Source organism: Niveispirillum sp. GW835-FHT14G11 (genome assembly GCF_058793615.1).
The window spans coordinates 1-56628 of sequence record NZ_JBXAFZ010000022.1 but is presented as its reverse complement, the minus strand read 5'-3'; the positions used below and the strand labels follow the sequence as shown (position 1 = coordinate 56628).

Below are 56628 nucleotides of genomic sequence, written 5' to 3'. Positions count from 1 at the left end.
TCGGTGGTCAAGGAAGATTCCGCCTGGGGACAGCGCGGTCTGGTCGGCTATTCCTCCGTGGGTCATCTGGTGTCCGAGGCGCGAACTCCTGACGACCTTGTTGTCGATTGTGTCCGCGCAGATAGTGTGGTCCGGACGAATGGGCCTGTCGATTTCGCCAAGCTGGATCTCCAAGGTGCCGAACTAGGTGCCCTCAAGGGGATGTCGGCCTTCCTGGCGGACATCAAGTTCATGTGGGTGGAGTTCTCCGGCCAGGATGGGTTGATGGATTATCTTGTCGATCAGGGCTTCTTGTTGTTCGATACGGAATACATGTTCATCGGCCCCAAGACCGATGAACTGCTGGCCGAATTCACGGTCTCCCGGGATGACGTCACCTTGTCGATCGGGTCCATCGCTTGGTTTGGTGTCCGGTCTCGGCCCTGGCGGCATTTCGACGTGGAATTTATGGAACATCGGCGGAAGAGCCGAATGGTTCAGACCGACTTGATCTGCGTGAACCAACGCCATCTGGAAGAGTTCATGCGTTGTTGTGTTTATCTCTAAATTATGATCGGAGTTAAAAAAAGCCAAGGATTTTTGATTAAATTTCTATATAGATGTTTATTGCCAATAATGTATCATTTTTCCATTTTTGTTATTTTAAGGAAGATGAAGGAGCAGGGAAGTGAATAACATTATATTCTTCGGGCACCATAAATGCGGAAGCCGTTTTTTTCGTTATTCTGTTCTTGCTCCTCTTGTTCAGGCCTACGGCTACAAGATGTATGGATACGCAATCCAAAAACCCCCTTTCCATTACCGCACGCTGACTGATCTGGATCTTTTCAACATTGACTGGTCACTGCTGCAGCAGGAACACCCGAAGCTGATCAACCTGACCAATGCTGGTCCACCCGTGATCAAGGCGATCGAGGCGATGGAAGCTCCCTTCATCGGGGTTCATGTCATTCGTGATCCCCGCCAGGTCTGGGTATCCAACTATTTCCATCACCTGGACGGGCATGACACGGTCAGCCGTGCCGGTTGGGTCTGGGACCAGCTGGTGGAGGACCGTCCCAGGATGCAGCAGCTCAACCAGGAGGAAGGGCTGCTCTATGAATTGGACCACATCACCCGCGAGATCCTGGAGGACCAGATGTTCGTCTGGCAGCCCCGCGCCGGGGTGATGGAGATGAAGCTGGAGGAAGTAACCCCTGATCGGCTTATGGAGATGGCCCGCTTCCTGGAATTTGACACGATGCCTCCCCTGGCATTGGGGAGGACCTACGCCAATCCAAATTCCCAGGATTGGCGCAATGTCCTGTCACCCGCCCTGAAGGCCGAGTTCAAGCGGCGTTATGGGGATGAGCTGATCCGCCTTGGCTATGAGCACGACCAGGATTGGTAATTCTGAGCGGCAGTCAGACCCCACTGCCAGCCATAAGATTGGAGAGAAACAAAGGGCCGCAGTCTATCCGGAGCTTTCGCAAACATCGGGTGCCGTCCGGGAGATGGCTCGACGGCCAATATTGTTTATCCTTCCGCGCCGTGGGCCGGGCAGCTTATGATCCTTCAGCATTTTCCTAGGGATGAGCAGGGAATGACCGCAGCGACGGATGAACTGCATGGATTGGACGAAACCGGGCTTCAGCGGCTTTATGCGGAAACGGTGGCCCACCTCCCCTTGCGCGCGCCCATCTTCCTGCCGACCGACCGCATGCCTCTGGTGGACCGGGTAAATGGCGTGCTGGCTGTGCGCGACCTCTGCCGCAACCGGTTAGAATCCCATTATAAGCCAAAGATGCGGGCACTGAAGGCCGGTATCGGCAACCAGGATCGCTGTTTCATCATCGGCAACGGCCCCAGTCTGAACAGGACCGACCTGACTCTGCTGAACGGGGAAACCACCTTCGCCGTCAATGGTTTCTTCCTGAAGGCGCGGGAACTGGACTGGAAGCCGACCTTTTATGTGGTGGAGGATCACCTTGTCGCCGAGGACCGGGCCCGTGAGATCGAGACCATAACGGGCTCCACCCGCCTGTTCCCGGCCTATCTGCGCTATTGTCTGTCGGAACGCGACGATACCGTTTTCTTCGACCACCGGCCCCGCACCAAATACCCGCACGGTTTTGACTTCTCCGCCGACGCGGCGCGCTGCACCTATGCCGGCTGCACGGTCACCTTCACCTGCATGCAACTGGCCTTCTATCTGGGCTTCCGGGAGATTTACCTGATCGGGGTCGATGCCAGCTACAAGATCCCCGACGATGCCAGCCAAGGCGGGAAATACGGGGTCGGCATCCTGGACATGGCGTCCGACGATCCCAACCATTTCCATCCCGATTATTTCGGCAAGGGCTACCGCTGGCACGATCCCCAGGTGGACAAGATGATCGAAGCCTATGAAGAGGCGCGCCGGGCCTTGGAAGGCACGGGTTCGATCATCTACAACGCCACCCTGGGCGGCAATCTGGAAGTGTTCGAACGCCGGGACTATGCGTCGCTGTTCACCGGTGCTGGCCGATGAATGCCGTGCCCCCCGCTGTTCCCCGCATCCTGGTCATCGACCTCACTGGCCGGGGCGATGGCACCGCCACGGGGGCCCTCAAGGAGACCCTGTTCGCCGACTGGCCGCGCGACCGCTACCTGCAGGTCCATGCCGCCGGGTCGGACGGGCTGGGGCTGGCCGGGGCGCCGGCCTTCGCGGGCCGCTATGTCGGTCAGGTCGATGACGGGCAGGTTTCGGAGATCATCCGAGCCTTCGCGCCCCAGTTGATCCTATACCGCCCGGTTCCCGAGCGGCCGGGTCTGCATCTTTTCGCCCTGGGGGTGATCCGACAGTTCGAGGATGTGCCGCTGGCCATCTGGATCATGGATGATTGGCCGACCAGTCTGGCCCTGCAGCAGCCGTCCCTAGCGACCTGCTTGGACCATGATCTGCGGTGGTTGCTGAACCGGGCCGTGCTGCGCCTGGCTATCTGCAAAGCCATGTGTGAGGCCTTCACCGAACGCTATGGGGTTCCCTTCCTGCCGTTCGGCAATGGGGTGGAACGATCGACCCCGCCGGCCCGTGCCATCGCCGGGACGGGGCCCTTTACCCTGCGCTATAGCGGCTCCCTGGCTGCCAACATGACGCTGCATGCCTTGGTCCTGCTGGCCCAGGCCGTGGAGCAGCTGAACGCGGAAGGCACGGCCTGCCGATTGGAGATCAATACGCGGCCTTTCTGGTATGACATGGTCCAGATGCGGTTCAGCCCATTCAGCCATACCGTGCTGACAGTGCATGACCGTACGGAGACGGAATACCGGCGCTGGCTGGCCGGTGGCGATGCCGTCGTCATCGCCTATAATTTCGACGAGGTGTCGGCGGTCTATTGCCGCTATTCCATGGCCAACAAGCTGCCGGAAATGCTGGCCAGCAGTGCCCCCCTGCTGGCCCTGGGGCCGGCGGACAATGCCACCATCGATTATGTCCGCGACCATGGCTGCGGGCTGGTGGTGGACCAGCGCGATGCCACCATCCTGCGCAAGGCCCTGTCGGGCCTGATCGCGGCCCCGGACGAACAGGCCCGCCTGGCTAGCTGTGCGCTGGAGGTGGTCAGGACCCGGTTCGACATCGACGCCATCCGCCGCGACTTCACCCGCGCGCTGGCCGATGCTGCCGGGCCGGTGGTGGCTCAGCAGCATATCGTCTCCGATACGCATTGGCGTCTGGCCCGCGCGCGCCTGGACGAGACGGAGGTGATCGCCCGGCTGTTCGACCGTGCCAAGCCGGTGGGTGCCCGGCCTGTCATGCTGGATGTGGGCGCGCATTTCGGGTCCAGCAGCCAATATTTCGTCAATCGCGGCTGGCGGGTCTTCTGCTTCGAGCCTGACCCCGCCAACCGCGCCAAGCTGGAAGCCCGCTTCGGGTCACAGGAAGGGTTGTCCATTCATTCCGTGGCGCTGGGGGAGGCCGAGGCCGAGGCCATGCCCTTCTTCGCGTCGGAGGAAAGCACGGGCATCAGCAGCCTGCTGGCCTTCCGGGACAGCCATGCCTGCGTGGAGCATGTACCCGTCACCACCATCGACGCCTTCACGGCAACCCAGGGGATTACCCATGTCGATTTCCTGAAGATCGACGCCGAAGGCTGGGACTTCAAGGTGCTGAAGGGCGTGCCCTGGGACCGGCTGCGCCCCGATGTCATCGAGTGCGAGTTCGAGGATGCCAAGACCACGCATCTGGGCTACCGGATGACGGACATGGCCGATTTCCTGGTCAGCCTGGGCTACAGTGTCTATGTCAGCGAATGGTACCCGATCATCCGCTACGGCATCCGCCATGACTGGTGCCGGCTCTCCGCCTATCCGACCTTGCTACGCGACCTGGATTGCTGGGGCAATCTGCTGGCCTTCCGCACTGATCCCGGCACCACGGCGCTCAACCAGGCCATCGATCAGTGCCTTCGGGTCGACAGCCCGGCGGCGATTGCCTGGACCCGACAGGCCAATGCGCATCCCGCCACTGTCGCCGTCCCGGCCGACCTGTTGGCCGTTCCCGCCGACCGTCCCATTTGGATCTACGGGGCCTCCCAAGGGGGGCGGACCGTGCTGGACATCCTGAATTCCCAGGGCGGTCGCCACGTAGCCGGCTTCATCGACACCTACCGCCGAGGGGAACTGAACGGGCTGCCTGTCCGGTGCCTTGCCGATCTGGACCTTTACGGGCTGGAGCCGGCTTCCATCGTCGTGGCCAGCCAGTTCTCGCGCGAGATCATCCGCAGCCTGCGCATGCTGCCGCAGGAATGGCTCTATGATGCCGCCCTGCTCCTGACCCGCCAGAAGGGCTAGAGCTGTTTGCGGTCAACCGGAAACAGCGCCGGCGGCGTCTGCTGCGCCGACAATTGAGGAATATGAAAAGCCTGGAACGTGTTTCCAGTCATCGCAAACACGTTCCAGCCTACGGCACGACGTTGCGGGAGAGCGCTTCCGCTTGGCCGGCATCGGCCAGCAGCTGCCGGGCCTCCTCCTGCACGGGGCGGGCCAGGTTGATCAGGCGGCGCAGGGCGTTGCCGGACAGGCTGCCGGCCAGCTGCCGGGCTTCAACGTCTGCTTCCGCTCGCCGGCCCAGGGCCCGCAGGGCCAGGCCACGGATCAGGGCCGCCAGAGGGAAGGTGTCGGACCCCCGCCGCTCGATCAGGGCCCAGGCCTGGCCGGCATTACCCGCCGCCAGCAGGGCCATGGCCTGCAGGTAGAAGGCTTGGCGCTCCCATTGCGGATGGGCGCGCAGCCTGTCGGCCAGCCGGGCCTGGCCGGGCCAGTCGCTCCGCAGGACAGTAAGGGTCAACAGCACAGCCAGGGCCGCCGGATGCTCGGGCTCGCGTGCCAGAACCTGATCCGCCAGTCGGCCGGCCTCTTCGCCTAGGCCTGCGGCCAGACACAAGCGCGCGAAGGCCCTCCACAGAGGCGGATCATCGGGCAATGTCGCCGCCGCCTCGCGCAGGAAGTTGGCATGGCGGCCAGGGTTGGGGTCGCAGAGCAGAATCTCGGCCTGTAAAAGCAGGGCATAGGGCCGCCCCGCCTCCCCCCGCCCGTCCATGAAGGCGCGCAACTGGACCAACGATGCAAGCAGGTCGTGGGTCAGCAGGCCCTGGCCCAGAAAACCCAGGGCGGCCCACAGTCTCGCGTCGCTCCAGTCCCCCCGCTCCAGCAGGCGGGGAACCATCGTGACCAGGGTCGCAGGCTCCAGGTGCATGGCGCCGAACCGCGCCAGACGCCACAGAAGGGCCCGCTGGTAGGGCAGCAGGACCGGCGTCTGCCCATCCGGGCCATAGAGCAGGGCGAGCGAGCGGATATCCACGGCCACCGCCAGGTCGAGCCGACCCAGCCGCGCCAGGCTGTTGCCCAGGTCGGGCAGCACGTCGGCCAGCCTGCTCTCGGTGGCCACGGCCTCCAGGGGCAGGGCACAGAGGGTGGTGATATCGGCCAGGGCCGCCTCCGTGCGCCCGCGCCGTAGATGCTGGCGGGCCCGGATGGCCAGCAGGATCACGCGGTCGCCCGCATCCCGCACAGTCTCCAGCAGGGCGGGGATCCGGGCCGTCAGCCCCTCGCCCACCGCCTCCTGGCCGGCGGTGGCGTCGGCCAGGGACAGCAGTTCCACCAGCCCGTCAATCTCACGCCGGGGCGGGCCCGACCGGATCTGGCGCAGGATGGCATCGGCTTCGCCCGCGCGCGCCAGTTCGCCCAGCAGCAGGGACAGCAGCAATTGCCGGGCGGTTTCCTGCCCGGCACGCCCGGCCGGCTTGTCCAGCCAGGGCAGGGCCGCGGCGGCCCCCTCGCGCTGATGGATGGCCAGCGCCATGCACAGGGCATAGTTGGCATCGACATCGTCGCGGATGCGGGTGCGCCATTGCGTGATCGTGGATTGCGTGATCGTCGCGGCGTCCAAGCCGGCAGCCTGGGTCATGCCAATTCCTTCCGACAGGTCGACGCCAGTAAACAAGGGTGCAAGATCAAAGGCAAGCGCCCCCCCTTTCCTCCCAGGCCAGGGCGTGCCGGGCGATCAGGTCCAGATCGTCGAAACGCGGCTGCCAGCCCAGCCGGGCACGCAACCGGGTACTGTCGGCGACCAGTTCCACCGGGTCGCCCGGCCGGCGCGGGGCCAGTTCCGCCGGCAGGGGCCGGCCGGCGGCCCGCGACAGGGCGTCCAGCACTTGGCGCACGGAATAACCCCTGCCATAGCCACAATTCAGCACAATGCTGTCCCCGCCCCCTTCCAGATGGGCCAGGGCGCGCACATGCGCGTCGGCCAGGTCGCTGACATGGATATAGTCGCGGATGCAGGTGCCGTCGGGCGTGGGATAATCGGTGCCGAAGATGCAAAGCCGGTCCCGCCGCCCCAGCACCCGCTGGCTGGCCACCTTGATCAGGTGCGTCGCCATGGGGAAGACCTGGCCCGACCGGCCGGCCGGATCGGCCCCGGCCACATTGAAATAGCGCAGGCAGGCATGGCGGAATCCCGGATACGCCGCGGTGACGTCGGCCAGCATCCGCTCCACCATCAGCTTGGACCAGCCATAGGGACTGACCGGCAGGGCCGGCGTCTCCTCCGTCACCAGGGGGACCGGCGGATTGCCGTAGATTGCGGCGGTGGAGGAGAAGATGAAGCGACCGATCCCGGCCGCCAGGCAGGCCTCGATCAGGGTGCGGCTGGCCGCGGTGTTGTTCCGGTAATATTTCAACGGATCGGCCATAGATTCCGGCACGATGATCGAGCCGGCGAAATGCATGACGGTGCCGATCCCATGGTCGCGGAACAGAAGCGCCAGCAGGTCCGGATCGGCCACGTCGCCCTGGATGAAGGGTACCCCGTCCGGCACCAGGGCGCGGTCGCCCGTCGACAGATCGTCCAGCACGATCACGGGCCGACCCGCATCCGCCAGTGCCAGGACGGTGTGGCTGCCGATATAGCCCGCACCGCCGGTGACCAGAACCGCCTGCATTCCAATGCCCTTTCCCTGCCTTGCCCCTGTTTCCCATGTCCGGCCGGCGGCGGGAAGGGGCTTGTGGGGATCGGATCACGATCTGTTATCATTAAGATAACAGATAACATGATGATACTTGAAATCTATCTGATATCATTTGACAATCCCCTTTGTGGCTGCAATGATGGGCGCTATCTGATATCATCCTGATCACAGACTGAAACCATCGGGGCGGCAGCCATGCCCACCATCGTCTTCGCCAGCCCCAAGGGTGGGGCCGGCAAATCCACTTCCGCAGTGCTGCTGGCCACGGCGCTGGCCGGGCAGGGGGCCAGCGTCACCATCATCGATGCCGACCCCAACAAGCCCGTCTCTCGCTGGGCCCGCCTGCCGGGCAAGCCCGGCAACCTTGCGGTCCTGGCCGACGTGACCGAGGAGACGGTGACCGACGCCATCGATGAGGCGGCGCAGAAGACCGCCTTCGTCATCGTCGACCTGGAGGGGACGGCCTCCATGATGGTGGGCTATGCCATGAGCCGGGCCGATCTGGTGGTGATCCCCAGCCAGGGATCACAGCTGGACGCGGGCGAAGCGGTGAAGGCCATCCGGCTGGTGCGTGGCCAGGAGCGCGCCTTCCGCCGGCAGATCCCGTTCGCTGTACTGTTCACCCGCACCAGTGCCGCCATCAAACCGCGGTCCCTGGCCAGCATCGCGGCGGAATTCGCCGAGAACGAGGTGCCCGTCTTCGAGACCCAATTGCATGAGCGCGACGCCTTCCGCGCCATCTTCGCCTATGGCGGCACGCTGGGCGACCTGGATCCGGCCCAGGTCACCAATATCAAGGCAGCCACCGCCAATGCCCTGGCCTTCGCGGCTGAAGTGGTGGCGGTCCTGAAGGGCGGCATCAAGGCGCCCGTCGCCACCGCATCGGCATGAACGGGGGGATGGAATGAGCAAGACCCGCGCCAGCATCTTCGGGGACGAGGCCGATCCGCTTGACCTGTCCGGCTTCGCGCCCAAGTCCCCGCAGGATATCCAGGGCCCGCCGGTTGATGCGATCCGCGCCGTGTCGGAGGCCGCCCGCTTCCCCAGCCGGGAGGCAAAGCCCGCCCCCGCGCCGTCCCCGCCTGCGGCCCCCGCCCGCCGCGAACAACGCCGCCACCGCACCGGCCGCAATGTACAGTTCAACATCCGCGCCCGGCAGGAGACGATCGACACTTTCCTGGCCATCGCCGACCGCGAGGGCTGGGTGCTGGGCGAGGTGCTGGAACATGCCGTGGCGGCCCTGGAGCGGGAGCTGGCGGCGCGGAGATAGGGGAGGGGATCTCCTTCCCCGCTGGAAGGATGATTGCCCCATGAGGCGCTTCCCCCGGTTGGCGGGTTGGGCCATAAACAGTCGCAGACCGGGCCGATCGGCCAGATCCGGTGCCCGGCCCGTTTTGCAAAGGTCACCCCGCGCATGTCTGACGGACTGATATCCGATACCGTGATCTTCGACTTTACTGGCCAGGATCTGGACAGCATGGTCGCGTCCTGTGAAACGGACGAGCTGATGCCCTTCGTGCGGTCGCTGGTGCCCGCTGGCGGGTCGATCCTGGAGGCTGGGGCCGGGTCCGGCCGTTGGGTCCGGGCGCTGACCAGTCTGGGTTATACCGCCACGGGCATCGAATTGAGTGCCGCCGATGTGGAGCGGTTCCGTGCGGCATGGCCCGACATCCCCTATGATCACGGGAATGTGGAGGCAATGCCTTATGCTGATGGGTCCTTCGATGCCCTGCTGTCCCTGGGGGTGATTGAGCATCTGTTCCAGGGGCCGGAACAGGCGATCGCCGAGATGCGCCGCGTCTTGAAGCCGGATGGCGTCATGTTCCTGACCGTTCCGCACGGGAACCTGTCCTTCCGGCTGGAGCAGGTGAAGGATGCCATCTTCTACCGGCTCTATGGCAGCAACCGCTTCCGCCGGTTGCTGGGCCGCCCGGCCGTCAGCTATCCGGTCCCGGTCGAACGGCAGCGTATGGAAGCGATCCGGCGGGGACGGCGTCCCGGTGTCGCCATCAAATATCGTTTCGATCCCGGATCAGGCGTCGGGTTCTATGAATATCGCTATGATACGGCACAGATCCGCCACCTGATCGAGCAGGGCGGTTTCCGGATCGAGACTTTCCACCTGCTCAACGCTCCGGACCGGCTCTACCAGATTTTCGGTCGCCTGGTCGCTGATTATGACGGGTGCAGCCAGCCGCGCCTGAACGCGCTGGGTCGCCTGCTGGTCAGCTTGCTGCCCAACAGCTGGATCGGGCACATGGCTTTGCTGATCGCCCGGCCGGCACAGGCATGACCATCCGCGGCCCCGGGGCACGCGGATCCATGGCGCTGGGTTCCTCGCCGGGGCTTACCGGTCTCCTTGCCGCGTTGAGGGTGACGCCAGACAAAGCCGAACGGCCGCAGGTCACGGCGCAGCCATGATGGCCGGACGGCGCCGGGCAGGTCCGGCAACGGACACTCCAGCAGATGCCGCAGAAGGACGAATCCCTGTTCCGCGGCCTTGGCCATGCCCGGTTCAATGGCTTGCTGGTGGAGCTGTTTTGCGGCGGCCGGGATGAGGCCGGATGGGATGAGGGCAGCATGTCTCCATCTGGCAAATCCCGCGGGTCGAACGCGGGGGGACCTTATTCGTATCCGCCTGCGGATGACAAATTGAACCCCGTGCCAGAAGCGCGGTGTGGCGGCGACACAACAGGCTGTCGACCTCTTTCACCGGAAGGCAGTGTTGGTCGTCATGGCAGACCACCAGACATTGAAAACAACTTGCTGGAGTCAGTGGTTTATCGATATTTTGGTCACGGAATATCTCGCTATCCCAAGATCAAGGCTGCCCATATGAACAATGTTTTCCTGCCTGGCGTGGGCATGATGTCCCGGCACCATATGCGCTCCTCCCTGCGGACCTTGATCTTCGGTAGCACTCTCCTCCTGGCCATTTCCGCCCCCGCCCTGGCTGCCGAGACCCAGTCCAGGAAGTCGGAAGAGGTGGCGGAAGGTCCCGCTGAATCCTATCAGGCCAAGGGGATCGAATTCGGGTCGTTCCTGATGCTGCCCGTGCTGGATGTTTCCCAGCATTACAACGACAACATCTTCGCGTCCGCCACGGACCGCCGTTCCGACTGGATCACGCGCATCGCGCCGGAGGTCAAGTTCCGCTCCCGGTTCACCAATCACCAATTGAACCTGACGGCCAGGGCCGAACAATCCTTCTATCGCGAATATACGAACGACGATCATTTCGATTTCACCCTGGCGGCGGACGGCCGGTATGACATCGACAGGAACTGGAAACTGACGGGCATCCTGGATGCCAGCCAGACCCATGAGGATCGCGGCAGCCCCGATGATGCCGGCGGCAGGGAACAGACGCAGCTGCGCACCGGCACGGCGAAGTTCGGAACGGAGAAGACCACCGGCCGTTTCGGCTTCAAGGTGGATGGCGAGGCGATCCGTCGTGACTACCGGGATGTCGAGGGCGCCAATGGCGCCATCATCAACCAGGATGACCGCGACCGTGACGAGCTGCGCCTGACGACCGAACTGTCCTATGAGATTTTCCCCGGCTACAGCGCCGTGGTCGAGGGCTCGGTCAATGACCGGAAGTACGACGACCGGCTGGATGACGAGAATTTCAATCGTTCCAGCCATGGCAGCACCCTGCGGGCCGGTGTCGGTGTGGATATCAGCGAGTTGGTGCGCGGTGATTTCCTGATCGGTTATATGAACCAGAATTACGAGGATCCGCGCTTCAATACGATCAGTGGCTTCTCGATGAAGGCCAGCTTCAACTGGACCCCGAGCCGCATGACCGTGGTCATTCCGACGCTGGAGCGGTCGATCCAGGAAACCACGACGGTCAACGCCTCCGGCATGGTCCGGACCGGCGGCAGCCTGACGGTCCGGCATGAATTGCAGCGCAACATCATCCTGACGGCCATCGGCAGTGCCTATAGTGAAAAATATCGCGGCACCGCCCGCGATAACTGGAGCTATGACAGCCGTCTCCGCGGGCAGTGGTACCTGTCGCCGAATTATTATGTCGGCGGCGAAGTCGGCTATCGCGAACGCACCAGCAAGGTTGACTCAGAGGCCTTCCATCAGACGATCGTGCTGTTCCGCATCGGCGCCCAGATCTGACCACAGGCCCTGGGGCTGTGTTGTCCCTCGGTGATCAGAACCGGTCACCGGGATTGGAGAAGGCTGGCGGCGCCCGGCGCATGAGGGAAATGCCAATACCAAGAATCATGTCCCATGGCTCTTGGTATGAACGTATCGCCGCCTGATTGACACCTCGCATGCCTGTGATCACGTGCCCGCGTGAGCCATGCCACCGGACACGACCGCGAACCATTCCAGGATATCGGCCAATAAAAAAGCCCGGAGATGCCAGCCGCATCTCCGGGCTTTGGATGTCTGTCGGCAGACGGTCAGCTCGGGCTGGCGGTAAAGACCGGCGGCGGCTCCACGACAACAGGCTGCGTGTTGTTGTTGTTGTTGTTCTGCTCTTGTTGCTGCGGCTGCTGGGTATTCTGCTGCGTCGTGTTTTGTTGGGTGGTGTTTTGTTGGGTGGTGGCGGCGGTCTGCGTCGTCGGCTGCTGGGTGACGGCCTGTCCACCCAGGATCGCGTTCACCTGGGCCGCATTGGCGGAATTGGACTGTGACAGCTGGGTGTTGGTGCTGGCCTGGTTAAGGGTCTGCGTCACCGTCTGTGCGGCAGCGGGGGCCGCCGCCGAAACAGTCTGGCTGGTCACCGTGCTGTAGGAATTGGACATGGCCTGCACGGCGGCGGCCGGCGACGTCTGGTACACGGTTGGATTGCTGACAACCTGGGTGACCCCCGTGGCGACTGTCGCGGAAAGGGTCGGGGAGGCCTGCTGGGCCGCCGGCTGCACGACGATACGGGCGGCACCCGTGGCAACCGCCATACTCTGGGTCGGGGCGGCATTCTGGACCGTGGACGACTGCACCGCCTGCACGGCGGTCGCGGCCAGCTGCACGGCCGCCGCCGGGTTGGAGGCCACGACCTGTTCCGCCACGCTGACGGCCTGACTGGCCACGGAGGCGGCAACGGTGGGGTTACCGGTGGCCTGTGCCACCGTAACGGCGGTGCCGGCCAGACCGGCGACCTGGGTCGGCGCCACCTGAATGGCGGCCGGGTTCACGAAGATGCGGGCGGCGGTGGTCACCACCGTTTCCGTCTGCTGCGGCGCGCCCGTCTGAACCGCAGTCGTCCGGACAATCTCCAGCGCGGCGCCGGCAGTATTGATGGCGGCCTGCGGATTTGTGGCTAGCAGCTGCTCGGCCGCCTGCACGACCTGTGACGCCAGTTGCCCCTGCCGCTGTGTATTGCCGGCGGACAGGGTCTGGATGACCTGCTGTACCGCCGCACCATTCCCGGCCTGTACCGCAGCGCGCAGCGCGGGCGGCAATGCCGCCATGGTGCTTGCCAATGTCGCTTGCTGGGCGACAGCCGGCATGGCCAGCGCGGAAGCCAACAGGGCGGACGTCAGCAGAAGGGAACGGGCCACGCGCATGGCTTCAACCTTTGATAAATTTTCTCAGGCACAACTTACGCGCATTCCGTCATTGACTCAAGCCGCAAGCCTTGCCCGGACTGGCAAGCCTGTACGCGGCAGACCGCTCAGAACCGCCGTTCCAGCACCTTGATGATGTCCCCGGGCAGGATCGGGGTGCGTTCATTGGCGCTATATTCGACCTGCTTGCCGTCGATCATACGCACCAGGACCACTTCCTCCGTGCGGGCGCGGTAATCATAGCCGCCGGCCCGGGCAATGGCGCTCAGCACCGTCATGCCGGAATTATACTGGAACTCGCCGGGCTGCCTGACCTCGCCCATCACATAAAACGGACGGAAGGTCTGAACCTCCACCGAGACATTGGGCGACTGCACGAACCGGTTGCGGGAGAGATATTCCTCGATGCGGGCAGCCAGCTGCTTACCGGTCAGTCCGGCCGAAGGGACGTTGCCGACCAGGGGCATGTTGATATTGCCGATCGGGTCCAGCGTGAAATCGCCACTCAGTGACGGTTCGTTGAACACGGTCACGCGGACACGGTTGCCGGGCTCCAGCTGGTAACCCTCGGTGGCATTGATGGCGGCAGCGGGGGCCTGTTCGTCGGGGAAGCTTCCCACCGTCTGCTGACAGCCGGTCAGGATCAGCGACATGATAGCCAACCCGGTGAGCAGGCCGGAAATTCTGCGACAAGCGGACATCAGGCACCAAAGTCAGATTGAAGGGAACAGGGTGATGATGAAGCCACCATACAGGACAGGCGCCTGTCAATTCATTGAAGAACTGTTCGTCGGGGCCGGCGGACAGGCGACAGCGCAACAGGATCAACCGTCCGGCGGCACCCACGGGCCCTGCCACATAAAGGAATATCGCCGGATATCGGGGCATGCCGGAATATGAAATGCATGATCAGGCAGATCGGGAATTATTGCCGTGAAACAAGGACCGCTCCGAACCCATAAATTGAAGGCGCCATCCATTTCCTGCCAGACAAAGATCACAACTTTTCCTAGCGATGGTGCCCATAAATTTATTGCAACGGCTGTCCTGGGCAAGATATTCTTGGCGCGAACAAACTGACGATGCGCCAAGTCATTAGAAGCGTTGGAAAATCGATACTTCCGGCGACAAGAGCATGTTGGCTCCCGCGGCACCCGCCTGCGTGATGTCGACGGTCTGGCTGACGGGATGAGGGTACGGATGCCTGCCGACATATCGTTGGAGTCCAGAGTGGAGCCTCCTGCCACCGCCATCGAGGACTTGGCGGGGGCAGGTGCTGGCCGTATTGCCCTGCATCGCCCGGAAGGGCATCCTCTGCTGGTCCCGTTCCTGATCATTGTCGCGGACAGCATCCTGCTGCAGATATTGACCAGCCTGGCCACGATGCTGCGCGAGGAAATGGCCGTCTGGATGCCCATCGGGATCATTCCCAGCCTCTTCCACAGCATCCACATCATGGTCCTGTTCCTTCCCCTGCTCTACATGGCTGCCGGCCTGACGCCGGGATATGGCCGGGTCGGCGTGGAACGGCTACGGACACGGGTGACGGTGACCGCCACCTTCTTCGCCTCAATGCTGCTGTTCGACCATGTGGCGCAGGGGGGGCAATGGTCACGTGGCATCCTGCTTATCACCGGCGCCCTGGCCGTCATCGTGATGCCGATCGGCGACGCGCTGGTGCGTCATTTCCTTATCCGCCGGAACCTGTGGGGAACGCCGGTCGTGGTATTGGGACCGCTGTCCGAGCGGGCACGCCTGCTGGCGGAACTGAACACCCATCCCGAGCTCGGCTGGGTGCCCGTCCTGGAAGCGGACACGGCACCGTCATCGGCGCCGCCCGGCGTCAATCTGGCCCTGCTGACCTCCGACGGGCTGAACCTGTCGGTCCTGGCCCATGCCGACCGGCTGCCTTTCCGCAAGGTGGTGCTGGCCTGCGGTCTGACCAACACGCAGAGCCAGTGGGTCGCGTCGCGCGATCTGGGGGGACAGCTGGGGCTGGAAATGCAGCGCAACCTGCTGCTGCCCTGGAACCGGGCCGTGAAGCGGGTGATGGATCTGCTGCTGGTGCTGCTGCTGCTGCCCCTGGCGGCGCTGATCTGCCTGCCGTTCGTGCTGGCTTTGCTGGTTCTGTCGCCCGGCCCGATCTTCTATGCCCAGCAGCGCCAAGGATTGAACAGCCGGTCGATCCAGGTGCTGAAACTGCGCAGCATGTATCCCGATGCCGAGGCGCGTCTGGCCACCCTGCTCGCGGAATCGCCCGCTGCCCGCGCCGAATGGGCGGCGACGCTGAAACTGCGCCACGATCCGCGGCTGGTCCCGGGCATTGCGGCCCTGATGCGAAGGTTCAGCATCGATGAACTGCCGCAACTGCTGAATGTGCTGAAGGGGGAGATGAGCATTGTCGGCCCCCGGCCCTTGCCCGACTATCATCTCGACGCGCTGACGCCCGCCGCCTGTGCGCTCCGCCGCAAGGTGCGGCCGGGCATCACCGGCCTGTGGCAGGTGTCGGGGCGCAGCGCCCTGCCGATGACGGAGATGGAACGGCTGGATGGCTATTATGTGCGCAACTGGTCGATCTGGCTCGATATCCATATCCTGGCGCGCACGGCCGTCGAGGTGCTGCGGGGCCGGGGGGCCTGGTGACCGCCACCGTTTCCCCACCGCCCACGACACCGATCCTGGGCGTTCCCGTACATGTGCTGACCCTGCCCGACGCCGTGGCGCTGGCGGCGGAATGGTTGCGCCGGGGTGAACGGACCTATCTCTGCCATGCCGATGCCCGCTCCATCCTGGCCGCCCGCGACGATCCGGCTTTCCGCCAGGCGCTGGCCGGTGCCGGCTTTGTCGGGGCTGACGGCATACCGCTCGTCTGGATGGAACGCTGGCGCGGCCTGCCCGGCGGGCGTGTCTACGGGCCGGACTTCATGCAAGCCATGATGGCCCATGGTGTCGCCGCGACGGTGCGGCCGCTGCGCCATTTCTTCTTCGGCTCCACCCCGCAGGTGCTGGGCCGGCTGACGCGCAGACTGGCCGATCAATATCCAGGCCTGCTGATCGCGGGCAGTTTCTCTCCCCCCATGGGCACCTGGGATGAAGCGGCGGACAGGACGTACCGGGCGCTGATCGACGACGCACGGGCGGACATCGTCTGGGTATCCCTGGGCGCACCGCGCCAGGAACTGTGGATGGCGCGCAACCGGCCCCACCTGCAGGCTCCGCTCTTGTGCGGGGTCGGTGCCGCCTTCGATTTCCTGTCAGGTGCCAAGCCGCAGGCCCCCCGCTGGCTGCGGCGGATCGGTCTGGAATGGGCCTTCCGGCTGCTGTCCGAACCGCGCCGGCTGGCGGGTCGCTATGCGCGCACGGTGCCGCGCTTCATGGCCCTGGCCCTGGTAGAAGAACTGCGCCGCCACACCGGTCAGCGCCGGACCTGAAGAAAATCCTGCTGGGTGCCCACCAGCCGCAACGCCGTCAGCACCCCGGTGGCATAGGCACCCGTATCGATGCCGATCCGATTGGGCAATTGTTCGGGGGCGGCGGTGATCGTGTGCCCATGGACGATCACGCGGTCATGCGGCCGCGGGTCGGACAGGAACGGCTCGCGGATGCGCAGAAGATCGACGGGGCTCTGGTCGGCAAAGGCCAGGCCCGGCCGGATGCCGGCATGGACAAAACCGTAATCCCCGATATGGCAGGAATGATCCAGCCTGTGCAGGAAATCCAGATGGGCCGGTGGCATCCTGTCCGGCAGTTCCGCCCGCAGACGGGCCAGCAGGGCCGGGCTCGGCGTCCGGGGGGGCGACAGACCATAGCTGGCAACCGTCTCCATGCCGCCGAAGGCCAGCCAGTCCATGCCGCCCGCATGCCCGCCCAGGAAATCCACCAGCGCCGCCTCGTGATTGCCAGCCAGATGATGGACCTTGCATCCCGGCAGCGGGTTCCCGGTCAGGATGTCCAGCACGCCCCGGCTGTCCGGCCCCCGGTCGATATAATCGCCCAGGAAGATCACGATGGTGGCTTGCGGCGGATGATCCGCCGCGTCGGCGCGGATCACCTCCAGCAGCCTCTCCAGCAGTCTGTTTTCGCCATGGATATCGCCGACCGCATAGACACGCAGCCCGTCAGGGACAGAGGGCGGGCCGGAGCGCGGTGGGGGTACTGCAACCCGTCTGGTCAACCGGGCGGAAAGGGCATCAAACAGGAAGCGCATGGTCGGGAAGGGCTCCCGGCGGGGTTGGAACGGGGACGAGGGCAAGATATAGGCACTTGTCCCTGTCCCACAAAGCGATGATGGGGTCTGGACACGAAAGTGATCATATTGTCCGGTTCGCACGAACGTGGGGCGACAGCGACCTTATCCGCCTGTCTCTTAATCGGAAGCCTTTTCAAGGGCTGCGTAGAGAGCGGTCTTTCCGACTTTGACCCTGGCGGCCGCCTCTCGAACCGTCAGTCCTTGCGCGATCAGGGCTTTCGCCCGCCGCAGCTTGTCATCGGTGACAACGGGTTTGCGTCCACCACGGCGCCCGCGGGCGATTGCGGCGTCCAGGCCGGCGCGGGTACGTTCCCGGATCAGGTCACGTTCGAACTGCCCCAGTGCTCCGAAGATATGGAAGATCAAGCGCCCGCCCGGCGTGGTGGTGTCGATGGATTCGGTCAGCGACCGGAAACCGATGCCGCGTGTCTCCAGCGTCGTGACCGTTTCGATCAGGTTGGGGAGCGACCGGCCGAGCCGGTCCAGCTTCCAGACGACCAGCACGTCGCCCTCCCGCAGAAAGGCCAAGGCGGTCGCCAGGCCGGGCCGGTCGGTCCTGGCGCCTGAGGCCTTGTCCTCAAAGACACGGGCGCAACCGGCTTTGGCCAGGGCGTCGAGCTGGAGCGCGAGGTCCTGTTCGTTGGTGGAGACGCGCGCATACCCGATTTCGGCCATCCCCGTCCGCCCTTTGTCCGCAAACTCGTCCGATAATCTATTTGTCCGGAAAGTCATTGTAAAGGGAGATAGGCGGACAACTCGGGCAGTGACCGTCAAAGGGCCGTTTGTGGGACAGGGTTGATATTCATACCGCCGATGATCTGCTCAAGACGAGACGGTGTTCATGGTCTGTCGCCCATGGGGAGGCGCAGGTTCCGCCACAGGACGCCGACGGGTCGCAGAAACGGATAAAGCCAGATCAGTCCACGTGGAAGCCGGAACAGGGTCATGTCCCCTGAACTGGCCGCCATGTCCCGCGATGCGGCCGACAGGAAATCGGCGAGGCCATCATGCAGGCGGTAATCCCGCCATTTATGTCCCAACCGTTGACTGACCCAAGCCCTGCCGTTCGGTGGCGCTGTCGGCGCGGTACCATAGGCCATCATCATCCGTAAGGGACGGACAGGTACGATCCCTGCGGCGGGAAAACCCGGTTGGGGGCCGAACAGATGGCTGATCAGAGCCAGCGCCTGGCCGCAGGCCCGTTCAAGCCGGTATTGCCGGGCCTGTTCGCGCAGTATTTCCACTCCCCCAGGCTGCCGCAACAGCAGCGCAAGATCCAGCAGCCAGCGCAGCCGCTCCCAATCATGGCCATGGCCATGGACCAGGAGATAAAGCGGCAGATGCGCGGGGCCGAGGGTCGCAACCGGCACCGAACCCAGCGTCAGTTCAGTGCGCTGCGACCATAATGTCTCGAAGTCGTCCGGCAGCCGCGTGCTCAGCTCGTACAGGCGGCGGTGAAGCTCGATGCGCTGACCATGGCCGATGAATGTCAGGTCGCGGATATGGTGGTTTCCGACATCCACAACGCATAGCGGCGGCCCCTCCGCATCCAGGGTATAGCCCAGCTCCAGCAGCAGTTCAGCGGCCGCCATGAACCGGTCGGGTGATACCAGCAGATCAATATCACCTGACCCACGCCGGCAGGGATCGCCATGCAGGAGCATGGAAAGGGCCACCCCCTTCATGACGATCATCGGCAGATCCCGCTGCTGGGCCACCTTGAGGATGGCGATCAGGGCCGCGGTCTGCCGCAGTCCTGCCAGAGCCTGCAACTGGAACGCCGCCCTCACATCGGGTGGGGCGCCTGGAACCCTGTCCAGAAAATCCAGCAGCCGATGCCGGCGCGCGAGGAGGAGAAGAGCGCAAGGGTCCGCGATTTCCGGAAAGGGCGCCGCCGCCAGTTCACAGCCGATCAACCCGCAGAGGGACCGGAAAGCATCCTGCTCTCTGAAGGCCCTGTGCATCGATGGACTCCCCACTGGACATACCCTGCCGCGCCATACCTCATCGCATTGACAGGCACCACCTATATGATGCCGCCCCGCGCATTATGCCACCTGCTTCAGCGTCTGCGAGCCCGCCCCTCGGCGACAACCACCGACATGAGGGGTGCCGGTGGCAGGTAGCGGCGTCCGGCCCGCACCGGCAGGCTGAGATATCGGCCCTTATCCTCGACCAGCAGGCGGTCATTGATCAGATCGCCCAAGATTCGCGTCAGTTCCGCGTCGGTTACCGGGAATCCCGCATCGGTCAAAGCCTGCATGATCGCATGCCGGGGCTGCACCTGGTCGCAGAACAGCATCAGATGACGGGCGGCACCATCCAGGCGGTGGACGCGGCGTGTCGCGACCGCGCGTGTATCGCCGACCAGCAGGGTTCCCCTGTCCTCCACCTGGAAGAGCCAGGACTGGCCGGCCGCATCGTTCCAGGCATCGACCTCCCGGCGGAGGGCTTCCGTATAGTTGTTCGCCGCCACTGCGCCTGCCGATGGGCGTTCGAAACGATAGGCCAGCCGTTCCAGGCTGTCCTTGTCCAACCGGTAGATCCAATGGTAGCTGCGATGGGGGACGATACCCGTTATGGCGAACCGTTCGGCCTGGGCATAAAGCGGGCTGTAGCGCTGCAGGGAGACGCTGGTCACCTTTGGCGGCTGCAAATGGGTCAATGACGGCACCAGCCGGGCCATCCGCGCATAGGATTCCGGCTTTTCAAACGGGAACTCGCACAGAATGCCCCAGACCGTACCGATGCCCAGTTCACGGCACCATTTCAGCAGCTGGATATTCTGCAATCCCGTGACGCCCTTGCGCATGGGGCCCAGGATGTCGTCGCACAGGCTTTCGATGCCCGGCTGCAGGGAGGTCACGCCGGCGGCAGCCAGCTGGGCCAACTGGGCCTTGCGCAGGTTGGCCTTGACGGAAAAGAAGATCCGCCGCTCGTCGGTGCGGGCCGCCAGCCGGGGCATCACGCTGTCGATCAGACGCATGTCCAGGATTTCGTCCGTGCCGCAGATGCGGCTGCCCGGATAGCGATCCAGCATCCAGTTGAATTCCGCCAGGACACGATCGGGGGATTTCGACCGGTAACGCATGGAATGGGCATTTTCCGAACAGAATACGCAATGATGCTTCTGCCCCCACCAGCAGCCCCGTGACGCCTCAATGGGCAGGGACAGGCCGGCGGGCTGGACTGCCGGATGGTTCCAGACCGCGATGAAATCATCGAAGGCCGGCATCGGCAGCCGGTCCAGGTCCGGCTCCGGCGCCACCGGCATCGCCGGCATGATGGCGATGCCATCGGCAGGACGGAAGAAGAGGCCGGGCAGGTCGATGTGGCGCTCCCCGGCCAGATGCTGTTTCACCAGATCGGTGAAGGCAATCTCGCCGGGGCCGCAGACCACGGCATCCAGGAACGGAAAGCAGCGGAAACTCTCTTCGCCCATCGGGGCGTTGCAATTTGTGCCGCCCAGGACGACCAGGATGTCGGGATAGGCCTGCTTGATCCGCCTGGCCATCGCCAGACTGGCCAGATGCTGCTGATAGCAGCTGGACAGGCCCACGACCCGGGGGCGCAGCCGACCGATCATGGCCAGCCAGTCATCGAGCAGCGCCCCGGCCTGGGCCAGCAGGTCGGGGATCGCCTTGGCCAGCCGGTCAAAGGCGGGCTTGCGCCGGATGCGTCCCCTGCCCATGGCGGCAATGAAATCGTCCGGCGTCCCGACCGGGTCGAGAAATCGGGAGAACAGCCACTCCCCGGCCTGTATGCGGGCCAGATCATAGCCCAGGTCGCCATAAAGGGTGGCGCCGATGCGCCGTTCGAAATCCAGGTTGGGATAGAAGCAGCGCGCTGAAATGCCCGCATCCTTCAGGCATTGCGCCAGCAGCGACAGCCCCAGCGAGGGTCGGTCGCTGGGGCCGAACGGCATCATCAGCAACGCCACCGCGCAATCAGCCTCCGGCGCTGTCGGGGGCATCGCCGGTGATGGTGCGGCAGGGGCAGACATGGGTTCGGGTCCGTTACGGGTCAGTGTCCGCGCATGCCGGGTGGCGTCGCGCGGACACACCATATCCGGGATCACGCAGGCACCCCCATGGGAAAGTGCGCGGCGGCCACGTCACCGCCCCTTGCCAAAAGCATGGTGACCACCCGCACGGGCCGGTTCATACAGGATGGCAAGGATTTGCGGGCGCATGGAACGGGGGGTCCTTGGGTGGAGGAACGCGAATATGCGCTGTTGGCGGCGACCGAGGATCGCATGTGGTGGTTCCATGGCGCCCGCGCCTTGATGACAGAAGCCCTGCGGGCGGCCACCCCGCCGCCGGGCCCGGTGCTGGATGCGGGATGCGGGACCGGCGGGATGCTGCCCCTGCTGACGGAGGCCGTACCCGGCCGCCCGCTGATCGGGCTGGACCAGGCGCCGGCGGCCCTGGATCACGCCGCCCGCCGCCGGACCGGATGCCTGGTCCGTGGCACCGTCAACAGTCTGCCTTTCGCCGATGCCAGCCTGGCCGCGATCATTTCGGCGGATATTCTCTGCCACCGCGATGCCGATCCGCGCGCGGCCCTGGCCGAAAGCGCCCGCAGCCTGATGCCGGGCGGTGTCCTGATCCTCAATCTGCCCGCTTATGAGTGGATGAAGTCGATGCACGATCACAGGGTCCAGAATATCCGCCGCTTCGTCCGCCGCGATGTCGCGGCCTTGCTGGCACAGTCCGGACTGCGGCTGCACCGTATCACCCATTGGAATGCCGTCCTGCTCCCGGCATTGGCGCTTTGGCGGCTGGCGGCCCTCAGCAGGACCAGCGACGTGAAGCCCTGGCCAGGGCTGCTGGACCGCGCCCTGCGGCGGCTGCTGGGGATCGAGCGCTGGTTCATCCGGCTCGGCCTTGACCTTCCCCTGGGCAGTTCCATCCTGGCCGTGGCAGTGAAGCCATGAGCAGCCTCTACGGATTGTCCATCGTCGTGCCGGTCTATAATGGTGCGGAAACCGTTGGCAGGCTGGTCGAGGCCCTGGCCGGGCTGCCGGTTGCCGGCGGCCTGGAGATCATCCTGGTGAATGACGGCAGCGCGGATGGCTCTCTTTCCGTCTGCAACGCCCTGGCCCGCGACTGTCCGGTGCCGGTGACACTGGTCGATCTGGCGCGCAATTTCGGGGAGCATAACGCCGTGATGGCCGGGCTGGCCCAGGCCCGCGGCGGCCATGTCATCACCATGGATGACGACCTGCAGAACCCGCCGCAAGAGGTGGTGCGCTTGTATGAGGAGGCAAGGCGGACCGGTCACGACATCATCTACACCCGGTACCTGCACAAGCGGCACGCGCCCTGGCGCAATCTGGGCAGCCGCTTTGCCAACTGGTGCGCCGACCAGCTCCTGGACAAGCCGGCGGGTCTCTATCTGTCGAGCTTCCGCTGCCTGTCAGCCTTCGCAGTCCAGGCCATCCTGGCCTATCGCGGCCCCTACCCCTATGTCGATGGGTTGCTGATGCAGGTGACCAACCGCATCGGCACGGTGCAGGTCGCGCACCATGAACGGGCCGGCGGCCGCTCGAACTACACGTTCCGCCGCCTGGCGCGGCTGTGGCTGTCGCTGGCCGTGAATTTCTCCGTGGCGCCGCTGCGCGCCGGCATGGTTCTGGGCTTGGTCAGCCTGGTTGCGGGCTTGCTGGCGGCACTGGCGGGGGCGGGGCTGGCCGCCCTGCTGCTGGTCATCGCTGCCGCACAGTTCTGCCTTCTGGGCGTGATCGGCGAATATATCGGTCGGCTGGCGCTGACCCTGGGCGGGAAGCCGCAATTCGTCGTGCGCTCAGTGGTGCGCGGCGGCGACCACCGCCGCGATGACCCGTGATACCTGCGCGTCGGTCATCTGCGGGAACATCGGCAGCGACAGGATCGATGCGGCGGCCCGTTCCGTTTCCGGCAGGCCGCCCGGCCCCAGCGCGACACGGCCCTGATAGGCTGGCTGGCAATGCACGGGGCAGGGATAATGGATGCCCGTCATCACGCCCTGGCCATGCAGGCGCGCCCGCATGGCATCGCGCGCCGCATGGGTCACGACATATTGGTGGAACACATGTTCCGCACCCGGCCGCCGCCAGGGCAGCCCCAGCCCCGGCACGTCCGTCAGCCCCTGGTCATAGGCCGCCGCGATGGCGCGGCGGCGGGCATTGCCGGCATCCAGCCGGGGAAGCCTGACCCGCAGGATCGCCGCCTGGATCTCGTCCAGGCGGCTGTTGAATCCGGGCGCGCGGCTTGTGCGCACCGCATCCCATCCATATTGGCGCAGGGCGCGCAGCGTCTCCGCATGCCCGGCCGCGCCGGTGGCGATGACGCCGCCATCGCCGATGCCGCCCAGGTTCTTCGTGGGGTAGAGGCTGAAAGCAGCCATCGTGCCGAACCGGCCTACAGGTCGTCCGTTGAACCGGGCGCCATGGGCCTGGCTGCAATCCTCCAGGATGGAGAGGCCGTGCGTCTGCGCGATCCGTTCCAGCCGATCCAGCGCCACCGCCTGTCCGTAAAGATGCACCGGCACGACGGCTTTCACCGGATAAAGCCGCAATGCCGCTTGCAGATGGTCCATGTCCATGCCGTGGCCCCGGTCGATATCGATCAGGACCGGCCGTGCACCGACCTGTTCGATGGCGGCAACGGTGGCCACGGCGGTATGGGACACGGTCGCCACCCAGTCGCCGGGGCCGATGCCCATTGCTTTCAGGCCCAGCACCAACGCATCGGTGCCGCTGGCCACGCCGATCGCATGATCCAGCCCCAGCCACGCGGCGAACTCATGCTCGAAAGCCTCGACTTCCCCGCCCAGGACATAGCGGCCGCTGTCCAGAACCCGGGCGATGGCCGCATCGATCTCCGCCCGCAGCTCCTGGCAGGCCGCCCCCGGATCGGTCTGGGGAAGGGTTGTGTCCATGACTTTCCCGTCAGACATAGTCGGCATGGTGACGGCGGAAATAGTCGAGACTGCACCGCAGACCTTCCTCCAGCGGCACAGCCGGGGCCCAGCCCGACACCCGGCGGAAGGCGCTGTCATCGGCCTGATAATCCCCGATATGAATGCGCGCATGATCCGGCGGGAAATCGGTCTCCCTGTATCGCCCACTCCCGTTGGCGACGATCAGCAGCTGGGCCAAGAGGGCCAGCGGGACCGCCCGGTCCCCCCCGATATTATAGATGCCGCCCTCCGCCGCCGGACTGTCGGCGGCGGCCAGCAGGGCCGCGACGCAATCATCCACATAGGTGAAGTCACGCAGCTGGTCCCCGCCCCAGACGTCCAGCGGCTGCCCCTCCAGCACCTGGCGTATCCAGAGGCCGAGAAAGGTCTGATGGGCATCCTTGATGCGCATGCGCGGCCCATAGGTGTTGGTCAGGCGCAGCACGACGGTGCGCAGCCCGTGCACCTTCCCATAGAGCCGGTGATACCATTCGCCCGTCAGCTTGTTGATGCCGTTGATATCCACCGGGCGGGTCGGGTGCGTTTCATCGACGGGCAGCCGGTCGGGCTTCCCATAGACCTGGCGGGTCGAGCTGTAGATCAGCTTGACGCCGGGCGCGTGCCGTCGGCAGGCCTCCAGCAGCCGCAACTGCGCGGTGCAATTGACATCCAGGTCCGTGAACGGATCGGCCATCGATTCCAGATGCGAGGTCTGACCGGCAAGGTTGAAGATGATGTCCCGGTCGCTGACCAGACGGTCGAGACCGTCTGCATCGCGCAGGTCGGCCACCACCAGGCGCAGGCGATCCTCGATACCGGCGATGTTGACCGGATTGGCCCCGTGGGACGCCGTCATATTATCCAGGATCGTGACATCGGCAGCCAGGGATACCAGACGGCGGGCCAGTGTCGATCCGATGAAGCCCATTCCCCCGGTGATCATGACCCGGCGCCCGGCCCAACAGCGCTCGGCTGCGGTTTGCATCAAGGCAAGCCCCTTGCGAGAGAAGAACCGGGTCCCGCCGGCGATCCGGGCGCAAGCTTGCCACAGCCGCGCCGGCTGCTGTACCATAAAACCGGTATGAGCAACTTGGTCAAATCTGGGAAAGCCAGTATCAAGGAAATGCTCAGAAAGGATTTTCAAGGTCGCATCATGCCGGCAATGGCGCCGCGTCGGGCAAGGATTGCATCTCCATGACCGATGCCCAGGATGTGCTGACCCAGGTCGTCGCGGGCCGCAGCGTGGCCGACAGCCTGGCGGAAGCGGTGGCCGCAGGCGCGCTTCGCCCGCAGGATGACGGCACGTGGCTGCGCCCCGATACCGACGGCACACCGTCGAACTGGGTCCGGGAGCGGCGGGATGCCAGCCGGAACTGCCGCTTCTACATGGGGGTCATGTTCAACCATGTCTATCGCAAGCAGCAGGTGCCGGCGGGCTGCGCGACCTGCTTCAAGGTGAAGGCCGTGCCACGCAGTCTGCGCGAACTGGTCGCCCTGCGCGACGTCGGCCATGCTCTTCCCTTCACCTACAAGTGCGGGCTGGATGCGGCGGTGCCCCATACGTCGGGCATCTATGGCGGCTATTTCTACGCGCATGGGCTGGACGCTGCCCGCGCCGCCTACAACGCCGTCCGTGAGGCGGTCGATCAGCATCCCAGGCTGGGCGGCGATGTCCCGGTCTTCATCAAGCGCGGCTGCACGGAATATGAGATCCATTGCGGCCCGTCCGACCGCTTCACCTTCCAGCCCGGACAGGCCGCGCTAGAGGCTGCCATCTTCACCCATATCCGACTTGAACCCTCCAAGCCGGGCACCCGTATCCGGGTGCAGCAGACGATGGCCCACTGGATAAGGGAGGCCTATCGTCTGGGCGACGACAGCTACCTTGACTTCACGGCCGGTCGCCGGCTTTATCCGACCGTCGTCCGCTATGCGGCGGCCCCCGCGCCCGGGGATGGGACGCCATGAACGCCCGTCGTTTCCGGCGGGGCATGGCCCTGCCTGCACTCGAACTCCGTCTCGGCGTTGAAGCGCTGGCCTTGCTGGCGGTCAGCCGGGCCGTCCTGGCCCTGCTGCCTTTCAGGATCGCCATGCGCTGGCTGGGACTGCGGCTGGAACGCGGGAACGGGATGGCGGGGAATGACGGCAATGAAACGCCGGTGGTGCCCGGTATCCTTCTTGTCGGCGACGCGGTGCGCCGCGCCGCTTCGGTCGCCCCGTTCCGGGCCGTCTGCCTGCAGCAGGCGGTCGCGGCCGCCTTGATGCTGCGCCGTCGCGGCCATGTGGTCCAGGTCCATTTCGGCGTGGCGAGGGATGAGGGCGGCAACGTGATCGCACATGCCTGGAGCCGGTGTCGGGGATGGCTCGTGACCGGCGGACAGCAGATGCCCCATTATCAACCGATCTCCGTGTTCATGACATGATCCCAGCGCCTGTCACGCAGGAACCACCGCCGGCTGGTGCCGGCCGGTTCCTGCCACACCATACTCAGCCGGATTGGCTGCCCCCGGACATGGCCGACGCCTTGCTCCACCATGCCATCGCCAATGAGGGCCGCTTCCGGTCGGGCTCCATTCTGCACAGTGGGAAGATCATGGTGGACGCCAGCATCCGGCAGGTGTCGGTGCTGAACCATCTTGGGCCTTTCCACACCCTCATGACGGACGCAGCCCTGGCCGCCAAACCCATGCTGGAAACCCTGTTCGGCATACCGGCCTTCACCGCCACCCAGGTCGAGATCGAAATGGCGGCCCATGGCGACGGTGCCCATTTCCAACAGCATGTCGATACGTTCGTGGTGGTGAACAAGCGCCCCAATCCCCGTGTCCTGACGCTGGTCCTCTATCTGCATCGCCGCCCCCGGGCCTTCACCGGCGGCGCCCTGCGCCTTCACGCCCTGGGCAGTGCGGCGACCAGGGACATCACGCCCGACCACAACCGGCTCGCGGCCTTTCCCTCCATCGCCCCGCATTCGGTGCAGCGCCTGACCTGTCCGGGCGGTACTTTCGCCGACCGGCGTTTCGCCGTAAACATGTGGATACACCGGTAAGCGTTCGATATGAATGCTGTGGTATGCGCCCGTCCCGACCATGAAAGCGGAACCCTTGTCCGTAACGATCCCCCAAGCATTGATGCCCGACACCATCGTGGCCTGGCATCCCGAGCAGATCACCGCGGCGGTCGACGGCGAGGTGATCGTGATGGGCCTGATCCGGGGCCAATATGTCGGCCTTGACGATGTCGGCTCGATCTTGTGGAAGCTCCTGGAGCAGCCGCAGACGATCCGTGGCCTCTGCGACGATCTGGGGCAGCGCTTCCAGGGTGATCCGGACGTGATCCTGGCGGATGTGACGGCCTTCCTGACGGAATTGCAGGATCTGGATCTGATTCAGGCGGTCGATGCCGCTGACGTTGCGCTGACCAGTCAATAGAGTATCGTGGGCCCCTCCATGCATCCGCCGAGGCCACCGCCGCCCGTCCGGGGCGACGACCGTCTGTTCTATGGTCTCAGACTGCGGACGGAGGTCGCGCTGCCGTCGCTGCCGGTGATGACCGGAAGCAGCGTGCCCGATCTGACGCTGCGGCGCGGTCCGGTACCGGACCGGTTACCGGGAGCGATCTGGGCCAGCCCCTTCGTGGAGATCGGGGACGATGGCACGGTTCTGGTCCGCATCCCCGACATTGTGGGGTTCCTGATCCGGGGGGGCAATGATCTGATCCTGGACCAGAGCAGCACCGCCGAAACCAGCACCGTCGAAACCTTCCTGTTCAGCGCCGTGGCCGGCGCCGTCCTGCATCAGCGTGACGTGCTGCCGCTGCATGCAAGTTGCGTCATGATCGATGACGTCGCCGTCGCCATGGCGGGCGTATCGGGTCGGGGAAAATCCACGCTGGCCGGCGCCTTGTCGGTACTCGGGCACGACCTCGTCACCGACGACATTTGCTGCCTGGGCTTTCAGGACGACCGGGTGATGGTCACGCCGGGTCCGGCCCGGGTCCGGCTCTGGCCCGATGCGGTGCGCCTGCTGGGCCTGTCGCATGAGAGGCTGGAAACGGGACGTCCCAACCATCCCAAACGGGTTCTGGCCGCCAGCGGTTCGGGCGAAGCACCCAGGCCGCTGGGGGCGGTGGTTCGCATTGGCATCGACAAGCGGCTGGATGCGCCCGTCATCTACCGCCTGTCCGGACCCGCTGCCATTACCCCCATGGAGGAACTGGTGTATCGCGCCCGGCTGGGCCGGCGGGTTGGGCGCCGGATCGGGCTGTTCCAGGATCTGGTCCGGCTGGCAGCACTGGTTCCCATCTATCAGTTGGTCCGTCCCGAAGGTGCCGTCGATCCGGCCCTGTTGGCCGACCTGGTTACCTCCACGGTGCGGGGCGGGGCAGGGGATGCAACCGGCGACTGATCCACGGACGATGGGCTGGATCGTTTCGTACCCGAAATCAGGCAATACCTGGGTGCGCCTGATGTTGCTGAGCCTCCTGCGGGGCGGGGCTGCCATCAATATCAATTCCGTCGGCAACGAGGCGGGACTGGCGAGCCATGTCGAACTGGACGAGTTGCTGGTGGTGGAGTCCGGCGAGTTGTTTCCGGCTGAACAGGCGGCGGTGCGGCCGGCCCTGAACAGGGCCATCGCCCTGGAAACCGGTCCCGGCCTGAAGCTGCGCAAGGTGCATGATTTTTTCTGGCGGACGCGGACCGGCGAGGCTGTCTTCCCGGCTGCGGTCAGCCGGGGCGCCGTCTACATCGTGCGTGACCCGCGCGATGTCGCCGTTTCCTTCGCGCACCATCGGGGAGCCACGGTGGACAGCGTCATCACCCTGATGGCCGACCCGGATGCAGCCCTCTCGGCATCCGGCGACCGGCCGCGCCGGCAACTCGTGCAGCCCCTGGGCGACTGGTCCAGCCATGTCCGGTCCTGGCTGGAACAACCGGAGATCCCCGTTCTGCTGTTGCGCTATGAGGATCTGCTGGCCGATCCGGCGCAAGGGTTGCGGATGCTGGCCAACCATCTGGGCATCACCCATGACGCGGACATGGTGAGGGCCAGCGTGGCGGCCACGCGGTTCGAGACGCTGCGGGCCCAGGAACAGGCACATGGCTTCAGGGAGCGGCAGGCAGGTGCCACGGCGCCATTCTTCCGCCGCGGCATGGCCGGCGGCTGGCACCGGGAGATGACACCGGCGCAGGCCGCCCGCATCGTCGCGGACCATGGCCCGGCAATGCGGCAACTTGGCTATGATACGCTTGTTGCCTGACCTCGACGGGGAGCGTCAGGCGTGGACGCCGTCGGTCTCGCTTCCATACCAGAGGCTGTAGCTCCAGCGTTCCCAGTCACCCGCCGCATCCGTGATCGGCATGACCCCGTGGCTCAATCCGTTGCGGGGGCTGAACAGCAGCAACCGGTTGGCCAGCGGCGCCACTTCAATCACCGTCTTTTCCCGGTCCTTCTGCACGAAGCAACTGCCAAAGGACGGTTCCCAACCGGCATTGACATAGAATACCGCGCACAGGCTGCCATGGGCATCATCATCATGGTTCTTCATGAACATGCCCTTGCCCATGATGCGCGCATGCATGCCGGTCTGCCTGGCCAGCGGCTCGCCCAGGATGTCGGCAAGCCAGTCCCGCCACGCCCCCGTGCGGCTGAGCATTGTGAACAGGGCATTGTGCACCATGCCGGGCGCCATGGCCCTTCCGACGCTTGGGCCCCGGAAGTTCCGGTACTGATAGAACCGCTCCGTCTCCGGTGCCGCGCAGAACACATCCTCGGGCACTTCGTGAGGATGGCGGTTGAAAAGGCCGTAGGTCGGCTCGAACCGGCCATCACCGGCGAACAGCCCGCGCAAGGCGGCCAGCTTGTCCGGCAACAGCAGATTGTCGATCACCGCCGCCCGCCCGGAGGATTGGTGGATCGCCTGCCGGTATCCGGAAACCGCGTCGGGGCGCAGATGCTCGGCGGCAACCCAATGTTCGAGTTTGGCGTTCAACCTGTCCCCCTGAGTGTTCCGGCACCGTGGGTGCGGCCGCGACATGAATTTCAGAACGGGTCGATTTGATCAACATCAGAATCACTGGCATTTGCCGGTGACCGGGGATATGTCTTCATGGATATTCTGAACGGAGCGTGCCATGAGCGACCAGGAGAACCCTGTCCCCTTCAAGCCGGCAGGCAGCAAGGCGGACCTTCCTGTCTGGCGCCGCCCCACCTATTCCATCCTGGATGTCGAAGCCGGCACCGTGGCGACCTCGGGTCCGGTCTCCGATGGCAACGGCTCGACCAGCTGAGGCGCCTGCTCCGGTCTTTCCCCCTTTGGCTCCCGGTGCCCTGACGACCAGCCAGCCCGTGCCTTTCCTCGCCGGAGGGGGGTGTCGGCTCTCGGGTGCGGCCATGGACCAACCCGCCGTGACGGGGATCGTATGACGAACAGCTTCACCGGCCATGTTGGTTTCGGTCGCGATGGGAGCGGCGATCTGCCTCCGGATTTCATGCCGATCCGCAATGGACGGGGGGGCGTGGCTTTCGCCGGGCGGCTGGATGACCGCAGGAGCATCACATCCGCCCTGGATTTGTCCCCCTACCATGACCATGCCGACATCCGGCTCGCGGCGTGCGCGGTGGAACGGTGGGGCGTGGAGGCACCCGGCCGCCTGCTGGGCGATTTCGCGCTGGCCGCCTGGTTCGGTGACGAACGCCGGCTGATGCTGGCCGGTGATGCCATGGGCATGCGCACCGTCTATTATTGGCGCGGGTCCGACCGCGTGCTGTTCGCCACATCCCTGCGCGACCTGCTGGCCATGCCGGGCGTGCCGCGCGCCGTCGATGAACTGTTCGTCGCCGATCATCTGGCCATGAACTATGGCGATGATGAAGCGACCTTCTACCGTGATATCCGCAAGGTCCGGCCCGGCACCTGCGTGCTGCTGACGGCGGATGACACGATCTGCCATGTGTTCCACCGGTTCGACCCCGAACGCCGCATCCGGCTGGGCAAGGACCAGGACTATGTCGATCGCGCCCGTGAATTGCTGGATCAGGCGGTGGCCGACCGCATGCGGGGGGAGAACAGCGCCATCATGGGCAGTGGCGGCCTGGACAGTGCCTGTCTTGCGGTGTCGACATTGCGCAATGTACCGACCATCCCCTACCTGACGATCGTGCCTGAACCGGGGCTGCCCACGCCACCGTCCAGGGGCTTCTATATCGACGAACGACCCTATGTGGAGGCGCTGGCGGCGGCCTTTCCTGGTTTGCAGGCTGAATTCCTGGTACCACCCGCCAACGCTGACTGGAGCCCGGATTGCACATCGTTGATGGCCGCCGGTGCCGCCCCCTTTCGGATGGCGACCCATATCACCTGGGCGAACGAACCGGCCCGCCGGGCGGCAGCCCTTGGGGCCACCAACTATCTGACGGGCGCAGTTGGCAATCTCAGCCTCACCTGGGACGGGTTGCGCGGATTGCCGAATCTGCTCAGGCAGGGGAACTGGCTGCGTCTGGCCCGCGAGCTTCTGCTGACATCCAGGGGCCACCCGCGCCGGCTGGCCGGTCTGACCTGGCATTCGGTCGTCCGGCCCCTGCTGAAAACCCCGTATCGTGAGCGCGACCTGCTGGCCGGATGCGGGCTGACCCCGGATACGTTACGACAGTTCGGCATGATCGAACGGCGGCGGCAGCGGGGCAATGATCCGTTGTTCATCCTGTCGCCCGACAGCCGGCGTTTCCGCATCGCCGCCATCTGCCGCAATCGGGGAAGACGGCCGGATGGCATGAACAGCCTGCGCGCCTTCCAGGGCATCTCCAACAGCGCCCCCCTGGGCGATTTGCGGCTGGTGGAGTTCTGTCTGGCCATTCCGGAAGACCAGTATCTGCGCAATGGCACCACCCGCTGGCTGGCCCGCCGCCTGCTGCGCGACGCCAATGTGCCGGCCATGGTGACCGAGAACAGGCGGCGCGGCGAACAGCATCCCGAATGGTTCGCCCATCTCAGCCGGGCACGGCCATCCTTGCCGGGGCAGCTGGAACGGCTGCGGCGATCACCGACCGCCAGTCGCCTGATCGACCTGGACCGGCTTGAACGGGTGATCGCCCGATGGCCGGCGGACGCCGCCGCTGCGGAGCGGGAAAGCGAACAGTTGCGGGTGATGCTGCAGGAAGCGTTGAATGTCGGTGCCTATATCGCCTGGGTCGAAGGCACCAACTGACGTTCGCCACACCGGGCGATGCCGCCGCAATGAGGGGGTAAGCCGATGACAGCCTTGGATGGGGGCGTGGAGGGCGCAAGGGCCGGCCTGCTGGCGCGCATGCTGTACCGGCATGCCGCCCCGGTGCCGCTCATCCTGCTTTCCGGCCTGCCCTTGCTGCTGGCCGCCTGGGTGCTGATGTCGCGGGACATCATGCGGGCGGATCATAATGTGCTGGACCTCCTGTTCAACCTGTCCGGCGCCTGGCAGCTCCATTCCGGCCACGTGCCGCATGTGGATTTCCACGAAGCCGTGGGGCCGCTGAACTTCCTGCTGACCTGGGCCGGGTTCCATCTTGTCGGCTTCTCGCCCTTTGCCTTTCTGGCGGGGCAGGTGCTGGCGGTCCTGGGCCTGTTCGGCCTGGCCGTGGCGGTCACGGGCCGGCGTCTGCCCCTGGTGGCGGGCTTGGTCTTCATCCTGTCCGTCACGCTGCCGGCACTGATGCCGACCAATATCGGCCAGCCCTTTGGCGCCTTCACCTTCGGCATGGCTTATAATCGTTATGGGTGGAGCGCCATCGCCATACTCTGCCTCATCCTGTTCGTTCCCCCCCGCCCGTCGCGGGCCGGCACCGGGATCGACATCGCCTGCGGGCTGCTGCTGCTGCTGGCGATGTTCTATGTGAAGGTCACCTACTTCCTGGTCGGGATCAGCGCCCTGGCCCTGGCCATGATCGTCAGCGGCCATGTCCGCGCCCACCGCCGGGCCTGGATCGCCGCCGGGCTGTTGGCGGCGGGAAACGCGGCTGCCCCGCACAGTCATGGCTATCTGGCCGATCTGCATTGGGCGGTCATGTCGGGCCTGCCGCGCACCGAGGCCAAGCGCCTGCTGGTGGATGGCGTGCTCGGCAATGGCTTTGAGATCACCATCTATGCCGCAGGCCTGGTCACTGCGGTCTGGCTGTGGCGGCAGGGGCGGGCGGCGGCAGGGCTGCCGCTGGTCGCACTGTTCCTGATCGGGGCGGGCGTCATGCTGTTCGCCCAGAATACGCAGCCCCAGGGCCTGCCGCTTGGGGCGGTGATCATGTTCCTGCTCTATGACGCCCTGGGCCCCTATCGCGGCCCATCGGGGTGGCTGGTGCCTGCCATCCTGCTGATGGCGCCGGCTCTGATCGCCCTGACGGCGGCCAGCACATTCGCCGCCTATTTCCTGCTCGCGGTGCCGTCCGACAGGTTGCTGATCGTCGAAGCGACCAATGCGCGCGGCATCGCGGTGCCCTTGCGCAAGGAAGCGGCGGCCGACCTGCGGCCGCAGACCAATTATCTTGCAAGCCTGCTGGAGGCGGTGACGCTGTTCTCCTCCGGGCGCTATCCGCCGGGCCGGATACGGGTGCTTGACCGCGTCAATCCGCTGCCCTTCATGCTGGGCTATCCGCCGCCCAAGGGCGGTGACCTGTTCTGGGAACCGACCGCCCCACCCCGCCCCACGGCGGAGATGCTGGACGATGCGGATTACGTGCTGGTCCCCACCCGGTTCTCCTCCTCGCCGGAACTGACAAGGGCCGCCCATGAAAGGTTCGCCCCCTCTCTGTCAGCCCATTTCGAAAGGCGCGAGGAAACGGAAACCTGGATTCTGTATGTCCGGGTTGGCCCGGAGGAATGAAGGCGGCGGGGATGAACCGTCGGCGCCTGCCGCTCGCAGGACTGATCCGCCGTGGCCACGCGGCTGGGAACATATTGGTTTCGGGCACCTATGCCCGGGGTGCCGCCCCCCTGCCAAAAGATGGACTCCGGCCGCTGCGGTGTGCAACATCAATGCTGGTCGCATGGTTCCTATTCCGTTCGCCGGAACCGAACAATATGATCACTTTCATGTCCGGACCCCTGTAGGTTCGCCATCAAAAGTAGCTGCGCCATGCAAACCGCAAGGACCCTGTGGGATACCGGACAATGGTCTATGACAGTTCTCCCGCGTCGGGTTCCCCATTGGCCGACATCCTGGTGGACAGGATCGCTGCGCAAAGCGTCCATGTTGGCGTGATCGGCCTGGGCTATGTGGGCCTGCCCCTGATGATCGCCTTCGCCGATCACGGTATCAGGGTCACCGGCTTCGACATCGACCCGGCCAAGATCGATCATATCCGCACGGGCCGCTCCTATTTCCGCCATATCGGCGACGGGGCGGTCGAACGGCTGCGGGCGGCTGGACATTGCGATGCCACCACCGATTTCTCCCGGCTGGCCGATACCGACATCATCCTGGTCTGCGTGCCGACGCCGCTGACCCATCACCGCGAGCCGGACATGGGCTTCGTCGCGCGCACCACTGAAACCATCGCCACCCATCTGCGGCGGGGACAGATGGTGGTGCTGGAATCGACGGTCTATCCGGGGGCGACCGCAGAGGTGATGCGCCCCATCCTGGAACAAGGCGGACTGGTCTGCGGGCAGGATTTCTTCCTGGCCTATTCGCCGGAGCGCGAGGATCCGGGCAATCCCGACTATGACACGCAGCGCATCCCGAAGGTGCTGGGCGCCGACGACCCCGACGCCCTGCGCGTGGCCACGGCGCTCTATCAGCGCATTGTCTCCAGCGTGGTCCCCGTCTCGTCCCTGGCCACGGCGGAGGCCGTGAAGCTGACGGAAAACATCTTCCGGGCCGTCAATATCGCCCTGGTGAACGAGCTGAAGTTGGTCTACGCCGCCATGGGCATCGATATCTGGGAGGTGGTGGCCGCCGCCAAGACCAAGCCGTTCGGCTACATGCCCTTCTATCCGGGTCCCGGTCTGGGCGGGCACTGCATCCCCATTGATCCCTTCTATCTGACCTGGAAGGCCCATGCCTATGGCATTTCCACCCGCTTCATCGAACTGGCGGGGGAAATCAACACGGGCATGCCGGGCCACGTGATCGACCTGCTGGCCCGGGCCCTGGATGATTGTTCGGGGCGGGGACTGAATGGTGCGCGCATCCTGGTGGTGGGTGTGGCCTACAAGAAGAATGTCGATGATACGCGGGAAAGCCCGGCGCTGCGGATCATGCGCCTGCTGGAGATGCGCAAGGCGACGGTCCTGTTCCATGACCCGCTGGTCCCCGTCATACCATCCACCCGGGAATATCCGGAACTGGCGGGACGGCCGTCCCTGGCGCTGACGGCGGATGAGTTGGCTGGTTGCGATGCCGCCCTGATCGTCACCGACCATGACGCGATCGATTATCGATATCTGGCCGACGCCTGCCCCCTGATCGTGGATACGCGCAATGCCTGCGCCAGCAGGGGGATCCAGTCGCCACGGATCGTCAAGGCATAGAGCCATGTCCGCTCTGTCCGATACGGGTTCAGGAGAGCTGTGGCGGCCATGTCGGTGAGACGGCTCCATTTCGCCATGATGGCGGCGACAATCATGGCAGCCCCCTTGCCGCTGGGCTCGAACCGCCCGGTCGCCTGGACCCTGCTGGCCCTGGTGAGCGGGCTGCTCTGCCTGACCTGGCCCCTGGTGGCGCGCCAGGAACGGGATACCCCCAACCTGTCGGTGCGTCCCCTGGCGGTACCGCTGGCCCTGTTCGGGTCCGCTCTGGCCTGGGCACTCATACAGACGATCCCCGGCCTGCCGCAGGACTGGCATCATCCCCTGTGGCGGGAGGTGGCCCAGGCGCTGGCACTGGACCGGGAGATCGCGGGGCGGATCGGCCTGTCACCTTCCGCCGCCCTTACAGGCATCCTGCGCCTGCTCTGCTATGCCGGGATGCTCTGGCTGGCCTTCCTGCATGCCGGATCGCGGCGGCGGGCCTGGCGCCTCGTCAATCTGCTGGCGATGGCCGGAACCGCCTATGCGCTTTACGGGCTCGGCGTACAGATTACCGGTGCGCGCAGCATCCTGTGGATGGAGAAATGGGCCTATCAGGATGTGCTGACCAGCACCTTCGTGAACCGCAACAGCTACGCCACCTTGGCCGGCCTGGGCATCCTGTGCGCCCTGACCGTGGTGCTGCGCCGCTTGAGTGACGAGGAGGGGGTGATCCGCCCGCTGCGCCGTTTCGACCGCACGGCCGGCCTTTACGCCTTGGGCGGGCTGACCATGGTCCTGGCCCTGGCGGCCACGGAATCGCGGGGGGGCATGCTGGCCGCGATGGCCGGACTGATATCATATCCCGTCCTGCTGCTCTTGGCGCGTCTGCGCCCGCGGCACCGCCTGATGCTGGGACTGGCGCTGGGGCTGGGGGCCGTGGGGCTGATGATGGTCCTGACCGGCATCGTACCGGCCACACCAGGGAGCGATATCGCCGACCGGCAGCGCCTCTATCACTTCGTGGCGGGCCTGATCGCGCAACGGCCCTGGCTGGGCCATGGGCTGGGCAGCTTCCCTGCCATCATGGCCATGGCGCGGACACCGGATATCCCGCAGGTCTGGACGGAGGCGCACCAGACCTATCTGGAGCTGGCCCTGGAGCTGGGCATTCCCGCCGCGTGCCTGCTGCTGCTGGCCATCCTGTTCCTTGCCGCCCATTGCCTGCTGGGTGAGGATCGGCGGCCGAGCGACCGGCTGCTGCGCGCCCTGGCCCTGTCGGCGACCCTGCTGGTGGCCATCCACGCCACGGTGGATTTCAGCATGCAGATCCCGGCCGTGGCCGTGACCTGGGCCGCGATCATCGGCACGGTGGCGGGCCGCTATGGCAACCGTGCCGGCACCGGCGCGCCGGTCAGAATGGTGGGGCACCCGTGACGGATTCGATCATCGGCGTCCTGGGGCCGGTCCTCCTGAGCGATTTCGGCGATCTGTTTCCCGCTGATCTGGCCGCGGGCGGCCCCTTGCGGGGGCTGGGGGGGCCGCCGGTCCATCTGCATGTGCGTGAACTTCTGCGGCGGGGACGGCAGGTGATCCTGTTCACCTTCGATCCCGGCCTGCGGGAGGAACGGATACTGGAAGCCGGTCTGCTGAAAATCTGCATCCTGCCCTATGGCCCGCACCGGGGCCGGACCTGGTTCCGGCGGGAACGGCAGGGCCTGCTGCATGCCCTGAAGCGGGAGCGACCGGATATCCTCAGCGCCCACTGGACCTATGAATTCGCCCTGGCCGCCATCGCCAGCGGCATTCCCCATGTCGTCACGGCCCATGACGCGCCCTGGCGCATCCTGCGTCACAATTTCATTCCCTACCGCATGGTGCGCACCATCATGGCCTATGCCGCCTGCTGGCGGGCCCAGCGCCTAGTCGCGGTGTCTCCCTATGTGGCCTTGCATCTGCACCGGTACGGGTTGCGCACCGGCGCCATCGACATCATTCCCAACGGTCTGCCCTCCGCCCTGTTCCAGCCCCCGGTGGCGCGCGATCCGGGCATGGCCCCGACATTCGGCAGCCTGTTCAGCGGCGGGTGGGAAGGTCCGAAGAACGGGCCGACCCTCATCGAAGCCTTCGCCCTGCTCCGGCGGGATCTGCCGCAGGCCCGGTTGCTGTTGGCCGGTGAACAATGTGGCCCGGCCGGGCCGGCCGCCGCATGGGCCCGATCGCGTGGCCTGGAGGCCGGTATCCGGTTTCTCGGCCATCAAACCCATGCGGATGTCATGGCGCTTCTGGCGCGGGAGATCGATATCCTCGTCCACCCCTCCCTTGAGGAATCGTTCGGCATGACATTGATCGAGGCTGGCATCATGGGCCTTCCCGTCATCGCCGGACAGGATAGCGGGGCCGTCCCCTGGGTGCTGGGGGAGGGCAGATATGGCCTGCTGGTCGATGTCCGTTCCCCCGGGGCGATGGCCGGGGCCATGGCGGAACTGGGCCGGGACGGACAGAAGCGCCGACAGCTGGGAGAGGCGGCGCGGATGGCCGTGCGCGACCGGTTCGATATCGCGCGGACCACGGACCGGTACGAAGAGATTTTCGCACAGCTTCACCATGAATGATGTCCGCCAGAACCGCATGATCATGGTTGCAAGAGAAAGGCGCGGGCGCCCGGCATGACGGAGGGACGGGGGATAGACGGGGCCGTGATCGGCCGGTCGCTGCGCTGGTCCTTCGGGCTGGCCGGGGCGGGAGCCGTGCTTCAGTTCCTGCTGGCAGCATTGCTGGCACGGTTCCTCGTGCCGGCCGATTACGGGCTTTTCGCGGCGGCGGCGGCGGGGATGCGCCTCCTTCAGTATCTGTCCGATCTCGGCATTGCCCAGACGGCGACACAGAAGGCGGATTTCGACCGGGGCCGTGACGCGCCGGTCCTGTTCACCATCGCCACCCTGGTCAATGCCGCCCTCGTGGCCCTGGTCTGGGTATTGGCCCCCTCCCTGGGTGGCGGCGATCCGCATGTGACCGACATCCTGCGCGCGATGGCGCTGTGCATGGTGCTGAACGCGGCGGCACAGACGGGTCTGGGCCTGCTGCGGCGCGATCTGGATTTCCGGACCATCGGCCTGATCAATCTGGCGGCCATGATCCTGGGGCAGGGGCTGGTGGCGCTGCCGCTGGCCTGGAACGGCTTCGGCCCGTGGAGCCTGGTGGCCGGCATGCTGACACAATCGGGCATGATCGCGGCCCTGGTCCTGGCCCGTGTCCGCCATCCTTTCCTGCCGTCCGGCTTTACCGGGTCGCGTCTGCGCGCCCTGGCCTCACGCGCCTGGGGATTCTCGCTGCTGCGTATATTGGACAGCGCCGGCCTTCACACATTGCCCATCATCGTGCTGTTTCTGGCAGGCACCGATGCCGCCGGTCTGTGGGACCGGGCCCTGGTCCTGACGCTGATCCCGCTGGAAATGCTCTATGGCACCTTGGGGCAGGTGCTGTTTCCCGCCTTCAGCCGGCTGGACGGGGACCGGGAGCGGCTGCGCCGGTCCTGGCTGTCGGTCCTGCTGCTGCTGCCCTGCCTGACGGCTTCCATCGCCGCCGGCATGGCGGCCGCGTCGGGACCGCTGGTGGCGGTGGCCCTGGGGCCGGCATGGGCATCGGCCGCCGAACCCGTCTTCTGGCTGGCGCTGTGGGCGGCCTTGCGCGGTGTCGTCCATATCTGCGGCACCTTGCTGGAAGGCACCGGACGGCTGCGGCTGCGGGGACTGGTGCAGGCGGGATACCTGCTGGTATTGCTGGCGGCACTGGCCGCCCTCCGCCCGGAAGGGGCGGCGCAAACGGCCCGCATCCTGGTGCTTGTCGATGCGCTGTGCCTGATGCCCCTGCTCATGGCGGCCGCCCATGCCTGCGGGGCCGGGTACCGGGAGGCCGCCGGCCGGCTGGTGCTGGCCTTCCTGCCGGCCCCCCTGGTGGGGCTGGCGGTGCATCTGTCGGTAACGGTCCTGATGCCGGCCCCGGCGGTCCTGGCCTTGCTGGCCGCCATCGCGACGGGGGCCGTGACCCTGGCCGTGGCCGTGGCGTTCCATCCCGCGCGGGAACTGCGGCGGCTGATCGTCACCCGGGCCCTGGGGGATACGCTGGTGGTGGGGCGCAAGGGTCTGACCGGGCGCCTGATGCGGTTTCTGGAGCGGTAGAGATGCGGGTTCTTCATGTGATGGCGAGCCTGGCCCCGTCGGGCGCGGAGCGGATGCTGGAAGTGGCGGGACCGCTGGCGGCAGCGGATGGGGTGCGGTCAACCATCCTGTCCACCGGGGAGGACGGGATCGGTCCCTTCGCGCCGCGCCTGGCCGCCGCCGGCTATGCGCTGCACCATATCCCCTTCCGCCGCGATATGGCCTTCCTGCGGGAACTGGCCTTCTGGCTGCGGCGGGAACGGTTCGATGTGGTGCATATCCATTGCGAGCGCGCGTCCTTCTGGATCGCGGCTTCTGCCTGGGCGGCGGGCACGCGCCGGATCGTGCGGACCTTCCACGCCATCTTCGCCTTCCAGGGCATGCTGCGCTGGCGGCGGGCCCTGCAGCGGGCCGTCCTGCGCCACCTGTTCGGCGTGACCGGCACCGCCCATTCCCCCTCTGTTATCGCCAACGAGGCGCGGCTGTTCGCCAATCCCGTCCATTTCGTTCCCGCCTGGATCGACCCCTGTTTTCAGCCGCCCGCCGCCGAGGAGCGGGCGCAGGCCCGGCAGCGGTTCGGCCTGGGTCCCGATACGGTCGCCCTGGTCTGTGTCGGGTCCTGCATGGCAGTGAAGAACCACACCTCCCTGATCGAAGCCGTGGCCCGGCTGGCCGGACAGGGGCATGACCTGCTGCTGCTGCATGCCGGCACCGGCCCGCTGGAGGGGGCGGAGCAGGACGCCGCCGCCGCCCTGGGCATTGCCGACCGGGTGCGTTTCCTCGGGCCCGTCGATGATGTGCAGGGGCTTCTGCGGGCGGGCGATCTGTTCGCCATGCCGTCCTGGCGCGAAGGGCTGGGCATCGCGGCGCTGGAGGCGCTGGCCTGCGGCCTGCCGGCCCTGTTCACCGAAACCGACGGGCTGCGCGACATGCGGGACCTGGGGCCCGTGGCACGGTGGACAGGCCCGGATGCCGGCGCCATCGCCGACGGGCTGGCCGACCTGCTGGCCATCCCGGCGGCGGAACGGCGGGCGCAGGCGCAGGCCGCCGCCCAGACCACACAGCAGCGGCATGGGGCGGCGGCGGCCTGGGCCATCCTGCGGCGTTTTTACACCACCCGCCCGTCCAGCACCTGACGGTAGATGGCAAGCCGCTGTTCCAGGATATGGGCCGGGGCATAACGGCTTTCATAGGCGGCGCGGCCCGCCCGGCCCATCCGGCGCAGCAAGGCCGGATCATCCATCATTTCAGTAATCTTACGTGACCAGACCGCCGGATCATTGGGACTTATTAGGTTACCGGTCACGCCTTCATCGATCATGCTTTCCACCGCCCCACCGGACGATGCCAGCACCGGCAGGCCATGGGCCAGGGCTTCGGCCACCACCAGGGGGAAATTCTCACGGGCCAGGGTGGGGAAGACCAGCAGGGCGGCACGGGCCATGGCCTGGGAGACTTCCGCCGGCGACCGCCGGCCCAGGAAGCGCACGCCCGGCGGCACCTCCAGGGCGTCCCCGCCTTCGGCCGGACTGTCGCCGATCACATCCAGCGGGACCTGCAGGTGCCGCCAGGCCGCCAGCACGGTCGCCAGCCCCTTTTCCGGTGACAGCCGGCCCACGAACAGCACACCGGCCCGGTCGTCATTGCCGGCCGGCTCCGGCCCCGGATCGGGTACCACGGGCGGGCTGACAATGATGCGCTCGGGCGGCAGGCCACCGGCCACCAGGGTCCGGGCCGAGGAGGGGGACAGGGCGATGAACCGGTCGACCTTGCGCCGCCAGGTGCCCAGCAGCTTGTGTGTGCCGATCAGCGCGGCCATGGCCGTGCTGGCCACGACACTGTCGCGGTAGCAGGCATGGACGATCCCCGGCCAGGGCACCAGCCGGCCCAGGCAATCCTCGCAGGATTTGCCATCGCGCAGCAGCAGGGCATTGGCGCAGAGCAGGCGGAAATTATGCAGCGTCTGGACGGTGGGCACCCCCAGCGCGCGGGCCGCGTCATGCACCGCGGGCGACAGCAGCGGGAAAGTATTATGGACATGCACGATATCGGGCCGGAACCGCCGGATCGCCGCCGAGGCGGCAGCATAGCCCTGCCTGGACCAGATCAGGTGCCGGGCCACGCCCAGCCCTTCGGGCACCCGCTGGTTATCCTCCAGCAGCAGGTCGACCGCGACACCGCCCTGGCGCAGCAGGGTCAGTTCGGCATCGACGGCGGCATCCTCGCCGCCGCGATGGCGATAGCGTTCATGGATGATCAGAACGCGCATGGTCCGCCATCACCCCCACCATATGGACCAATGCCGCCCGCGTCACCGCCGCCGGCCCCAGATCGCTTGTGTCGATCAGGGCGCTGTTGGGCACGGCCGCGGCCAGCGCCCGATAGGCCGCCACCTGCCGCGCGGCCTCGGCCAAGGTCGCCTCACCCTTGCGGCTGACCAGTTCCGCCGGATCGGCGACCAGGAACAGGGCCCCCAGCGGACGCGCCGCCGCCGCCGCCAGCCGCCGCACCGCCGCGTCCCCCAGATCGATACCGCGCCGGCGGGGGGCGACGATGTAATCGAAACCATAGCGGTCGAACAGGACCAGCCGGCCCGCGACCAGATGCGGGCGCACATGCAGCCAGTGGCCCAGGCGGAAATCCAGCCAGGCCAGGCCCCAGCGCAGCCAGGACCGGAGCGTCCCATGCGGCCGTTCCGCCGCCGTGCCGGCGATGGGCGGCAGGCCCCGCGACCGGCGCGGCCAGAGGAAGGGCCGTGTATGCAGGACCCGGATGCCCGCCGCCAGCTGCCGGGGAACGCTCCAGCCCAGACTGTCCAGCAGCGATGTCTTGCCGGCACCGTCGGGCCCGCTGAGCGTCCAGAGCACGCCCGGCGGCCGCCAGAGGCGCCCCAGCCCGTCGGTCAGTTTCGCCAGCAGCAGCCGCAGCAGCAGGAAAGGCCGGCACAGCAGGGCCATGACCAGGGCGGACAGCCGGCCCGGCGGCAGAATGCCGAAGGCGGCGCGCCGATGGGCGCGCGCGACCTGGATATCGGCCGACCGCGACCGGCCATGGGACAGCTTGTATTCCAGCGCCCGCACGCTGCGCGCATCCTCAATGTCCAGACGGCAGGCCCCGTCCTCGATCCGGGCCGCGGCGAACAGGTGGGCCGGATCGGCAAAGGGGATGCCGCGTGCACTCAGCGCGCGATGCAGATCGACCTGCAGGAACTCCCCGGCATCGTTACGGGCCAGGAACAGCAACAGACAGCTTCCTCTGGGTACCGACATGACCAGCCGCCAGCCAAGCGGCTCCACCATCTCCAGCACCAGGGAGCGCCAATCCGCCCAGGGTCGCCAGGCGGCCAGCAGATCGGCATCATGTCCGGTCAGGGGCGCATCGGCCCCCACCCCGTCCAGGCGGGCCAGCTGCCAGCCCCGGGCGGCGGCGGCACGCAGCAGTCCGGCCAGCAGGTCGGTGCGGGTCATCGCCGCCACCGTTCGCGCAGCGCATCCCACAGGGTTTCGCCCATCACGGATTTCAACATTTCCTTGGGCCGGGCCAGCCGGATCATGCCCTTGCCCGCCAGCAGCCGGGAAAAGCCCTGCGGCGTGGTGCGGCTGGTGACGGGCAGGGCCGGCAGCAGGCCCGACAGGTCCTCACCCGCCAGGCCCCAGCGCATGGTGCGGACGAGCCGGTATCCGTGCGCCGTCGCGCGATCGGCCAGACCGGGCGGGCAGAGACCGCCCGGCGGGGCCAGCCAGTCGATCTCCCGCCCCGTCAAGCCGGACAGGATGGCGCGGGGTTGCGACAATTCACGGTCCAGATCCGCCGGCTCCATGCGGTCGAACCGTTCATGGGTCAGGCCATGGGCGCCGATGATATGCCCCGCCGCCGCCAGGGCGCTCACCTGCGCCGCCGTCAGCCGCCCCGGCTCCCCCAGCCGCCCGGCGGGCACCAGGAACAGACCGGTCAGCCCGCGCCGTTCCAGCAGGCGGCCGGCCAGGGCATGGTCGTCCGTGGCATCGTCGAAGGTGATGAACAGGCCCCGCCCGTCATCCAGGCGCAGCGGCCCGTCCGGCGTTTCCCGGCGCGCCCCCAGGGCCAGCAGCCGGTCCAGCTGCTGTTCGAAGGCCGCGACGGTCACGTCATGGAACCGTTCGGCGGTCCCTTCGACAATCCGGTGATAGACCAGGATGGCATGGGTCATGGCGGGGTCCCCAGCGCATCATAGACCGCCGCCACGCGGGCCGGCCAGGTGAAGGTGCGATGCGCATGGGTCCGCGCACCTGCCGACAGACGGGCCCACAGACCGGGCTCGTCGATCAGCCGCTGTGCGGCCTGCGCCAGCCCCGCGATGGCCGTGGCGGGATCGGGGGCGGGCACGGCGAAGCCCGTGCCTTCCACCACCAGCCCCGGCGGCCCGCCCAGGGCCAGACAGATCACCGGCAATCCGGCGGCCATGGCCTCCGCCGCCGCCATGCCGCCGCTGTCATGCAGGGCCGGAAACAGCAGGGCATGGGCCCCGCCCAGCTGTGCCCAGGCCTGCGGGCGCGGCAGGGCGCCATGGAAATGCACCTTGCCGGCGATGCCCAGGCGGCGGGCCTGATCCTCCAGCCGCCGCCGGCAGGGCCCATCCCCGATCACCGACAGCCGCCAGTCGGCCTGGACGCGGACCAGGGCCGACAGGGCCAGATGCACGCCCTTGTGCGCCAGAAGATCGCCCAGGATGACGAAGCGGAAGGGGCCGCCCGATGGGGGAGCCGGCACCATCCGGGCCAGCTGCTCCAGATCGGTGGGTTTCAAGGCCACCTGCGAGACGGTCAGCGGCTTTTCCGCGCCCAGGGCCTTCAGGCAGACCGCCGTTTCCGGCGTGGAGGCGACGGCCAGCCGGCAGCCTTGCGCCGTGGGCCGCATGAACCCGCCCCAGGCCGATACCCGGCCCAGCAGGGCGCGTGCCGCCTCATAGATACAGGCACGCACGCCAAGCGCCGGCCAGAAGGCAGGCGGGGTCCGCTCCCCCCCGCCCACCGGTCCCCAGATGAAGGGCAGGCCCACCTTGGACAGGGCGCAGAAGGACCAGTACTGGGCAAAGGTCACGTGATGGCCCAGATCGCTGCCCCGCTCGGCCGCGATGGCCCGCAGCACCGGCACGGCGCTGATCTGCCAGGAAATATAATGCAGCCGCAGGCCCAGCCCGGCCCAGGCATGTTTCAGGCGGTGCAGGGCCGGCGGCAGCTGATGCCAATGGAAGCGCAGCAGCGGCCGCGGCCGCAGGGCCAGCTCCGCCTCGATGGCATCCCGGTTGCCGGCCTGGGTCAGGATATCGACCTCATGGCCGGCATCGGCCAGGGCCGTGGCCCAACCCCAGCCGACCCCCGGTTCTGACCCCCGGTTGGGATTGCAGGAATAGGCGGAGAGCAGGATGCGCATGCCTAGACCCGCCGCAGCAGGAAGGTCAGGTTGGTGGCCGCCAGATCCGACGGCGGCAGATGGGCGAATTCGCCATGGGGCCGGATGCGGGCCAGTTCCGCCAGTTCCGCCGCCCCACCCCCATCAACCTGCCAGACCAGCCGTTCGAAGGGCAGCCCCTCCAGCAGCGTGGCATGCTGGGACGGGCGCAGCCGGTTCAGGGGGGTGAAGCGGTTATCGAACCAGCGCTTCCAGGTGGCGCTGGAATAGCGCAGGAAATTGAAGCGCGACAAAGACGGATCGGGGATGGCGTACAGATCGTCGAGCTGGATCGTCGCCAGATAAAGCCCGCCCGGCCGCAGGCAGCGGGCCGCCTCCTCATGCATGGCCCGGATCACGGATGGCGGGGGATAGATCATGACCTGGATGCAGGTCACCAGATCGAAGGTGCCCGACGGCACCGGGAAAGGTGCATGGGCCGGGGCATGATAGACCATATCCTGGGCGGCCAGCAGATCATCGGCGGTCGCGTCGCATCCGATATGGGGATGGGGGGCCGCCTGATCGATCTCGATCAGGCGGCGGGCCACATCGGACACCTTGTCCCGGCACAGCAGCGCCGTGACATCGGTCAGGACCTGGCGGCCCATGCCATGGCGGCGGAAGGTCAGGGGGATCACGGGCAGCCAGCCGCTGCCGATCTCCAGATGGGCCTTCACATCCGATGGGGCCATCCCCGCCGCATCCCGCATCAGGCGCAGATATGACAGGGCCTCTGCATGCTTGCTGTCGATATTGATCAGCACGTCGGAGGGGGACAGGATCCGGCGGGTCTGCTGCCGCTGGTAGAAGGCGGGGCCGAAGGGGACCGCCCCCAGCAGGCGCTGGATCGCCACCTTGGCCAGGAACCGGATCATCGGGAAACCCCTTCATTGGTCAGGCGGCCATCGGCTGGCACCAGATCGGTGGCCAGGGCCATGATATCATCGAACGCCGCCCACAGGCCCCGCTGCTCGATCTCCCAGGAATGGCCCCAGAGATGCAACACCCCGCCCTGGCGGCGGGCGCGGGCGAACAGGGTGGCCATGGCGCCCGGCAGCCCCCCGCCCGCCCGCAGATCGGACAGCACGGCCAGACGGTTGCCGCCGCCGCCATGGCGCAGCCAGTTGCGCAGCAGGGCCGGCAGGCCGTGATGGAAGATCTGGGCCGTGGTCCCCATGGCGAACGGGTCGGGCCCCGGCCCCAGGCACAGCATGCGGGTGGTGCGGGCATAGGCGAAGCCGGCCTCACGCGCCAGCGCCCGGCCCCAGGGACCGGGATGCCCGCCCGGATAGGCAAAGCCGCGCACCGGCGCACCCAGCACATCCTCCAGCCAATGCCGCCCCTCCTCGATCTGGCGCCGCGCCTGCTCCCGCGACAGGCCGGGCAGCCGCACATGGTCGCTGGTATGGGCGGCCAGCTCGAACCCCTCGGCGGCCAGGGCGCGGATATCGGCGGCGGCCATCACCGGCCGGCCTTCGACATTGTGGCGGGGCACGTAAAAGGTGCCGGGCAGGCCGCGACGGGCCAGTTCGGCGGCGACACGGCGGTCCAAGGGGTGGCCGTCATCCCAGGAAGTGGTGAGGCGCAGCGGCAGGGGCTCAAACATCGCCGTCCTTCCGGGCCAGGATCGTGGCCCCGACATAAAGGGCGGGTTCGCGCACGATCAGCCGGTCAAGGGCCGCCGCCGCGAAGCCCAGAAGCTGGAAGGGCAGGGAAAGGCCGAAGGCCAGGGCCAGCAATGCTGCATCCCCGGCCCCCCGGCCGGCGCGCCAGCCGCGCCGGTGCGCCACCAGCAGGCGACCCGGCAGGTCGGCCAGAAGCGAGGTGATCAGCAGGAACGGCCCGCCCCGGCATTCGGCCGCCACCGGCGTGAAACCGGCGCGGCGCAGGTCCATCTCCATGCCGGCGACGGTCCAGCGCCAGAGATCGCGGCTGCGGCCCGCCCCGCACAGGAAGGGAAAGGAGATCAGCACCAGCCCGCCCGGCTTCAGCACCCGGTGCGCCTCGGCCAGAGCCTGCCCCGTGTCGGGCACATGCTGCAGCAGGTGGAAGGCCGTGACCAGATCGGCCACCCCGTCGGCCAGGGGCAGGAAACAGGCATCGGCAACCAGTTGCGCCCTGTCATCGGCGACGGCATCCACCGCCACCATGCGCAGGCCGGGCCAGACCCGTTCCAGATGCCGGGCGAAGGGGGCGGTGCCGGCCCCCAGATCGAAACCCAGCCGGGCCGACGGTTCCCCGCCGGAAGCCAGATGACGGGTGATGAAGGACCGGACCAGGGCCCGTTCCGGCAGCACAATGTTCTGCAGGCGGCGATAGGCCAGGACAAGCGAACCGATCATGGAACGACCCTCCCCAGAATCCCATCAATCAGGGCCAGCAGCCGCTGCCGGATCCGGCGTGTGGGACGGGCGTAAAGATCGGCGATGCCCGGCTCCGCCTGCTGCTCTTCCAGGCGGGCGGCATAGCGCAGCAGAAACAGCGCCAGTTCCAGTGCCGGACGGGCGGTTCCCCGTGGCAGCAGCAGCGTGGCCAGCGGCACCACCGCCGTTCCCGCCAGGGCCGCCGGCACCGTCCCCCAGATGGCGGCGCGGCGCAGAAGCGGCAGCAGCGTCCATTGCAGACGGTCCTGGCTGCTGGGGGCCTGCGGCTCGAAATACTCATAATCCAGCAGCATCGGCCCGGTGGGACCGTCCAGCACGTTCCAATAGACGAAGTCGCCATGGATAGGGCCGCAGCGCACCATTTCATCAGCGAAACGGTCGAGCAACCGCAGCCGGTGCGTCTCGAACCGGGGCGCAAGCGGATCGGGCAGGATCGCGCGGACCGGCCGCAGGTCGACCGGCGCCGCCTCATAGGGCCCGGGCCGGGGTGACAGGGCATTCCAGCGGGTCAGCACCCGCCCCGGCTCGAAGGTCAGCCAGATCGCCCCCCAGTCGCCATGATCATGGCTACCCAGAAGGCCCGGCCGCCGGAACGGGGCATAGGGCGGCGGTCCTGCATAGGCTGCAACCTCGCGGTGCATCAGGGCATTGGCATGGGGATGCATCGCGAGCTTCACAAAGCCCTGACCATCCGCCAGCCGGATGGCGACCTTGGCCGGATCGATCAGATCGGCCTTCTCGATCGCGCAAGGAATGCCGGCTGCGGCAAGCAGTGACACACATCGGTCAAGATCAAGCATCGCGGCTTCACAGGAATAGGATAACAGGATGTCTGCCGATCACTGAGCTGATCTTGGGGTTGTCGGATTGCGCACGGGTGACACGGGTTCGCGGCAAGCTGCCATAAGTTGAGGACGGGTCAAAGCCCATTGATGAAACAGGGCTGAAACTATACGTCCGCCACGCCGGTGCGGGCGCAACCGTTCCGACTTGACCTTGTCCCCGGTTCCTCCGCATGGTGTCGCCCGTTGCGCAATATCTCGGTCCCATCCCCGGGTGACCAGGGAGCATCTGGAATGTGTTCATGACCGTCCCTGCGAAAAGCGAAATCTCTTCCGGTACCGGAACGAGGCATGTTGGTCTTGTTTCAGAGATCGATATTCGCCGTACCCTGTCCATGCTGTGGCGCCGGCGCTGGATGATCGCGGCGATCCTGGCTCTGTCGGTGGTGGGAAGCTGGCTGTTCGTCTCCCGCATCGAACCGGTCTATACGGCGACGGCACAGGTGATGATCGACAGCCGGCGCACGCGCATCGTCGATATCAAGGAGGTGCTGTCGCAATTGTCACCGCAGCTGGTCACGGTGACAAGCGAGGTGGAGGTCATCCGGTCCCGTTCCCTGGCGCAGCGGGTGGCCGATACGCTGGACCTCTACAAGGAAGCGGAATTCAACCCCCGCCTGCGGCCCCAGCAGGAAAGCCGGATCGGTGCCCTGGTCCAATTCGTGAAGAATGGGGTCCGCTCCCTCTTTGGCGGGAACAGCCAGGATACTCCGCCGACCCCGGCGGAGGAACGGGAGAACGTGGTCACCCGCGTCCATGGCGGCCTGTCGGTATCGGTGGTCCCGCAATCGATGGTCATCCAGATCTCCTACCAGTCGATATCGCCCAGCACCGCGTCACGGCTCGCCAATGCCTTTGCCGAGGCCTATATCGCCGAGCAGCTTGAAGCGAAATTCGAGGCGATCCGCTACGCGACCTCCTGGCTGAACGGCCGCCTGGCGTCCCTGCGCCAGACGGTGGGGGAGTCGGAGCGGGCGGTGAACGCCTATCGCGCCGAACATAATATCCAGGAAAGCCGCGGTCAGCCGGCGAACCAGCAGAAGCTGGGCGAATTGACGACGCAGCTGACCGCCCTCCAGGCGCGCCGGGTCGAACAGGAAGCCCGCCTGGCGCGGGTGGAGCAGATCCGTTCCACCGGCATTGGCGGCGCGCTGCGCGCCGACGAACTGCTGGACAGCCCGCTGGTGCTGAAGCTGAAGGAACAGGAAGCAACCCTGGCGCGCGAGGCGTCGGAGATGGCGTCCCGCTATGGCGACCGTCACCCGGAGATGGTCAAGGTCCGGGCGGAGCTGGAGGAAATCACCTCCCGCATCAACTCGGAAATCAATAAGCTGGCCTTGGGCCTGCGGAGCGACGTCGCCGTGCTGCGCGACCGGGAGGCCGGCCTGTCCGGCCAGATCCGGGCGCTGGAAACCAATGCCTTCTCGCAGAACACGGCGGAAGTCCGCCTGCGGGAACTGGAGCGGGAGGCGCAGGCCAACCGCGCCATCTATGAAACCTTCCTGACGCGCTTTAAGGAAACCGGCGAGCAGGAGCACATCCAGCAGGCCGATAGCCGCATCATCTCCCTGTCCACGCCGCCCAAGGCGCCCAGTTATCCGCGCAAGGGGGCGATGGTGCTGGGGGCGGCCATTGTCGGCCTGATCCTGGCCGTGGCCCTGGCCATGGTCATCGAACAGTTCGACAATACGTTCCGCTCCGGCCTGCAGGTCGAACAATATACGGGCGTGCCGGCCTTGGGGCTGATCCCCGAGATCCGCAATGTCAGCGCGGATACACGGGTTGAATCCTATGTGGTGGACAAGCCGGAATCCTCCTATGCCGAGGCCTACCGCATCGCCTGGTTCGCGGCCAAGCACGCGGCCAACGCACCCGATCCGCAGGTGCTGGTCATCACCTCGTCGGTGCCGGAGGAGGGTAAGAGCCTGACGGCCCTGTCGATGGCCCGCACGGCTTCCGGCCTGGGATTGAAGACCATTCTGATCGATGCCGACCTGCGCCGCGCCTCGATCGCCTCCAAGATGGGCATCCAACCAGAAAAGACCATCGCCAAGGTCCTGGCGGGGGAGACCACCCTGGCCGACGCGGTGATCCGCGACCCGGTCTCCAATCTGGATGTGTTGCCCGGCGTGCCGTCGAACCGCCGCGTCATCGACCTGCTGCGCGTCTCCGACGAGTTGCGGGCCCTGGTCGAAACGCTGCGCCAGAATTACGATATCATCATCATCGACAGCCCGCCCGCCCTGTCCGTGGCCGATATCCAGATCCTGGCCCGTCTGGCGGATGCCACCCTGTTCTGTGTCCGCTGGGATGCCACGCCGCGCGAAAGCGTGCAGGCCGCCCTGCGGTCGCTCCAGGACCATCAGGTCCAGCTTTCGGGCATCCTGCTGACACGCGTCAATGTCCAGCGGCATGCGAGTTACGGCCACCGTGACATCGGGTATTATTATGGCCGCTACCACAGCTATTACACGGAATGACCGGGAGGGCGGACGGCGGGTCCGTCCCCGTTCCGGGGCGGTGCTGCCGTCGCTGGGGATCGGTCTTGTCCTGACGCTGCTGGCCCTTCCCCGGCTAGCCGGGGAAGGCAGCCTGTGGGCCGCGCGCGACGGCTTGCTGTCCACGACGCCCGGCCCGGATATCACGCCCGCCATGGCCGGGCGGCTGACGGAAACGGCCGGGCTCGCCCTGCTGGCGCCGGCCTTCGCGGAGGCCGGGACCATCTGGCTGCGTCTCGCCCTGGAAGGGCGGGGGGCCATGCCCCTGGAGGGACGGGAAGGAGGCATGGCCCTGCTGCCCGCCGCCCGCCAGGCCTTCGCGGATAGTCTGGCGCTGGCACCGGGTGACCCCCTGACCTGGTTCCGGCTGAGCTATACGGCATCCAGGGAAGGCCGGTTCGAGGCCGCGGGCCGGGCCTGGCGGATGGCGGTGCTGACCGGCGCCTTCGATCCGCAGATGATGGAATACCGGCTGGGCCTGGGTTTCAGCCTCTGGCCCCACATGGATATGGCGGGCCGGGCCGCCATGGAACGGCAGTTGCTGGTCTTCTGGTCATGGGGGCCGGGTACGGTCTCGGAACTGACCCAGCGTGACAATGCCGGCGACATTGTACGCCAGGCCCTCGCCGACCGACCCGACATCGTCGCCGACATCGAGCGGCGCATCGCCCTGCGCCAGGGAAAGTGACGGCATGGAGACGGATGTCCTGACCCCGGTACTGTCCGGGCTCATCGGTGTCATGGGGATGCTTCTGGTTCTCGGATGCGTCGTGCTTTTTGCCGCGCGGCGGTGGGAGATGGCGGGCGCCTATCTCCTGTTCGCCATCATCGAGCAGCAGCTGGGACTGGATATGGGCATCCGTCTGCTGAACTACACCGTGTCCCCCATGGACTTCCTGTCCTTCTGCGCGGTCACGGCGGCGGGGCTGCGTCTGCTGGGGCGCGGGCGGATGGATATGGTGGAGATGCTCTGGTTCCTGGCATTCCTGAGCCTGCTGCTCGCCTTCGCCCATGGGGTGCAGTCTTTCGGCTTCCAGTCGGCGACCATCTCCTATCGCCGGTTCTTCTATGTGTCGGCTGCGATCATCTACATGCTCAGCTTTGCCTGGGGGAAAAAGGATATCAACCGCCTGATCGGGATGTGGGGGATGGCGGCGTTCATTCTGACCTTCATTGCCATCTCCAACTGGCTCGGCATCTTCGCCTCGCCGATGATGGAAAATCAGACTCTGATCAATGCCTTCGACAGTCAGCGGGTCCTGCCCGCATCGTCCGCGTTCATCCTGACCCAGGCCGGGCTGATCGGGCTGGCCGCCTGGTCACGCCAGGGGGAAGGAAGCCACCAGCGCCTGCTGTCGATCCTCTTCCTGGTGGTCATGGGCCTGCTTTATCACCGGACGGTCTGGGTCGCGACATTCGCGGGCATCATCGCCATCCTGCTGCTGCAACCCCGCGCCGTGGCCCGCCTCGGTGTGCCGCTGGTGATCGGGCTCCTGCTGACGCTGGCGCTGTGGACATTCCAGACAGGGCTTGGCGACACATCCCTGGCCGCATCGATGAAGGCGGCGATATCGGAACCGTTCACGGAGGACAGCAGCTACAACTGGCGGGTTGAGGGCTGGCAGATCCTGGTGTCCCGCGCCCTGTCGGACGGGATCGCCACCATCGTCATAGGCGCCGGTTTCGGGGTGGGCTATGCCCGGCAGATGGGCTGGGCGCTGGTGGAATATTCCCCCCATAATTTTTACCTGGAGATTTTTCTGAATGCCGGCCTGCTGGGGATGGGGCTGTGGTGTCTGGCCACACTGGAAACGGGGGTGCGGATCGCCAGGGGCGGCATCCATGTCCTCAGCCATCTGGACCGGACGGGAGCGATGGCGCTGCTGGTCACCATCGCCGTTTACAATATCCCCTACACGCTCAGTTCCGAACAGGGTCTGCTGATCGGCATGCTGGCCGCCATGGTCCGGTCGCAACCGGGTGAGAGGACATGACCCGGCGCCTCACCGCCGTCCTGGCCTGTCACAACCGCCGGGACAAGACCCTGGCCTGCCTGGAAAGCCTGGCGGCCTGCCGCCCGGCCGCCGCCGCGCAGGGCATCGCGCATGTCGGGGTGATCCTGGTCGATGATGGCAGCCAGGACGGCACCGCCGCCGCCGTGGCCCAGGCTTTCCCGGATGTGCGCATCCTGACGGGGGACGGCACCCTCTGGTGGGGCGGGGCCATGGCGCGCGGCCTGTCGGCGGTTGGCGATGACAGCGATTTTCAGCTCTGGCTCAATGATGATGTGGTGCTGGATGCCGATGCGTTGGCCCGGCTGGCCGCCGTGCATGACCGGTTGCGGGCCGAAACCGGCAAGGGCGCGGTCGTGATCGGCGGCACGCGTGAGCCGGGGGACGGCACGGCCAGCTATGGCGGCGGGGTGCGGCGCGGCTTCCACCCGTTCCGCTACACCCCCGTCGCCCCGGGGGACCAGCCGCTTGCCTGCAAGGTGATGAACGGCAATATCGTGCTGGTCCCGCGCGATGCCGCAGGGCGGCTGGGCGGCATGGATCCCGCCTTCATCGGGGTCCAGGGCATGGGCGATACCGATTATGCCCTGCGGGCCCGGATGGCGGATATCCCGGTCATGCTGGCGCCGGGCACGCTGGGGACCTGCGCCCGTGGTCAGCGCATATTGCCCTGGCGCGACGGGCGGCGGCTTCTGGCGGACAGGCTGCGGGAAGTGTGGGGCCCCCGCGGCTACCCGCCGCGGGGCTGGTCGCTGTTCGCGCGCCGGCATGGCGGTCCACTCTGGCCGCTCTGGTTCGTCCTGCCCTATCTGCGCGCCATCATGGCGGCACTACGCCCGGCCCCCGGCCCCCGGCCGCGCCGGGTCGCCCTGCTGGAAGGCATCGTGGCGGCCTATCGCGTGCCGGTCCTGCGCGGTCTGGCCCGCTCGGCCGATCCCCTGTTCACGGCCTTCCATGGGGCCGGAAAGCCGGGATATACGGCGACCGGCATCGATTATCCGCTGCCCATGGCGGAGGTGCGGACCCGCAACTGGTTCTGGCCCGGCGGGCGCGGGCGGATCGCCTGCACGGCTGGGGCCCTGCCGGCGCTGCTGTCGCGTCCGGATGCCATTGTCGCCGGTTTCCATGCCCATGATGTCGGTATCTGGACCGTGTGGCTGATGCGCCGGCTGATGGGCTGGCCCCGCCTCATCCTGACCGGCCATTTCGTCATGACCCCGGCCGGTGACGGTCTGCGCGGCCGGATGCGCCGTACCCTGGCGCGGGGGGCGGACGTGGTCCTGCCCTATGGGGAAGAAGGGGCGGCGGCCTGCCGGGCCATCGGCATCGGCCCGGCCCGCATCTTCATCACCGGCAACAGCGTCGATATCGAGAATATCCGGGCCATGCGGGCCGGCCTGTCAGAGGCGGCGGTGCAGGCGGCGCGGCTGGAGCATGGGCTGGGGGATGACCCGGTGTTCCTGTTCGTGGGCCGGCTCTACCCCTCCAAACGGGTGGACATGGTCATCGATGCGGTGCGGGACCTGCGGCGGGCCGGGCGGCGCTGCCGGCTGCTGATCGTGGGGGACGGGGTGGACGCGGCCCGCCTGAAAGCCATGGCGGGGGACGATCCGGGCATCCGCTTCACTGGCGCTATCTTCGACGAGGCCCCCCTGATCCCCCTGTTCGCCCTGGCCACGGCCGTCGTGGTGCCGGGATCGATCGGCCTGATCACGGCCCATGCCTTCGCCCATGATGTACCGGTCGTCTCCTGCCGGGACACGGTCGGGCACGGGCCGGAATTCGCCTATCTGGCGGATGGCGTCAACGCCCTGCTGGCCGAAGCGGGGGTGGCGGGCAGCCTGACGGCGGCCCTGGAAAGGCTGCTGACGGCCCCGGACCTGCTGGCACGGTTGCGGGCCGGGGCCCGGCGAACGGCAGACGGGCTGGGCATCGACCGCCCCGTCCAGACCACGCTGGATGCCGTCCGCGCGGCCCTGGGCGACATCCCCGGTTGCTCCCAATAGGGTATGATTGTGGGGGACGGGCCTCCACACCGCTCGCATCCGGGCGAGCGGACTGTTAAGATCGGCAATCATGGATTGTTGGAAGGCGTAGAATGCATTCCCTGCTGGAAGGCGTGAGCGCAGCGGATATCCGGACCGACCCGTTCCCGCACATCGTCATCCCGGACGCAGCTGATCCGGCGGTCTATGCAGCACTGGCCGACAGTTTCCCTTCCTTCTCCCGCATCGCCTGGGACAGCGAGGGGCCATTACCCAACAACCGGCGCTTCACGCTGTCGGCCCAGGCGATCCTGGATGCACCCGATCTGCCGGACTGCTGGAAGCAGTTCGTCGCCCTGCACAGCGGCCCCGGCTTCCTGGCCACGGTGGAGGCCCTGTTCGCCGGCCATTGGCATCCGGACCTGCTGGCCGTCCTGGGCGGACGCTTGACGGGCCATGACACGGCACGCCTCACATTGCAGGAAAGGCCGGGCGAGGGGGCGCGCATCCGCCAGGATGCCCGTATCGAGATCAACACGCCGGTGCGCGACCGTCCCTCCCTGGCCCGCGGGCCGCACCTGGACACGCCCAACCGGCTCTATTCCGGCCTGTTCTACATGCGCGCGCCGGAGGATGACAGCACGGGTGGTGAACTGGTGCTGTACCGCTGGCGGGAAGGGGCTTGCCGCAACATCACCGCCTATCAGCTGCCGGACGCGGCGGTGGCGGAGGTGGTGCGCATCCCCTACCGCGCCAACCAGCTCGTCCTGTTCCCGCAAGGGATCGACGCGCTGCATGGGGTAGGCCTGCGCCATCCGACCCCGCATATCCGCCGCTACATCTTCATCACGGCGGAGCTGGGGGAGGATTGGCTGACCCTGCCGGCCCAGGAGCACGCAGCATGAGGCTGCTGGTGCATGGCATGCAGTCGGGCGGGGCCACCGCCTTCGCCCAGGTGTTGGCCCAGCGGCCGGGCTGCGTGGCCCTGGTCGACATTCCCAACAATTTCGCGGCACCGCGGGTGACGACGGGTTTGGATTTCGTGGCCAAGGCCGTGGTGACGACGGCCTATCCGCTGGCGGTGCATGTCGAGCGGTTCCGGCCGGACAAGGTCGTCCTGCTGTTGCGCGACCCGCGGGACAATTATGAGAGTCTGCGCACCAAGCCCTATCGCAACTTCTCCGGCCTGATCGACGAGAAGTTCCAGGTCCTGGAGCAGCTCTACGGGCAGTCCCACCGCTTCGACGCCGTCCTGCATTACGAGGATCTGGTGGCGCGCGACCCGGTGCTGCTGGAGACGATGGCGCGGCTGGGCTGGCCGATCGGGCCGGATTATTTCCACTTCCGGCGCAGCTATGACGAGCTGCTGGGCGCCCTGTGGACGGCAGAACCGGGGCTGCTGCAGCAGATGGACGTGGTCTTCGGCAACGCCCGGGGCAAGGAACTGTCCGACAGCCATCGCGACAAGGGCTGGACACGGGCGATTGAGGAGAGGGTGGCAACGCTGTGCCCCCGGCTGCTGGCCCATTACCAGGCCCGCGCCCCCTCCCGCCGGCCGCCACCCTGTCGGTGGTCGATGACAAGCTGGTGACCAGCCTGAAGAAGAAGGAAGTGCTGGCCAAACGTT

The 56628-nt window shown here is 66.5% G+C and carries 51 protein-coding genes (1 of these 51 only partly in view); 32 read left to right on the top strand and 19 right to left on the bottom strand.

Going from position 1 to position 56628, the window contains the following annotated elements; genetic code table 11:
- The 4 genes from AC1Q7F_RS28570 to AC1Q7F_RS28555 form a co-directional block, all read left to right on the top strand.
- Nucleotides 1-546 carry the 3' portion of an FkbM family methyltransferase gene (locus AC1Q7F_RS28570; RefSeq protein WP_492511962.1) on the top strand. Its footprint begins 285 nt before the window's first position, so the window shows 546 of its 831 coding nt (coding positions 286-831); the start codon falls outside the window, past its left edge; its stop codon occupies nt 544-546.
- Between the two features lie 121 nt (nt 547-667).
- Entirely contained in the window at nt 668-1390 is a 723-nt protein-coding gene (locus AC1Q7F_RS28565) for a hypothetical protein (RefSeq protein ID WP_492511961.1), read from the top strand.
- 192 nt (nt 1391-1582) lie between these two features.
- Nucleotides 1583-2509, top strand: a complete 927-nt coding sequence (locus AC1Q7F_RS28560; protein WP_492511960.1) for a 6-hydroxymethylpterin diphosphokinase MptE-like protein — start codon at nt 1583-1585, stop codon at nt 2507-2509.
- Entirely contained in the window at nt 2506-4812 is a 2307-nt protein-coding gene (locus AC1Q7F_RS28555) for an FkbM family methyltransferase (RefSeq protein ID WP_492511959.1), read from the top strand. The genes AC1Q7F_RS28560 and AC1Q7F_RS28555 overlap by 4 nt, the downstream gene beginning before the upstream one ends.
- Before the next feature lie 109 nt (nt 4813-4921).
- On the opposite strand, the gene AC1Q7F_RS28550 is transcribed toward AC1Q7F_RS28555, so the two are convergent.
- Together AC1Q7F_RS28550 and galE are read right to left on the bottom strand one after the other, a co-directional pair.
- On the bottom strand, nt 4922-6427 hold the full coding sequence (locus AC1Q7F_RS28550) for a hypothetical protein (RefSeq protein WP_492511958.1): 1506 nt from the start codon (nt 6425-6427) through the stop codon (nt 4922-4924).
- A 46-nt stretch (nt 6428-6473) separates the two neighbouring features.
- Nucleotides 6474-7463, bottom strand: coding sequence for a UDP-glucose 4-epimerase GalE (galE, locus tag AC1Q7F_RS28545; RefSeq protein WP_492511957.1), 990 nt, complete (start codon nt 7461-7463; stop codon nt 6474-6476).
- A 222-nt stretch (nt 7464-7685) separates the two neighbouring features.
- On the opposite strand from galE, the gene AC1Q7F_RS28540 reads away from it, so the two are divergent.
- From AC1Q7F_RS28540 to AC1Q7F_RS28525, 4 genes are all read left to right on the top strand, one after another.
- A complete protein-coding gene (locus AC1Q7F_RS28540; RefSeq protein ID WP_492511956.1) occupies nt 7686-8381 on the top strand; it encodes a division plane positioning ATPase MipZ in 696 nt (231 codons plus the stop codon).
- 13 nt (nt 8382-8394) lie between these two features.
- On the top strand, nt 8395-8760 hold the full coding sequence (locus AC1Q7F_RS28535) for a hypothetical protein (protein ID WP_492511955.1): 366 nt from the start codon (nt 8395-8397) through the stop codon (nt 8758-8760).
- A gap of 144 nt (nt 8761-8904) precedes the next feature.
- A complete protein-coding gene (locus AC1Q7F_RS28530) occupies nt 8905-9783 on the top strand; it encodes a class I SAM-dependent methyltransferase (protein WP_492511954.1) in 879 nt (292 codons plus the stop codon).
- 542 nt (nt 9784-10325) lie between these two features.
- Nucleotides 10326-11627, top strand: a complete 1302-nt coding sequence (locus AC1Q7F_RS28525; RefSeq protein ID WP_492511953.1) for an outer membrane beta-barrel protein — start codon at nt 10326-10328, stop codon at nt 11625-11627.
- A 290-nt stretch (nt 11628-11917) separates the two neighbouring features.
- Here AC1Q7F_RS28525 and AC1Q7F_RS28520 read toward each other — a convergent pair whose 3' ends face one another.
- Both AC1Q7F_RS28520 and AC1Q7F_RS28515 read right to left on the bottom strand, forming a co-directional pair.
- Nucleotides 11918-13018: a hypothetical protein gene (locus tag AC1Q7F_RS28520; protein ID WP_492511952.1), complete on the bottom strand. Its 1101-nt coding sequence runs from the start codon at nt 13016-13018 to the stop codon at nt 11918-11920.
- Nucleotides 13019-13131: 113 nt separating this feature from the next.
- Nucleotides 13132-13677 carry a polysaccharide biosynthesis/export family protein gene (locus tag AC1Q7F_RS28515; protein WP_492511951.1) on the bottom strand — a complete coding sequence of 182 codons (546 nt, stop codon included), beginning with the start codon at nt 13675-13677 and terminating at the stop codon, nt 13132-13134.
- A 577-nt stretch (nt 13678-14254) separates the two neighbouring features.
- Here AC1Q7F_RS28515 and AC1Q7F_RS28510 point away from each other — a divergent pair.
- Nucleotides 14255-15667 carry a sugar transferase gene (locus AC1Q7F_RS28510; protein WP_492511950.1) on the top strand — a complete coding sequence of 471 codons (1413 nt, stop codon included), beginning with the start codon at nt 14255-14257 and terminating at the stop codon, nt 15665-15667.
- The gene (locus tag AC1Q7F_RS28505) at nt 15664-16455 is read left to right on the top strand and encodes a WecB/TagA/CpsF family glycosyltransferase (protein WP_492511949.1); all 792 of its coding nucleotides are present in this window, start codon (nt 15664-15666) and stop codon (nt 16453-16455) included. The genes AC1Q7F_RS28510 and AC1Q7F_RS28505 overlap by 4 nt, the downstream gene beginning before the upstream one ends.
- Here AC1Q7F_RS28505 and AC1Q7F_RS28500 read toward each other — a convergent pair.
- From AC1Q7F_RS28500 to AC1Q7F_RS28485, 4 genes are all read right to left on the bottom strand, one after another.
- Nucleotides 16440-17231, bottom strand: coding sequence for a metallophosphoesterase (locus tag AC1Q7F_RS28500; protein ID WP_492511948.1), 792 nt, complete (start codon nt 17229-17231; stop codon nt 16440-16442). The genes AC1Q7F_RS28505 and AC1Q7F_RS28500 overlap by 16 nt on opposite strands.
- 159 nt (nt 17232-17390) lie before the next feature.
- Nucleotides 17391-17948 (bottom strand): recombinase family protein, encoded by a 558-nt coding sequence (locus AC1Q7F_RS28495; protein ID WP_492511947.1) that lies wholly within the window; start codon nt 17946-17948, stop codon nt 17391-17393.
- Between the two features lie 164 nt (nt 17949-18112).
- Nucleotides 18113-19237 (bottom strand): nucleotidyltransferase family protein, encoded by a 1125-nt coding sequence (locus tag AC1Q7F_RS28490; protein ID WP_492511946.1) that lies wholly within the window; start codon nt 19235-19237, stop codon nt 18113-18115.
- Between the two features lie 98 nt (nt 19238-19335).
- Nucleotides 19336-21276, bottom strand: a complete 1941-nt coding sequence (locus AC1Q7F_RS28485; RefSeq protein WP_492511945.1) for a RiPP maturation radical SAM C-methyltransferase — start codon at nt 21274-21276, stop codon at nt 19336-19338.
- A gap of 87 nt (nt 21277-21363) precedes the next feature.
- Between AC1Q7F_RS28485 and AC1Q7F_RS28480 the strand changes: the two genes are divergently transcribed.
- Together AC1Q7F_RS28480 and AC1Q7F_RS28475 are read left to right on the top strand one after the other, a co-directional pair.
- Nucleotides 21364-22209, top strand: coding sequence for a class I SAM-dependent DNA methyltransferase (locus AC1Q7F_RS28480; RefSeq protein WP_492511944.1), 846 nt, complete (start codon nt 21364-21366; stop codon nt 22207-22209).
- A complete protein-coding gene (locus AC1Q7F_RS28475; protein WP_492511943.1) occupies nt 22206-23120 on the top strand; it encodes a glycosyltransferase family 2 protein in 915 nt (304 codons plus the stop codon). Before AC1Q7F_RS28480 ends, AC1Q7F_RS28475 begins: the two co-directional genes overlap by 4 nt.
- On the opposite strand, the gene AC1Q7F_RS28470 is transcribed toward AC1Q7F_RS28475, so the two are convergent.
- A complete protein-coding gene (locus AC1Q7F_RS28470) occupies nt 23079-24194 on the bottom strand; it encodes a DegT/DnrJ/EryC1/StrS family aminotransferase (protein ID WP_492511942.1) in 1116 nt (371 codons plus the stop codon). The two genes, AC1Q7F_RS28475 and AC1Q7F_RS28470, sit on opposite strands and share 42 nt — an antisense overlap.
- A gap of 10 nt (nt 24195-24204) precedes the next feature.
- On the bottom strand, nt 24205-25158 hold the full coding sequence (locus AC1Q7F_RS28465; RefSeq protein WP_492511941.1) for an NAD-dependent epimerase/dehydratase family protein: 954 nt from the start codon (nt 25156-25158) through the stop codon (nt 24205-24207).
- A 251-nt stretch (nt 25159-25409) separates the two neighbouring features.
- Between AC1Q7F_RS28465 and AC1Q7F_RS28460 the strand changes: the two genes are divergently transcribed.
- From AC1Q7F_RS28460 to AC1Q7F_RS28435, 6 genes are all read left to right on the top strand, one after another.
- Complete coding sequence (locus tag AC1Q7F_RS28460; RefSeq protein WP_492511940.1) at nt 25410-26183, top strand: hypothetical protein; 774 nt, start codon at nt 25410-25412, stop codon at nt 26181-26183.
- A complete protein-coding gene (locus AC1Q7F_RS28455; RefSeq protein WP_492511939.1) occupies nt 26180-26638 on the top strand; it encodes a lasso peptide biosynthesis B2 protein in 459 nt (152 codons plus the stop codon). Before AC1Q7F_RS28460 ends, AC1Q7F_RS28455 begins: the two co-directional genes overlap by 4 nt.
- Complete coding sequence (locus AC1Q7F_RS28450; RefSeq protein WP_492511938.1) at nt 26635-27264, top strand: 2OG-Fe(II) oxygenase; 630 nt, start codon at nt 26635-26637, stop codon at nt 27262-27264. The genes AC1Q7F_RS28455 and AC1Q7F_RS28450 overlap by 4 nt, the downstream gene beginning before the upstream one ends.
- Nucleotides 27265-27346: 82 nt before the next feature.
- Nucleotides 27347-27646, top strand: a complete 300-nt coding sequence (locus AC1Q7F_RS28445; RefSeq protein WP_492511937.1) for a PqqD family protein — start codon at nt 27347-27349, stop codon at nt 27644-27646.
- A gap of 117 nt (nt 27647-27763) precedes the next feature.
- Entirely contained in the window at nt 27764-28621 is an 858-nt protein-coding gene (locus AC1Q7F_RS28440; RefSeq protein WP_492511936.1) for a serine kinase, read from the top strand.
- Nucleotides 28605-29474 carry a sulfotransferase domain-containing protein gene (locus AC1Q7F_RS28435; RefSeq protein WP_492511935.1) on the top strand — a complete coding sequence of 290 codons (870 nt, stop codon included), beginning with the start codon at nt 28605-28607 and terminating at the stop codon, nt 29472-29474. Before AC1Q7F_RS28440 ends, AC1Q7F_RS28435 begins: the two co-directional genes overlap by 17 nt.
- Before the next feature lie 15 nt (nt 29475-29489).
- On the opposite strand, the gene AC1Q7F_RS28430 is transcribed toward AC1Q7F_RS28435, so the two are convergent.
- Nucleotides 29490-30206, bottom strand: a complete 717-nt coding sequence (locus AC1Q7F_RS28430) for a 2OG-Fe(II) oxygenase (RefSeq protein ID WP_492511934.1) — start codon at nt 30204-30206, stop codon at nt 29490-29492.
- A gap of 142 nt (nt 30207-30348) precedes the next feature.
- On the opposite strand from AC1Q7F_RS28430, the gene AC1Q7F_RS28425 reads away from it, so the two are divergent.
- The 8 genes from AC1Q7F_RS28425 to AC1Q7F_RS28390 all read left to right on the top strand — a co-directional run bounded on the left by AC1Q7F_RS28425 (nt 30349) and on the right by AC1Q7F_RS28390 (nt 40983).
- A complete protein-coding gene (locus tag AC1Q7F_RS28425) occupies nt 30349-30504 on the top strand; it encodes a hypothetical protein (RefSeq protein ID WP_492511933.1) in 156 nt (51 codons plus the stop codon).
- Nucleotides 30505-30636: 132 nt separating this feature from the next.
- Nucleotides 30637-32421: an asparagine synthase-related protein gene (locus AC1Q7F_RS28420; protein WP_492511932.1), complete on the top strand. Its 1785-nt coding sequence runs from the start codon at nt 30637-30639 to the stop codon at nt 32419-32421.
- A gap of 45 nt (nt 32422-32466) precedes the next feature.
- Nucleotides 32467-34062, top strand: a complete 1596-nt coding sequence (locus tag AC1Q7F_RS28415) for a hypothetical protein (RefSeq protein ID WP_492511931.1) — start codon at nt 32467-32469, stop codon at nt 34060-34062.
- 287 nt (nt 34063-34349) lie between these two features.
- The gene (locus AC1Q7F_RS28410) at nt 34350-35711 is read left to right on the top strand and encodes a nucleotide sugar dehydrogenase (protein WP_492511930.1); all 1362 of its coding nucleotides are present in this window, start codon (nt 34350-34352) and stop codon (nt 35709-35711) included.
- Between the two features lie 48 nt (nt 35712-35759).
- Nucleotides 35760-37124, top strand: coding sequence for an O-antigen ligase family protein (locus AC1Q7F_RS28405; RefSeq protein WP_492511929.1), 1365 nt, complete (start codon nt 35760-35762; stop codon nt 37122-37124).
- Nucleotides 37121-38302, top strand: a complete 1182-nt coding sequence (locus tag AC1Q7F_RS28400) for a glycosyltransferase family 4 protein (RefSeq protein ID WP_492511928.1) — start codon at nt 37121-37123, stop codon at nt 38300-38302. Before AC1Q7F_RS28405 ends, AC1Q7F_RS28400 begins: the two co-directional genes overlap by 4 nt.
- A 54-nt stretch (nt 38303-38356) precedes the next feature.
- Nucleotides 38357-39868 (top strand): oligosaccharide flippase family protein, encoded by a 1512-nt coding sequence (locus AC1Q7F_RS28395; RefSeq protein ID WP_492511927.1) that lies wholly within the window; start codon nt 38357-38359, stop codon nt 39866-39868.
- A 2-nt stretch (nt 39869-39870) separates the two neighbouring features.
- Complete coding sequence (locus AC1Q7F_RS28390; RefSeq protein ID WP_492511926.1) at nt 39871-40983, top strand: glycosyltransferase; 1113 nt, start codon at nt 39871-39873, stop codon at nt 40981-40983.
- On the opposite strand, the gene AC1Q7F_RS28385 is transcribed toward AC1Q7F_RS28390, so the two are convergent.
- From AC1Q7F_RS28385 to AC1Q7F_RS28350, 8 genes are read right to left on the bottom strand one after another with little or no spacing between them, the layout of a single operon-like run.
- On the bottom strand, nt 40956-42116 hold the full coding sequence (locus tag AC1Q7F_RS28385) for a glycosyltransferase family 4 protein (RefSeq protein ID WP_492511925.1): 1161 nt from the start codon (nt 42114-42116) through the stop codon (nt 40956-40958). The genes AC1Q7F_RS28390 and AC1Q7F_RS28385 overlap by 28 nt on opposite strands.
- Complete coding sequence (locus AC1Q7F_RS28380) at nt 42094-43314, bottom strand: nucleoside/nucleotide kinase family protein (RefSeq protein WP_492511924.1); 1221 nt, start codon at nt 43312-43314, stop codon at nt 42094-42096. The genes AC1Q7F_RS28385 and AC1Q7F_RS28380 overlap by 23 nt, the downstream gene beginning before the upstream one ends.
- Nucleotides 43311-44036, bottom strand: coding sequence for a polysaccharide deacetylase family protein (locus tag AC1Q7F_RS28375; protein WP_492511923.1), 726 nt, complete (start codon nt 44034-44036; stop codon nt 43311-43313). The genes AC1Q7F_RS28380 and AC1Q7F_RS28375 overlap by 4 nt, the downstream gene beginning before the upstream one ends.
- Nucleotides 44033-45259 carry a glycosyltransferase family 4 protein gene (locus AC1Q7F_RS28370; RefSeq protein ID WP_492511922.1) on the bottom strand — a complete coding sequence of 409 codons (1227 nt, stop codon included), beginning with the start codon at nt 45257-45259 and terminating at the stop codon, nt 44033-44035. Before AC1Q7F_RS28370 ends, AC1Q7F_RS28375 begins: the two co-directional genes overlap by 4 nt.
- Nucleotides 45260-45261: 2 nt before the next feature.
- Nucleotides 45262-46155, bottom strand: a complete 894-nt coding sequence (locus AC1Q7F_RS28365; RefSeq protein WP_492511921.1) for a class I SAM-dependent methyltransferase — start codon at nt 46153-46155, stop codon at nt 45262-45264.
- On the bottom strand, nt 46152-46886 hold the full coding sequence (locus AC1Q7F_RS28360; protein WP_492511920.1) for a polysaccharide deacetylase family protein: 735 nt from the start codon (nt 46884-46886) through the stop codon (nt 46152-46154). Before AC1Q7F_RS28360 ends, AC1Q7F_RS28365 begins: the two co-directional genes overlap by 4 nt.
- A complete protein-coding gene (locus tag AC1Q7F_RS28355; RefSeq protein ID WP_492511919.1) occupies nt 46879-47622 on the bottom strand; it encodes a class I SAM-dependent methyltransferase in 744 nt (247 codons plus the stop codon). The genes AC1Q7F_RS28360 and AC1Q7F_RS28355 overlap by 8 nt, the downstream gene beginning before the upstream one ends.
- Nucleotides 47619-48464: a hypothetical protein gene (locus AC1Q7F_RS28350; RefSeq protein WP_492511918.1), complete on the bottom strand. Its 846-nt coding sequence runs from the start codon at nt 48462-48464 to the stop codon at nt 47619-47621. The genes AC1Q7F_RS28355 and AC1Q7F_RS28350 overlap by 4 nt, the downstream gene beginning before the upstream one ends.
- A 284-nt stretch (nt 48465-48748) precedes the next feature.
- Here AC1Q7F_RS28350 and AC1Q7F_RS28345 point away from each other — a divergent pair, with 284 nt between their 5' ends.
- The 6 genes from AC1Q7F_RS28345 (at nt 48749) to AC1Q7F_RS28320 (ending at nt 56592) form a co-directional block, all read left to right on the top strand.
- Nucleotides 48749-50986, top strand: a complete 2238-nt coding sequence (locus AC1Q7F_RS28345) for a GumC family protein (RefSeq protein ID WP_492511917.1) — start codon at nt 48749-48751, stop codon at nt 50984-50986.
- Nucleotides 50955-51692 (top strand): hypothetical protein, encoded by a 738-nt coding sequence (locus AC1Q7F_RS28340; protein WP_492511916.1) that lies wholly within the window; start codon nt 50955-50957, stop codon nt 51690-51692. Before AC1Q7F_RS28345 ends, AC1Q7F_RS28340 begins: the two co-directional genes overlap by 32 nt.
- A 4-nt stretch (nt 51693-51696) precedes the next feature.
- A complete protein-coding gene (locus tag AC1Q7F_RS28335) occupies nt 51697-52998 on the top strand; it encodes an O-antigen ligase family protein (protein WP_492511915.1) in 1302 nt (433 codons plus the stop codon).
- Nucleotides 52995-55022, top strand: coding sequence for a glycosyltransferase (locus AC1Q7F_RS28330; protein WP_492511914.1), 2028 nt, complete (start codon nt 52995-52997; stop codon nt 55020-55022). Before AC1Q7F_RS28335 ends, AC1Q7F_RS28330 begins: the two co-directional genes overlap by 4 nt.
- A 92-nt stretch (nt 55023-55114) precedes the next feature.
- Nucleotides 55115-55906: a 2OG-Fe(II) oxygenase gene (locus tag AC1Q7F_RS28325; RefSeq protein WP_492511913.1), complete on the top strand. Its 792-nt coding sequence runs from the start codon at nt 55115-55117 to the stop codon at nt 55904-55906.
- Nucleotides 55903-56592 (top strand): hypothetical protein, encoded by a 690-nt coding sequence (locus AC1Q7F_RS28320; RefSeq protein ID WP_492511912.1) that lies wholly within the window; start codon nt 55903-55905, stop codon nt 56590-56592. Before AC1Q7F_RS28325 ends, AC1Q7F_RS28320 begins: the two co-directional genes overlap by 4 nt.
- Nucleotides 56593-56628 lie beyond the last annotated feature (36 nt).

What these genes read in the sequence shown, in the direction of transcription:
- AC1Q7F_RS28560 (WP_492511960.1), top strand. Translation starts at nt 1,583, where the DNA reads ATGACCGCAGCGACGGATGAACTGCATGGATTGGACGAAACCGGGCTT.
- AC1Q7F_RS28555 (WP_492511959.1), top strand. Translation starts at nt 2,506, where the DNA reads ATGAATGCCGTGCCCCCCGCTGTTCCCCGCATCCTGGTCATCGACCTC.
- AC1Q7F_RS28550 (WP_492511958.1), bottom strand. Translation starts at nt 6,427, where the DNA reads ATGACCCAGGCTGCCGGCTTGGACGCCGCGACGATCACGCAATCCACG.
- galE (WP_492511957.1), bottom strand. Translation starts at nt 7,463, where the DNA reads ATGCAGGCGGTTCTGGTCACCGGCGGTGCGGGCTATATCGGCAGCCAC.
- AC1Q7F_RS28540 (WP_492511956.1), top strand. Translation starts at nt 7,686, where the DNA reads ATGCCCACCATCGTCTTCGCCAGCCCCAAGGGTGGGGCCGGCAAATCC.
- AC1Q7F_RS28535 (WP_492511955.1), top strand. Translation starts at nt 8,395, where the DNA reads ATGAGCAAGACCCGCGCCAGCATCTTCGGGGACGAGGCCGATCCGCTT.
- AC1Q7F_RS28530 (WP_492511954.1), top strand. Translation starts at nt 8,905, where the DNA reads ATGTCTGACGGACTGATATCCGATACCGTGATCTTCGACTTTACTGGC.
- AC1Q7F_RS28525 (WP_492511953.1), top strand. Translation starts at nt 10,326, where the DNA reads ATGAACAATGTTTTCCTGCCTGGCGTGGGCATGATGTCCCGGCACCAT.
- AC1Q7F_RS28515 (WP_492511951.1), bottom strand. Translation starts at nt 13,677, where the DNA reads ATGTCGCTGATCCTGACCGGCTGTCAGCAGACGGTGGGAAGCTTCCCC.
- AC1Q7F_RS28500 (WP_492511948.1), bottom strand. Translation starts at nt 17,231, where the DNA reads ATGCGCTTCCTGTTTGATGCCCTTTCCGCCCGGTTGACCAGACGGGTT.
- AC1Q7F_RS28495 (WP_492511947.1), bottom strand. Translation starts at nt 17,948, where the DNA reads ATGGCCGAAATCGGGTATGCGCGCGTCTCCACCAACGAACAGGACCTC.
- AC1Q7F_RS28490 (WP_492511946.1), bottom strand. Translation starts at nt 19,237, where the DNA reads ATGCACAGGGCCTTCAGAGAGCAGGATGCTTTCCGGTCCCTCTGCGGG.
- AC1Q7F_RS28485 (WP_492511945.1), bottom strand. Translation starts at nt 21,276, where the DNA reads ATGTCTGCCCCTGCCGCACCATCACCGGCGATGCCCCCGACAGCGCCG.
- AC1Q7F_RS28480 (WP_492511944.1), top strand. Translation starts at nt 21,364, where the DNA reads ATGGGAAAGTGCGCGGCGGCCACGTCACCGCCCCTTGCCAAAAGCATG.
- AC1Q7F_RS28475 (WP_492511943.1), top strand. Translation starts at nt 22,206, where the DNA reads ATGAGCAGCCTCTACGGATTGTCCATCGTCGTGCCGGTCTATAATGGT.
- AC1Q7F_RS28470 (WP_492511942.1), bottom strand. Translation starts at nt 24,194, where the DNA reads ATGGACACAACCCTTCCCCAGACCGATCCGGGGGCGGCCTGCCAGGAG.
- AC1Q7F_RS28465 (WP_492511941.1), bottom strand. Translation starts at nt 25,158, where the DNA reads ATGATCACCGGGGGAATGGGCTTCATCGGATCGACACTGGCCCGCCGT.
- AC1Q7F_RS28460 (WP_492511940.1), top strand. Translation starts at nt 25,410, where the DNA reads ATGACCGATGCCCAGGATGTGCTGACCCAGGTCGTCGCGGGCCGCAGC.
- AC1Q7F_RS28455 (WP_492511939.1), top strand. Translation starts at nt 26,180, where the DNA reads ATGAACGCCCGTCGTTTCCGGCGGGGCATGGCCCTGCCTGCACTCGAA.
- AC1Q7F_RS28450 (WP_492511938.1), top strand. Translation starts at nt 26,635, where the DNA reads ATGATCCCAGCGCCTGTCACGCAGGAACCACCGCCGGCTGGTGCCGGC.
- AC1Q7F_RS28445 (WP_492511937.1), top strand. Translation starts at nt 27,347, where the DNA reads ATGCCCGACACCATCGTGGCCTGGCATCCCGAGCAGATCACCGCGGCG.
- AC1Q7F_RS28440 (WP_492511936.1), top strand. Translation starts at nt 27,764, where the DNA reads ATGACCGGAAGCAGCGTGCCCGATCTGACGCTGCGGCGCGGTCCGGTA.
- AC1Q7F_RS28435 (WP_492511935.1), top strand. Translation starts at nt 28,605, where the DNA reads ATGCAACCGGCGACTGATCCACGGACGATGGGCTGGATCGTTTCGTAC.
- AC1Q7F_RS28425 (WP_492511933.1), top strand. Translation starts at nt 30,349, where the DNA reads ATGAGCGACCAGGAGAACCCTGTCCCCTTCAAGCCGGCAGGCAGCAAG.
- AC1Q7F_RS28420 (WP_492511932.1), top strand. Translation starts at nt 30,637, where the DNA reads ATGACGAACAGCTTCACCGGCCATGTTGGTTTCGGTCGCGATGGGAGC.
- AC1Q7F_RS28415 (WP_492511931.1), top strand. Translation starts at nt 32,467, where the DNA reads ATGACAGCCTTGGATGGGGGCGTGGAGGGCGCAAGGGCCGGCCTGCTG.
- AC1Q7F_RS28410 (WP_492511930.1), top strand. Translation starts at nt 34,350, where the DNA reads ATGGTCTATGACAGTTCTCCCGCGTCGGGTTCCCCATTGGCCGACATC.
- AC1Q7F_RS28405 (WP_492511929.1), top strand. Translation starts at nt 35,760, where the DNA reads ATGTCGGTGAGACGGCTCCATTTCGCCATGATGGCGGCGACAATCATG.
- AC1Q7F_RS28395 (WP_492511927.1), top strand. Translation starts at nt 38,357, where the DNA reads ATGACGGAGGGACGGGGGATAGACGGGGCCGTGATCGGCCGGTCGCTG.
- AC1Q7F_RS28390 (WP_492511926.1), top strand. Translation starts at nt 39,871, where the DNA reads ATGCGGGTTCTTCATGTGATGGCGAGCCTGGCCCCGTCGGGCGCGGAG.
- AC1Q7F_RS28385 (WP_492511925.1), bottom strand. Translation starts at nt 42,116, where the DNA reads ATGCGCGTTCTGATCATCCATGAACGCTATCGCCATCGCGGCGGCGAG.
- AC1Q7F_RS28380 (WP_492511924.1), bottom strand. Translation starts at nt 43,314, where the DNA reads ATGACCCGCACCGACCTGCTGGCCGGACTGCTGCGTGCCGCCGCCGCC.
- AC1Q7F_RS28375 (WP_492511923.1), bottom strand. Translation starts at nt 44,036, where the DNA reads ATGACCCATGCCATCCTGGTCTATCACCGGATTGTCGAAGGGACCGCC.
- AC1Q7F_RS28370 (WP_492511922.1), bottom strand. Translation starts at nt 45,259, where the DNA reads ATGCGCATCCTGCTCTCCGCCTATTCCTGCAATCCCAACCGGGGGTCA.
- AC1Q7F_RS28365 (WP_492511921.1), bottom strand. Translation starts at nt 46,155, where the DNA reads ATGATCCGGTTCCTGGCCAAGGTGGCGATCCAGCGCCTGCTGGGGGCG.
- AC1Q7F_RS28360 (WP_492511920.1), bottom strand. Translation starts at nt 46,886, where the DNA reads ATGTTTGAGCCCCTGCCGCTGCGCCTCACCACTTCCTGGGATGACGGC.
- AC1Q7F_RS28355 (WP_492511919.1), bottom strand. Translation starts at nt 47,622, where the DNA reads ATGATCGGTTCGCTTGTCCTGGCCTATCGCCGCCTGCAGAACATTGTG.
- AC1Q7F_RS28350 (WP_492511918.1), bottom strand. Translation starts at nt 48,464, where the DNA reads ATGCTTGATCTTGACCGATGTGTGTCACTGCTTGCCGCAGCCGGCATT.
- AC1Q7F_RS28345 (WP_492511917.1), top strand. Translation starts at nt 48,749, where the DNA reads ATGACCGTCCCTGCGAAAAGCGAAATCTCTTCCGGTACCGGAACGAGG.
- AC1Q7F_RS28340 (WP_492511916.1), top strand. Translation starts at nt 50,955, where the DNA reads ATGGCCGCTACCACAGCTATTACACGGAATGACCGGGAGGGCGGACGG.
- AC1Q7F_RS28335 (WP_492511915.1), top strand. Translation starts at nt 51,697, where the DNA reads ATGGAGACGGATGTCCTGACCCCGGTACTGTCCGGGCTCATCGGTGTC.
- AC1Q7F_RS28330 (WP_492511914.1), top strand. Translation starts at nt 52,995, where the DNA reads ATGACCCGGCGCCTCACCGCCGTCCTGGCCTGTCACAACCGCCGGGAC.
- AC1Q7F_RS28325 (WP_492511913.1), top strand. Translation starts at nt 55,115, where the DNA reads ATGCATTCCCTGCTGGAAGGCGTGAGCGCAGCGGATATCCGGACCGAC.
- AC1Q7F_RS28320 (WP_492511912.1), top strand. Translation starts at nt 55,903, where the DNA reads ATGAGGCTGCTGGTGCATGGCATGCAGTCGGGCGGGGCCACCGCCTTC.